52 protein-coding genes and 1 tRNA gene (1 of these 53 running past the window's edge) are annotated in these 56,870 nt (G+C 64.9%); 18 read left to right on the forward strand and 35 right to left on the reverse strand.

The genetic code is table 11. The features are described from left to right. The coding region (locus OVO38_RS10460) for a hypothetical protein (protein WP_267208448.1) at positions 1–606 on the forward strand (606 nt) is incomplete at its 5' end. Positions 607–619: 13 nt separating this feature from the next. Here OVO38_RS10460 and tyrS read toward each other — a convergent pair. The 21 genes from tyrS to uvrA form a co-directional block, all read right to left on the reverse strand. Continuing rightward, entirely contained in the window at positions 620–1,885 is a 1,266-nt protein-coding gene (gene tyrS, locus OVO38_RS10465; protein ID WP_095278856.1) for a tyrosine--tRNA ligase, read from the reverse strand. Positions 1,886–1,953: 68 nt separating this feature from the next. Next, on the reverse strand, positions 1,954–2,130 hold the full coding sequence (locus OVO38_RS10470; protein WP_095537049.1) for a Trm112 family protein: 177 nt from the start codon (positions 2,128–2,130) through the stop codon (positions 1,954–1,956). A 10-nt stretch (positions 2,131–2,140) separates the two neighbouring features. Further along, positions 2,141–2,806, reverse strand: coding sequence for a hypothetical protein (locus OVO38_RS10475; RefSeq protein WP_095548347.1), 666 nt, complete (start codon positions 2,804–2,806; stop codon positions 2,141–2,143). Next, entirely contained in the window at positions 2,793–4,421 is a 1,629-nt protein-coding gene (locus OVO38_RS10480) for a VWA domain-containing protein (RefSeq protein WP_144718351.1), read from the reverse strand. The genes OVO38_RS10475 and OVO38_RS10480 overlap by 14 nt, the downstream gene beginning before the upstream one ends. Then, on the reverse strand, positions 4,418–5,584 hold the full coding sequence (locus tag OVO38_RS10485; RefSeq protein WP_267208449.1) for a hypothetical protein: 1,167 nt from the start codon (positions 5,582–5,584) through the stop codon (positions 4,418–4,420). The genes OVO38_RS10480 and OVO38_RS10485 overlap by 4 nt, the downstream gene beginning before the upstream one ends. A 56-nt stretch (positions 5,585–5,640) precedes the next feature. Beyond that, a complete protein-coding gene (gene argH, locus OVO38_RS10490) occupies positions 5,641–7,077 on the reverse strand; it encodes an argininosuccinate lyase (protein WP_267208450.1) in 1,437 nt (478 codons plus the stop codon). 2 nt (positions 7,078–7,079) lie between these two features. Then, on the reverse strand, positions 7,080–8,300 hold the full coding sequence (locus OVO38_RS10495; RefSeq protein ID WP_095278850.1) for an argininosuccinate synthase: 1,221 nt from the start codon (positions 8,298–8,300) through the stop codon (positions 7,080–7,082). 109 nt (positions 8,301–8,409) lie between these two features. Then, a complete protein-coding gene (locus OVO38_RS10500; protein ID WP_095278849.1) occupies positions 8,410–8,907 on the reverse strand; it encodes an arginine repressor in 498 nt (165 codons plus the stop codon). Beyond that, positions 8,904–9,845, reverse strand: coding sequence for an ornithine carbamoyltransferase (argF, locus tag OVO38_RS10505; RefSeq protein ID WP_267208451.1), 942 nt, complete (start codon positions 9,843–9,845; stop codon positions 8,904–8,906). Before argF ends, OVO38_RS10500 begins: the two co-directional genes overlap by 4 nt. Beyond that, positions 9,842–11,053 carry an acetylornithine transaminase gene (locus OVO38_RS10510; RefSeq protein ID WP_267208452.1) on the reverse strand — a complete coding sequence of 404 codons (1,212 nt, stop codon included), beginning with the start codon at positions 11,051–11,053 and terminating at the stop codon, positions 9,842–9,844. The genes argF and OVO38_RS10510 overlap by 4 nt, the downstream gene beginning before the upstream one ends. Continuing rightward, a complete protein-coding gene (argB, locus tag OVO38_RS10515) occupies positions 11,050–12,030 on the reverse strand; it encodes an acetylglutamate kinase (protein WP_267208453.1) in 981 nt (326 codons plus the stop codon). The genes OVO38_RS10510 and argB overlap by 4 nt, the downstream gene beginning before the upstream one ends. Positions 12,031–12,048: 18 nt before the next feature. Next, entirely contained in the window at positions 12,049–13,263 is a 1,215-nt protein-coding gene (argJ, locus tag OVO38_RS10520) for a bifunctional glutamate N-acetyltransferase/amino-acid acetyltransferase ArgJ (RefSeq protein WP_267208454.1), read from the reverse strand. Between the two features lie 72 nt (positions 13,264–13,335). Continuing rightward, a complete protein-coding gene (argC, locus tag OVO38_RS10525; protein WP_267208455.1) occupies positions 13,336–14,379 on the reverse strand; it encodes an N-acetyl-gamma-glutamyl-phosphate reductase in 1,044 nt (347 codons plus the stop codon). A 51-nt stretch (positions 14,380–14,430) separates the two neighbouring features. Further along, complete coding sequence (gene pheT / locus OVO38_RS10530; protein ID WP_267208456.1) at positions 14,431–16,950, reverse strand: phenylalanine--tRNA ligase subunit beta; 2,520 nt, start codon at positions 16,948–16,950, stop codon at positions 14,431–14,433. 33 nt (positions 16,951–16,983) lie between these two features. Next, a complete protein-coding gene (gene pheS, locus OVO38_RS10535) occupies positions 16,984–18,030 on the reverse strand; it encodes a phenylalanine--tRNA ligase subunit alpha (protein ID WP_267208457.1) in 1,047 nt (348 codons plus the stop codon). Between the two features lie 120 nt (positions 18,031–18,150). After that, complete coding sequence (locus OVO38_RS10540) at positions 18,151–18,963, reverse strand: TrmH family RNA methyltransferase (RefSeq protein WP_267208458.1); 813 nt, start codon at positions 18,961–18,963, stop codon at positions 18,151–18,153. A gap of 22 nt (positions 18,964–18,985) precedes the next feature. Further along, positions 18,986–19,489 carry a TM2 domain-containing protein gene (locus OVO38_RS10545; RefSeq protein WP_095278840.1) on the reverse strand — a complete coding sequence of 168 codons (504 nt, stop codon included), beginning with the start codon at positions 19,487–19,489 and terminating at the stop codon, positions 18,986–18,988. 107 nt (positions 19,490–19,596) lie between these two features. Next, positions 19,597–19,980, reverse strand: coding sequence for a 50S ribosomal protein L20 (rplT, locus tag OVO38_RS10550; protein ID WP_095278839.1), 384 nt, complete (start codon positions 19,978–19,980; stop codon positions 19,597–19,599). A gap of 57 nt (positions 19,981–20,037) precedes the next feature. After that, positions 20,038–20,232, reverse strand: a complete 195-nt coding sequence (gene rpmI / locus OVO38_RS10555; protein ID WP_095278838.1) for a 50S ribosomal protein L35 — start codon at positions 20,230–20,232, stop codon at positions 20,038–20,040. A gap of 31 nt (positions 20,233–20,263) precedes the next feature. After that, a complete protein-coding gene (infC, locus tag OVO38_RS10560) occupies positions 20,264–20,812 on the reverse strand; it encodes a translation initiation factor IF-3 (RefSeq protein WP_205691350.1) in 549 nt (182 codons plus the stop codon). Between the two features lie 291 nt (positions 20,813–21,103). Beyond that, complete coding sequence (gene uvrA / locus OVO38_RS10565) at positions 21,104–23,956, reverse strand: excinuclease ABC subunit UvrA (RefSeq protein WP_267208459.1); 2,853 nt, start codon at positions 23,954–23,956, stop codon at positions 21,104–21,106. Positions 23,957–24,059: 103 nt separating this feature from the next. Here uvrA and OVO38_RS10570 point away from each other — a divergent pair, with 103 nt between their 5' ends. The 3 genes from OVO38_RS10570 (at position 24,060) to OVO38_RS10580 (ending at position 28,181) form a co-directional block, all read left to right on the forward strand. Continuing rightward, positions 24,060–24,656, forward strand: coding sequence for an MBL fold metallo-hydrolase (locus OVO38_RS10570; RefSeq protein ID WP_198947168.1), 597 nt, complete (start codon positions 24,060–24,062; stop codon positions 24,654–24,656). Between the two features lie 131 nt (positions 24,657–24,787). Next, entirely contained in the window at positions 24,788–25,834 is a 1,047-nt protein-coding gene (locus OVO38_RS10575; RefSeq protein WP_095536487.1) for a DoxX family protein, read from the forward strand. Positions 25,835–25,949: 115 nt separating this feature from the next. Next, positions 25,950–28,181, forward strand: a complete 2,232-nt coding sequence (locus OVO38_RS10580) for a HelD family protein (RefSeq protein ID WP_267208460.1) — start codon at positions 25,950–25,952, stop codon at positions 28,179–28,181. Positions 28,182–28,199: 18 nt separating this feature from the next. Here OVO38_RS10580 and OVO38_RS10585 read toward each other — a convergent pair whose 3' ends face one another. From OVO38_RS10585 to uvrB, 3 genes are all read right to left on the reverse strand, one after another. Beyond that, on the reverse strand, positions 28,200–28,643 hold the full coding sequence (locus tag OVO38_RS10585; RefSeq protein WP_095536485.1) for a universal stress protein: 444 nt from the start codon (positions 28,641–28,643) through the stop codon (positions 28,200–28,202). 68 nt (positions 28,644–28,711) lie between these two features. Beyond that, the gene (locus OVO38_RS10590; RefSeq protein ID WP_239215906.1) at positions 28,712–29,170 is read right to left on the reverse strand and encodes a universal stress protein; all 459 of its coding nucleotides are present in this window, start codon (positions 29,168–29,170) and stop codon (positions 28,712–28,714) included. Positions 29,171–29,195: 25 nt separating this feature from the next. Beyond that, complete coding sequence (gene uvrB / locus OVO38_RS10595) at positions 29,196–31,295, reverse strand: excinuclease ABC subunit UvrB (protein WP_095278830.1); 2,100 nt, start codon at positions 31,293–31,295, stop codon at positions 29,196–29,198. A 61-nt stretch (positions 31,296–31,356) separates the two neighbouring features. Here uvrB and OVO38_RS10600 point away from each other — a divergent pair, with 61 nt between their 5' ends. The 7 genes from OVO38_RS10600 to OVO38_RS10630 all read left to right on the forward strand — a co-directional run bounded on the left by OVO38_RS10600 (position 31,357) and on the right by OVO38_RS10630 (position 40,580). Next, positions 31,357–32,625, forward strand: a complete 1,269-nt coding sequence (locus OVO38_RS10600; RefSeq protein WP_267208461.1) for an alpha/beta fold hydrolase — start codon at positions 31,357–31,359, stop codon at positions 32,623–32,625. A gap of 69 nt (positions 32,626–32,694) precedes the next feature. Continuing rightward, the gene (locus tag OVO38_RS10605) at positions 32,695–33,615 is read left to right on the forward strand and encodes a TetR family transcriptional regulator C-terminal domain-containing protein (RefSeq protein WP_267208462.1); all 921 of its coding nucleotides are present in this window, start codon (positions 32,695–32,697) and stop codon (positions 33,613–33,615) included. Positions 33,616–33,620: 5 nt separating this feature from the next. Beyond that, a complete protein-coding gene (locus OVO38_RS10610) occupies positions 33,621–35,174 on the forward strand; it encodes an ABC transporter substrate-binding protein (RefSeq protein WP_267208463.1) in 1,554 nt (517 codons plus the stop codon). 4 nt (positions 35,175–35,178) lie between these two features. Continuing rightward, positions 35,179–36,123 carry an ABC transporter permease gene (locus OVO38_RS10615; protein WP_095536871.1) on the forward strand — a complete coding sequence of 315 codons (945 nt, stop codon included), beginning with the start codon at positions 35,179–35,181 and terminating at the stop codon, positions 36,121–36,123. Between the two features lie 2 nt (positions 36,124–36,125). Then, entirely contained in the window at positions 36,126–37,148 is a 1,023-nt protein-coding gene (locus tag OVO38_RS10620; protein ID WP_267208464.1) for an ABC transporter permease, read from the forward strand. Continuing rightward, positions 37,145–38,791 carry an ABC transporter ATP-binding protein gene (locus OVO38_RS10625; RefSeq protein ID WP_267208465.1) on the forward strand — a complete coding sequence of 549 codons (1,647 nt, stop codon included), beginning with the start codon at positions 37,145–37,147 and terminating at the stop codon, positions 38,789–38,791. Before OVO38_RS10620 ends, OVO38_RS10625 begins: the two co-directional genes overlap by 4 nt. 52 nt (positions 38,792–38,843) lie before the next feature. After that, positions 38,844–40,580 (forward strand): choline/carnitine O-acyltransferase, encoded by a 1,737-nt coding sequence (locus tag OVO38_RS10630; protein ID WP_267208466.1) that lies wholly within the window; start codon positions 38,844–38,846, stop codon positions 40,578–40,580. A 5-nt stretch (positions 40,581–40,585) separates the two neighbouring features. On the opposite strand, the gene OVO38_RS10635 is transcribed toward OVO38_RS10630, so the two are convergent. The 3 genes from OVO38_RS10635 to rpsA all read right to left on the reverse strand — a co-directional run bounded on the left by OVO38_RS10635 (position 40,586) and on the right by rpsA (position 43,174). Beyond that, positions 40,586–40,960, reverse strand: coding sequence for a DUF4259 domain-containing protein (locus OVO38_RS10635; RefSeq protein WP_095536477.1), 375 nt, complete (start codon positions 40,958–40,960; stop codon positions 40,586–40,588). Positions 40,961–41,017: 57 nt separating this feature from the next. Continuing rightward, positions 41,018–41,626 carry a dephospho-CoA kinase gene (gene coaE, locus OVO38_RS10640; RefSeq protein WP_267208467.1) on the reverse strand — a complete coding sequence of 203 codons (609 nt, stop codon included), beginning with the start codon at positions 41,624–41,626 and terminating at the stop codon, positions 41,018–41,020. Positions 41,627–41,710: 84 nt separating this feature from the next. Continuing rightward, entirely contained in the window at positions 41,711–43,174 is a 1,464-nt protein-coding gene (gene rpsA / locus OVO38_RS10645) for a 30S ribosomal protein S1 (protein ID WP_095278821.1), read from the reverse strand. A 212-nt stretch (positions 43,175–43,386) separates the two neighbouring features. Between rpsA and OVO38_RS10650 the strand changes: the two genes are divergently transcribed. Further along, positions 43,387–44,154 carry a class I SAM-dependent methyltransferase gene (locus OVO38_RS10650; protein WP_267208468.1) on the forward strand — a complete coding sequence of 256 codons (768 nt, stop codon included), beginning with the start codon at positions 43,387–43,389 and terminating at the stop codon, positions 44,152–44,154. Positions 44,155–44,727: 573 nt separating this feature from the next. Here OVO38_RS10650 and polA read toward each other — a convergent pair. Further along, positions 44,728–47,370: a DNA polymerase I gene (gene polA / locus OVO38_RS10655; protein ID WP_267208469.1), complete on the reverse strand. Its 2,643-nt coding sequence runs from the start codon at positions 47,368–47,370 to the stop codon at positions 44,728–44,730. Positions 47,371–47,445: 75 nt separating this feature from the next. Here polA and OVO38_RS10660 point away from each other — a divergent pair. Next, positions 47,446–47,519 (forward strand) — tRNA-Leu (locus OVO38_RS10660). A gap of 244 nt (positions 47,520–47,763) precedes the next feature. On the opposite strand, the gene OVO38_RS10665 is transcribed toward OVO38_RS10660, so the two are convergent. The 3 genes from OVO38_RS10665 to OVO38_RS10675 all read right to left on the reverse strand — a co-directional run bounded on the left by OVO38_RS10665 (position 47,764) and on the right by OVO38_RS10675 (position 52,129). Beyond that, complete coding sequence (locus OVO38_RS10665; protein WP_267208470.1) at positions 47,764–49,734, reverse strand: hypothetical protein; 1,971 nt, start codon at positions 49,732–49,734, stop codon at positions 47,764–47,766. A 101-nt stretch (positions 49,735–49,835) separates the two neighbouring features. Then, positions 49,836–50,810, reverse strand: a complete 975-nt coding sequence (locus tag OVO38_RS10670; protein ID WP_267208471.1) for a site-specific integrase — start codon at positions 50,808–50,810, stop codon at positions 49,836–49,838. A gap of 194 nt (positions 50,811–51,004) precedes the next feature. Then, positions 51,005–52,129, reverse strand: a complete 1,125-nt coding sequence (locus OVO38_RS10675) for a hypothetical protein (RefSeq protein WP_267208472.1) — start codon at positions 52,127–52,129, stop codon at positions 51,005–51,007. An 86-nt stretch (positions 52,130–52,215) separates the two neighbouring features. Between OVO38_RS10675 and OVO38_RS10680 the strand changes: the two genes are divergently transcribed. The 3 genes from OVO38_RS10680 to OVO38_RS10690 all read left to right on the forward strand — a co-directional run bounded on the left by OVO38_RS10680 (position 52,216) and on the right by OVO38_RS10690 (position 53,547). Then, positions 52,216–52,554, forward strand: a complete 339-nt coding sequence (locus OVO38_RS10680) for a helix-turn-helix domain-containing protein (protein WP_267208473.1) — start codon at positions 52,216–52,218, stop codon at positions 52,552–52,554. 36 nt (positions 52,555–52,590) lie between these two features. Next, positions 52,591–52,887, forward strand: coding sequence for a helix-turn-helix domain-containing protein (locus OVO38_RS10685; protein WP_267208474.1), 297 nt, complete (start codon positions 52,591–52,593; stop codon positions 52,885–52,887). A gap of 300 nt (positions 52,888–53,187) precedes the next feature. After that, positions 53,188–53,547, forward strand: coding sequence for a VOC family protein (locus OVO38_RS10690; RefSeq protein ID WP_070595330.1), 360 nt, complete (start codon positions 53,188–53,190; stop codon positions 53,545–53,547). 43 nt (positions 53,548–53,590) lie between these two features. Here the strand turns inward: OVO38_RS10690 and OVO38_RS10695 are convergent, their stop codons facing one another. Further along, positions 53,591–53,890 (reverse strand): hypothetical protein, encoded by a 300-nt coding sequence (locus OVO38_RS10695; protein ID WP_267208475.1) that lies wholly within the window; start codon positions 53,888–53,890, stop codon positions 53,591–53,593. 4 nt (positions 53,891–53,894) lie between these two features. Between OVO38_RS10695 and OVO38_RS10700 the strand changes: the two genes are divergently transcribed. Beyond that, positions 53,895–54,203 (forward strand): hypothetical protein, encoded by a 309-nt coding sequence (locus tag OVO38_RS10700; protein WP_267208476.1) that lies wholly within the window; start codon positions 53,895–53,897, stop codon positions 54,201–54,203. A 794-nt stretch (positions 54,204–54,997) separates the two neighbouring features. Here OVO38_RS10700 and OVO38_RS10705 read toward each other — a convergent pair. Both OVO38_RS10705 and OVO38_RS10710 read right to left on the reverse strand, forming a co-directional pair. Further along, positions 54,998–55,270: a CPBP family intramembrane glutamic endopeptidase gene (locus tag OVO38_RS10705; protein WP_167496759.1), complete on the reverse strand. Its 273-nt coding sequence runs from the start codon at positions 55,268–55,270 to the stop codon at positions 54,998–55,000. Then, the gene (locus tag OVO38_RS10710) at positions 55,271–55,711 is read right to left on the reverse strand and encodes a hypothetical protein (protein ID WP_196823692.1); all 441 of its coding nucleotides are present in this window, start codon (positions 55,709–55,711) and stop codon (positions 55,271–55,273) included. A gap of 96 nt (positions 55,712–55,807) precedes the next feature. Between OVO38_RS10710 and OVO38_RS10715 the strand changes: the two genes are divergently transcribed. Next, positions 55,808–56,179, forward strand: coding sequence for a hypothetical protein (locus OVO38_RS10715; RefSeq protein ID WP_154878607.1), 372 nt, complete (start codon positions 55,808–55,810; stop codon positions 56,177–56,179). A 24-nt stretch (positions 56,180–56,203) separates the two neighbouring features. Here the strand turns inward: OVO38_RS10715 and OVO38_RS10720 are convergent, their stop codons facing one another. After that, positions 56,204–56,870 carry the 3' portion of a DUF418 domain-containing protein gene (locus tag OVO38_RS10720; protein ID WP_154878608.1) on the reverse strand. The gene runs 356 nt beyond the window's last position, so 667 of the gene's 1,023 nt are visible here — the last part of the coding sequence; the start codon falls outside the window, past its right edge — the gene reads right to left on this strand; the stop codon is at positions 56,204–56,206.

A 56,870-nucleotide genomic window follows, 5' to 3' on the forward strand; every position in this document is an offset into this window, starting at 1 on the left:
CTAACCAAAAACAAACCAACCCACACCACAACCAAAAACAATCGCAGTGCAGGATTGGCAAATCCTCAAATTACTTTCAGTGCCGACCCAACCCGACGGGGCAAAAACAGGCCGACACAACAAAAAAATAGTTACAAAACGCGAATCAAATCACGCACCATAACCAGCAAACACCACCTGCAACTAGAGGTTCACAAGCAGCGCCACCGGCACACACCAACCACACAAAACGTGCAGCCAGCACAACACAGGCACGCAACCAATCCACAAACAAAAGTACATTGGCACACTATCGAGTTCTCAAACAACACACGCACACCAGACCAACCAGTCAAACACAACCAATCAGTGCTCGGCAGCGGAAAACAACGTTACACACAAGGTAAACAAAAGTCAAAATCGAGGAAAACCTCAACCAAACTCAAGCAACCAAGCCCGCAACACTGTGAAATTATCTCGTTCCCTCCGAGCGACTCACTCGCTCTCGGCAACGAGGAAATACTTAACCACGAACAACACAAACACGCAAACCCCCAGCACACAACAGGTTTTTGGGCAAACGAAAACCGCCAACAGCTCGCTTACACGAAAACTGTTAGCGGTTAGTAGCGGTGAGGAGCTATCCCACCTTCTTGGCACCGGCGAAGTTCTTCTTCCCGCGGCGGAGGACCAGCCACGCGCCGTGCAACAAGTCGTCACTTCCGGGCTTCCATTCCTCGGATGCCACCCGCTCGTTGTTCACGTAGATGCCACCCTCCTTGATCGAGCGACGGGCAGCGCCCTTCGAGTCGGCAAGGCCTGCGCCAATGAGCAGGTCAACAATGGTGGTCTCCGCATCGCGGAACTCGAACACCTGAGTCTCCGAAACCGCGGAGGCGAGCGTCTTCTCGTCCAGGTCGGTCAGTTCCGCCCGCCCGAACAGCGCCTGCGAAGCCAGCTCAACAGCTTCGCGGGCTTCGCGGCCGTGAATGAGGTCCGTCATCTCCTGTGCAAGACGCTTTTGAGCCTCACGCTTGAACGGTCGCTCCTCCACCTCAACCGCAAGGCGATCGAGTTCTTCCTGGTCCAGGAACGTAAACCAGCGCAGGTAGCGGATCACGTCGGCATCAGCGGTGTTCACAAAGTATTGGTACCACTTGTACGGGCTGGTCATCTCGGGATCGAGCCACAGCGAGCCGCCACCAGTGGACTTGCCAAACTTCTTGCCCTCGGAGTCGGTGACCAGCGGCACCGTCAGCGCGTGCACCTGCTCGCCGTCCATGCGACGGTTCAAGTCCACACCAGCGACAAGGTTGCCCCACTGGTCACCTCCACCAACCTGCAACACGCAGTCGTGGTTGCGGCGAAGCTGCACGTAGTCATTCGCCTGCAGCAGCATGTAGGAAAACTCGGTGTACGAGATGCCGTCGTTTTCCAGGCGGCGCTTCACCGTGTCGCGGCCAAGCATCGTGGACAGGGAGAAATGCTTGCCCACGTCGCGGAGGAAGTCGATGACCGACATGTCCTTCGTCCAGTCGTTGTTGTTCACCAACAACGCGCCGTTCTCGCCCTCAAAGGAGACGAACCGCTTGAGCTGACCGCTGATACGTCCAGCCCAATCCGCAACTGTGTCGGAGGAGTTCATGGTCCGCTCCCCTACGTCGCGGGGATCACCAATCATGCCGGTGGCGCCGCCCGCCAGCACGATCGGTCGGTGCCCAGCCTCCTGGAAGCGCCGCAGCATGAGCAACGGCACCAGGTGGCCGGCATGCAGCGACGGGCCAGTCGGGTCGAAGCCGCAGTACAAGCTGATCGGCGATTCCGTCGCGGCGCGCAGTGCGTCCAGGTCGGTGGACTGGTTGATCAGTCCGCGCCATTCGAGTTCTTCAACAATGTTTGTGCTCATCGGTGTCCTTCGCGCGTGGAAAAGCGCAGTTGTCTCGGGTAGTTGAATTCAGCTGCTGGGGTGAGGTCTTAGGCTGCGGGATAGGGCTCGGCTTCGTCGATAAGCAGCACCGGGATCCCGTCGTCGATGCGATACGCGATGTTGAGGCGCTCGTTGACCAGCAGCTGTTCGTCTTCCCTGTATGTCAGTGGGCCCTTGTCCTTCGGGCAGGCCAGGACGTCAAGGAGTTTCGGATCGAGACTCATGGGGTTCATCCTACTTGTACGGGCTCGTCCCCGACGTGTCGGGATCGGAGGGAGGGTCAACGGCGGCGTCGTCAAGCGAAACGGGCCCCTGCAGCGCCTCCTTGAGGTACGAAGCCTGCGAATCCAGGGCGCGGAGGTTGTTGTCCAGGATGCCGTGCTTGACGCGGTCGACCGCGTCGTACATCGTACGCAGCGAATCGATGCAGCGCATCGACGCCTCGCGCCCCCGGTACTGGGGCGCCTTGAGGTAGGTGTCGACAACCTCGGGGAGGTAGACCTTTGACACGTTGTACACGGTCTGCTGGTGCTCAGGAGTCGGCGTCAGGCTCTCCCACTGCGAGAGCACGAAGCGGGTGACCGACTGCAGCTTCATCGCCTCGTTGTACACCGGCGGTGGCACGTTCGCGCGGTGCAGTTTGGCCAGGTTTTCCTTGATTGACTCATCAATCATCGACTCGGTCGAAGTCGTCTCAGCCGCCGGGAGCGCCTTTTGGCTATTCGACGGCGTGAGCAACGCGCCCGCCCCGTACGCGACTCCGGCGGCGACCGCCCAGGGAATCACTCCGAGCGCCCCCACCAGGCCGAAGACGGCGAACGCCCCGGTGGTGACCGCGGCCGCGATCATGCCAACCTGGTTTTTCGGCGAGGCGAAATAGTCCCATTTACTGGTAGCCACGGATCTCCTTAAACGTCTCGGCCAAGTCGCCGTTCTGGGCGTCGAATACCTTACCGCCGGTGAGCTGAGCCAACTGCTCCATCTCGCCCCGGTTCGCTTCACCGTACAGGATCACAAAGACCGGGATACCAGACCATTCGGGGTGCTGCCCGTAATCCGCAACGAACTGATCGTAGAACGGTTCGGCGGTCGCCTGCCCGTCGGACAGGAGCACGACCGTGGGAGTCCGGGTCTTCTCGTTCTGGTCCTGCGTCGACTCGCTCTTCGCCTTCGCCGCAGCTTGCTGGGTAAGCACCTGCTCAAGCGCGGCGTAGGTCGCGGTGTACCCGCCCGGCTCGAGGTTGTTCACAAAGGCGTCAAGGTTTTCGCGGGACGCGGGGTCCGCATCAGCAATGACACTTGAGGCGCCTTCCTCCAGTGCATCATTGAACGGCAGGAGCTCGACGTCTTCCCTGTCGCGGAAGGAGACATCACCGGTCGACGTGGCAGCAGTGCCGCCGATAAGCTCGTGCATGATTCGCTTCAGCGACGCCAGGCGCTCGCCCTCCATCGAGCCGGAGGTGTCCAGCAGGAATGTCGATTGGCCGGGCATGCGGAACTCGCCGTTGTACTTGTCCAGCAGCTGCGTCGTGACGTTCTCCGTGGCCGGGAACGGCAGCTCGATCGGCGTGTGCCGCGCGAGCTCAGCGGGCAGAGTATCGACGCCCTGCACCGGGCGCCGGTACGTATCCGCCACCTCTTGCTGGTGTTCCTGGAACCAATCCGCGAGCTCACGGACCGCCTCGCCCGAGCCCGTATTCTGCGGGTGCTTGAGAGCACTGAGCGGGTAGTCCGCGGTGATGGTTCCGTCGGCGGGGACCACCACCTCGATGTCCTGCCCTGCCTTCTTCAACTGGAAGAGCGTCGACTCGTAGTTGAAGATCGCGTCCGCCTTCGTCGGATCCTGCGCGAACGTGTCCGCGAGCCAGCCGGAGGACCCAGACGAAACCGTCTGGGAGGAGAAGAACGTTTGCAGTTGCGGGGCGACCCGGTTGATGTCCTCCTCCGTCAGCGCGAGCCCGGTATCGGCCAGCGCCGTCGCGGCAGAGACCACCGTGGAAAAGCCGGAGTTCGACGCCGTGGGGTCGGTCATTCCGAAGGACAGCTCGCCGGCATCGGCGGCCGCAACGAGGTCGTCCCAGGTCGGCGGGTTGTCAACCCAGCCCTTCTGTTGCGCCAGATCGCTGCGAACTCCTAGCGCGATCGGGGAATTGGCCAACGGGTACTGGTCCGCCAGCGCGTCAGAGGCGCCGATCAGGTCCGCGTAGCGGTTGGTGGCAAACCAAGTGGCGTCGTACGTGCCGTCGTACCCGCCGTCCTTCAGGCCCTGTGAGTTCTCCAGGGTGCCGCCGTCGTAGCTCACGCTGATGTCCATTCCTAGGTCATCAGCCGCCTGCTGGATCAGCGGTTCAAGATCCTTCAGCTCGGTCGCAGCGAGAATGTGCAGCGATGCATCACCACTCCCACCGGACCCACCCGATCCTCCCAGGCCACCGGATTCACCGCCGAGGTTCATGCAGCCGGCGGTGGCAGTCACCATGAACAGCGCGGAAAGAACGGCAAGTAGTTTCTTCATAGGGTGGCCTCCTCATTGACTGGTGGTTGTCCGCTGTAGCGTTGCCCGACGGCTTCGAGAAGCTGCTCGAGGCGATCGAAGGTCGGTGGGTCGACGCTGTTGACGTAGTCGGACGGCGCGGGCAGTCCGTGCGCTTGGAGCTCGTCCGCGAGCGAGCCACTCTCAGCCGGGCGGAAACCGTGCTTCGCAGCGAGCCGCTGCAATTCCGGATCAGTACTCAGCAGGTGGCCGAACTCCTTGCCCTTGTCCGAGATGCCGACGATGCCGTGGTTTGCCACCACGGTCGGCTCGAGGCGCAGGAGGACCATGTCGTCGCGAACGCGCGAGTTGTTCTTCATCTGCTCGCCAAGGAACTGGGCTTCGTAGACCAGGACCAGCGGCGTCGAGCCCATACCCTGGCTCAGGTAGTCGCGGAAAGGCGCGGATGAAGACGACTCCGAGTACCCCTGCCCCACGAAGAACGGCGAAATCTTGTCCACCAGTTCCTCGGTACTCATCCCCGGATTTTCCTGCTCAAACTGCCAGGTCAGCAGCGAGAGGTACATGGCAGCGGAGTTTGAGGTGCGAATGTCCGTCGTGCTCACCTGCACCTGGCGCGGGGACGGGAAAGTGTCGCCGAGGTCGCGCCACCGCTTCCCGCTTTCGGCGAGCTTGATGTAAGCGCCCATGTCAAAGGCGTAGCCGTCGCCCGTGTTGCGCACCACGCCCTCCTGCTCGAGCAGGTCCACGATCGGCTGCCAGCTGGCGATGGCCATCGGGGTAAAAAATGGGTAGTCCACCGAGTAGCTGCCGCCCTGGCTCTTCACCTTTTGGGCTGCCGGTCCGGACGACGGGAAGACAAAGTCCTGCTTGTCCAGGTCAGTGTTCGTCGCGATTTGGCGCGAGCCCGCGGTGGAAAACTTCACGGTGTAGCCGAGCTCCGCGAGCCGGCTTTTCACTTCCGGGTCCTCGAAGTAGTCGCGCTTCTCCGAGCCGATGATGCCCTCTACGGTGGTGGTTCCGGCGCCACCACCTTCGCCGCCTCCGAAGTTCAGCCAGCGTATCGCGTTGTTCTCGCCGCGGGCGTCGCTCAGCGCAAGCCCGATCATCACAATGAGCACAACCGCGATGATGATCGAGGCTATTGCAGAGAAAGACCGCTTCCCTCCGTTGGTGTCGCTCATGCACTCAGCATAAGGGCTGCGCGGTTGTGGCGCAGGTCATTGCGCCAATGCCGAGGTTACGCGCCGCGCACCGGCGCCTCCGCCCACGCGCGGAATGCCGCGTTCGCCTCGGAAACGCGCTGCCGCTGCTCGTCCACGCGCACCTTGGCGGTACCGCCGCGGGTATCGCGGGATGCCACGGCCCCGTCGATCGTGAGGACTTCACGGACCTCGGGGGTCAGTCGCTTATCGACGCCCACCAGCTCCTCATCCGTCAAATCGATGAGGTCCACACCACGCTCCTCGGCGATGCGCACACACGCGCCCGATGCCTCGTGCGCTTCGCGGAACGGCACGCCCTGGCGCACCATCCACTCCGCGAGGTCCGTCGCCAGCGTGAAGCCGGCGGGCGCGAGCTCGCGCATGCGGTCCTCGTGGAAAACGAGCGTGGAGACGAGCCCGGTCATCGCGGGCAGCAGCACCCGCAGCTGGTTGACCGAATCGATCACCGGCTCCTTGTCCTCCTGCAGGTCGCGGTTGTACGCCAGCGGCATCGCCTTCAGCGTGGCGAGCAGGCCGGTCAGGTTGCCCAGAAGACGGCCCGTCTTGCCGCGAGCCAGCTCCGGCACGTCCGGGTTCTTCTTCTGCGGCATGATCGAGGACCCGGTGGACCAGGCGTCGTCAAGCGTGATGTAGCCGAACTCCGGGGTCGACCACGCGATGAGCTCCTCGGACAGCCGCGAAATATCCACGGCGATCTGTGTGAGCACGTAGGCGGTCTCCGCTGCGAAGTCGCGCGAGGCGGTGCCGTCCAGCGAGTTGTCGCATGCGGAGTCGAAACCGAGCTCGGCCGCGATCGCTTCAGGGTCCAGGTGCAGCGACGAGCCCGCCAGCGCGCCCGAGCCGTAGGGCGAGACAGCGAGGCGCTTGTCCGCGTCTTGGATGCGCTCGAGATCGCGCAGCAGCGGCTGCGCGTGCGCCAGCAGCGAGTGCGCGAGCAGGATCGGCTGCGCCGCCTGGAAGTGGGTCTTGCCCGGCATGATCGCGTCCGGGTGCGCGGAGGCCTGGTCGACGAGCGCATCGATGAGCGCGCTGACCTCGACGGCCACGCCGCGCAGCGCGTCACGGCACCACATGCGGAACATCGCGGCGACCTGGTCGTTGCGGGAACGGCCTGCGCGCAGCCGTCCGCCCACCTCGGGGCCGACCCGCTCGATCAGTCCGCGCTCCATGGCGCCGTGGACGTCCTCGTCCGTCGGGGCCGGGACGAAGGAGCCGTCCGCCACGTCGCGCCCGAGCTGGTCGAGACCGTCGAGCATGGTGTGCAGGTCAGCGTCGGAAAGCAGCCCTGCCTTGTTGAGCACCTTCGCGTGCGCCTTGGACGCGAGCACGTCGTAGGGTGCCAGGACCCAGTCAAAGTGGGTGGACACGGAGAGCGCGAACATCGCTTCCGAGGGGCCGCCGGAGAAGCGGCCGCCCCACAGCGCGCCTTCGTTGGTCTTGTGCTGTTCCATGGCTACTTTTCCTGCTTCTCCTGGGCGCCGGCCTCGCGGTCGCGCTTGTTGGCAATCTGGGATGACAGGCCGTGCAGGCGCACGAAGCCCTTGGCCAGGGTCTGGTCGAAGGTATCGCCGGTGTCGTAGGTGGCCAGGTTGAAGTCGTAGAGGGAGTGGTTGGAGCGGCGGCCGTTGACGGTCGCCTTGCCCGCGTGCAGCTCCATGCGGATGTCGCCGGTGACGTGCTCCTGGGTGGAGTCGATGAAGGCGTCGAGCGAGCGCTTCAGCGGGCCGAACCAGAGGCCGTCGTAGACCTCCTCGGACCAGCGGGCGTCGATAAGGCGCTTGTAGCGCGCAAGCTCACGCTCAACGGTGACGTCTTCAAGCGCCTTGTGCGCGGTGATCAGCGCAACCGCGCCCGGTGCCTCGTAGACCTCGCGGGACTTGATGCCCACCAGGCGGTCCTCGACCATGTCCAGGCGGCCGATGCCCTGCGCACCGGCGCGACGGTTGAGCTCCTCGATGGCCTCGAGCACGGTGACCTTACGGCCGTCGATGGCAACGGGCTTGCCGCCCTCGAAGGAGATGATGATCTCGTCCGGCGCGTTGCCCATCGCCGGATCCTCGGTGTATGCGTAGAGGTCCTTTGTCGGCGGGTTCCACAGGTCCTCGAGGAAGCCGGTCTCGACGGCGCGGCCCCACACGTTCTGGTCGATGGAGAACGGTGACGCGGCGGACTGCTCGATCGGCAGGTCCTTGCCCTCGGCGTACTCGATTGCCTTATCGCGCGTCCAGGCGAAGTCGCGAGCCGGGGCCACGATCTCCAGGTCGGGGTCCTGGTTGAGGAAGCCGACCTCGAAGCGGACCTGGTCGTTGCCCTTGCCGGTGCAGCCGTGGGCAACGTGGGTGCCGCCGTGCTCCTGGGCGGCCTTGACCAAGTGCTTGACAATCAGCGGGCGCGAAATCGCGGAGACCAGCGGGTACTCGCCTTGGTACATGCCGTTCGCCTTGATGGTGGGCAGGCAGTAGTCCTCAGCGAACTCGTCCTTCGCGTCAACGACGATGGACTCGACGGCACCGCAATCCAGGGCGCGCTGGCGGACGGACTCCATGTCCTCGCCGCCCTGGCCCAGGTCGAGGGCGACTGCGACGACGTCGGCATCAAGCATTTCGCCCAGGTAGGAAATGGCGACGGAGGTGTCCAGACCGCCGGAGTATGCGAGTACGACGCGATTGCTCATGAGAAGTAGCTCCTTCAATAATGTTCGAGGTTGTTCAAGTTGTGACACACCCGGTTACTGAGGTTACCCGGGGATGTGCGTTTCCTGTGACCCGCTGCTGCGGAACACGCTATTCGTTGGCGGGGTGCGCGTGGCCGAAAATCTTTTCGCCCAATTCCTTACCGCTGAGCGGCTCCCGAGCCAGGACAAAGATCGTGTCGTCGCCCGCGATACAGCCCACGACTTCGTCGAGGCCGACGCGGTCGATGTAGCTGGCCAAGTACTGCGCGGCGCCGGGAGGCGTGCGCAAGACCGTGGTGTTGCCGGTGTAGTCCACCGAGACGACGAGCTCCTCGATCATGCGGCGCAGCTTGTCCCGCGGCCCGGTCTGTACGACGGAGAGCGACCCCGTGTCAGAGGTCACCGTGTAATACGCACGGCCGCCCCCAAGGGGACGGATCTTTTTAGCCCCAAGCTCGTCCAGGTCGCGCGACAGCGTCGCCTGGGTGATGTCGATGCCGTCGGCCTGCAAGAATTCGGAGAGTTGCGCCTGCGAAGACACCCGTGTGCTCCCGATGATCTCAAGGATGCGGGCCTGTCGCGCCGTGCGCGATACGGGTTGGGTCATACGTGGTGTTCCTCCTCATCTTGGTGTTCCATGAGCCACGCCAGCAATGCCTTCTGGGCGTGCAGCCGGTTTTCCGCCTCGTCGAACACGCGCGATTGCGCGCCGTCGATCACCTCCGCCGTGACCTCGTTGCCACGGTACGCAGGTAAGCAGTGCAAGAATACGGCATCCTCCGACGCGCGTGCCATGACCTCCGCGTTGACCTGGTAGGGCAAAAACGGGGTCCGGCGGTCCAACCCGTCGTCCTCCATGCCCATGGACACCCACGTGTCCGTGATGACCACGTCCACACCATCCACCGCGGCCAGGTCGGCGCTCACCGTGACCGTCGCGCCGGTCAGTTCGGCGCGCTCGCGTGCCCGCTGCACAAACTGCTCCTTAGGCTGGAACCCCTCGGGCGCGACGATGGCAATGTCCACCCCCGCGGTGGCAAACCCGAGCATGTAGGAATTCGCCATATTGTTGTCGCCGTCGCCCAGGTACGCGGCGCGCAGCCCCTTGAGGCGGCCGAAGTTTTCCTGAATAGTCTTCAGGTCCGCGAGGATCTGGCAGGGGTGCAGGTCATCCGACAGCGCGTTGACCAGCGGGACCGTCGCGGTCTCGGCCATCGCGTGGAAGTTGTCATGCGCGTAGGTGCGCCACACGATCGCGTCAACGAACCGCGACAGCACCGCCGCCGTGTCCTGCAGCGTCTCCCCCTTCCCCATCTGGGAGTTGGACGTGTCCGTGATGATCGCATTCCCTCCCATCTGGTGGATGCCCACGTCGAAGGAGAAGCGGGTCCGTGTGGACGTCTTGTCAAAGAGCACGGCCACAGACTTCGGCCCCTCGAGCGGGCGCTTCGCGTACGGGTCGCGTTTCATCTCGGCGGCGAGCGCGAGCACCTCGGCCTGCTCGTCCGGCGTCAGATCGTCATCAGCCAAAAAGTGCCTGGTCATGAGTCGTTCCTTTCGTTCTCGGTGGCGTCGGCAAGCGCGAGCGCGATGCGCTCAACGGCCGCATCAATGTCATTGTCCGTGATGATGAGGGGCGGCGTGAGTCGCACCACGCTTGTCGACGGAGCGTTCACAATCACTCCCCGCTCCAGCCCCTTCGCCACCACGTCCTTGGCCACGGGCCGGTCGAGCACCACCCCGAGCATAAGGCCGCGGCCGCGCACCTCCTGCACGCCGTCCAACGCCGCGACCGACGCAGCGAGCTTCTCCCCCTTGCGGCGCACCTCCGCGAGGAATGCGTCATCAACAGTGTCCAGCACCGCGTTCGCCGCAGCGCAGGCGACGGGGTTGCCGCCAAAGGTCGTGCCGTGCGAGCCCGGGGTGAACAGCTCCGCGGCCTTCCCGCGCGCCAGGACCGCGCCGATAGGCAGGCCGGCGCCGAGCCCCTTGGCCATGGTCACCACGTCCGGGACGACGCCTTCGTGCTGGAACGCAAAGAAGTCTCCGGTGCGTCCGATGCCGGTCTGGACTTCGTCGATAAGCATGAGCGCCCCGGACTCGTCGCACAGCTGGCGGACCTGGGTGAGGAAATGCTCGGGCGCGGGGATGACGCCGGTTTCGCCCTGGATCGGCTCGAGGATGATCGCCGCGGTGTCACCCGGGTTTACGGCCACGAGTTTGCGTAGGTAGTCGATGTCGCCGTAGGGGTAGAACTCCACGCCGGAGGGCAGGGGCTCGAACGGCGCGCGCTTCTCGGGCTGGCCGGTAAGCGCGAGCGAACCCATCGTGCGGCCGTGGAAACCGTTCACCGCGGCGAGGACGCGCGAGCGCCCAGTCAAGCGAGCAAGCTTGAACGCAGCCTCGTTCGCCTCGCCGCCCGAGTTGCAGAAGAACAGTCGCGCAGCATCGTCGCCACACCGCGCCTTGAGCTTCTGTGCGGCCTGCACCACCGGCTCGGAGGCGAAGAGGTTGGAGACGTGGCCCAGCTTGCCAATCTGTTCGGTGACGGCGTCGATCACCGCCGGGTGGGCGTGGCCCAAGGAGTTGACCGCGATGCCGGCCAACATGTCGATGAACTCGGTGCCCTGCGGGCCAAAGACCCGCGCGCCCTCGCCGCGGGCGAGCTCCACGGGCGGCGTGCCGTAGGTGTTCATGAGCGTGTCGCCCCAGGCCGCGACCGCTGGTTGCGCGGAGTGTGTCTGCTCGGTCATGCGTTTTCATCCTTCCTGAACACAGTGGTGGCCGTGCCCTCCGGGTAGTTGTTTACGTCAAAAGCGTCCGGGAACACCATGGTGCCGATACCGCCCTCGGTGAGCAGCTCCAGCAACACGGAGTGGGCAATGCGGCCGTCAATCACGTGGGCGGCGCGCACTCCCCCTTTCACCGCCGTCAGGCAGGCCCCCATCTTGGGGATCATGCCGGAATCCAGGTCAGGCATCATGCGCTCGAGCTCTTGCACCTGGATCTTGGACAGGAGCGAGTCCTTGTCCGGCCAGTCGGTGTAGAGGCCCTCCACGTTGGTGAGCACAACCAGTCGCTCCGCGCCGATCGCCTTGGCCAGCGCACCGGCTGCCTCGTCGGCGTTGATGTTGTACACGTCGCCGCTCTCACCTGGCGCGATGCCGGAGACGACGGGGATCCGGCCGGCCTCAATGATGTCCATCACTGCCGAGGGGTTCACGTCCGTGATCGTGCCGACCAGACCGATGTCGGTGGGGTGCCCGTCGACGTCGACAAGCCTGCGCTCCGCGGTAAACAGCCCGGCATCCTCGCCGGAGGTCCCCACCGCGTAGGGGCCGTGCGAGTTGATCTTGCCCAGCAGGTCGCGGCCGACTTGGCCGAACAGGACCATGCGGACCACGTCGAGGATCTCCGGCGTGGTGACGCGAAAGCCACCAACAAACTCCCCCCCATCGAGGCCCAGCCGCTTGAGCATCGCCGAAATCTGCGGCCCGCCGCCGTGCACGACGACGGGTTTTGCGCCAACCGTGCGCAGAAACACCATGTCCGCGGCGAACGCGGCCTTCAGCTGCTCATCAATCATGGCGTTGCCGCCGTACTTGACCACGACGATCTTGTCACGGTAGTGCTGCAGCCACGGGAGGGCCTCCGCGAGGACGTGTGCGCGGTCCTCGCTGCTGAGATTCTTCAGGGGTTTCAGCGGCTGCGCCGGAGTTGGTTCGCTCATTGCTTCGGTGCCTTCCTGCTAGGAGCTGTAGGCGGAATTGATCTCCACGTAGTCATGGGACAGGTCGGTGGTGTGGACCGTCGCGGTGCCCGGCCCCCCGGTCCCCAGGTCCACGCGGACGTCGATGTCCACGCCGGAGAGGTCGACGCCGCGCGCGCCGGGCGTTCCGGTAGAGCGCTCGCACACCGGCTGCCCGTTGAAGTACACAGCGATGTTCTCGGGGTCCATCGCTGCGTCCGCCATGCCGACCGCCGCGAGAGTGCGGCCCCAGTTCGGGTCGGAGCCGAACATGGCGCACTTGAACAGGCTGTCGCGGCCCAGCGTGCGGGCGGCGTTGAGTGCGTCGTCATCGCTCGCGGTGCCGGTCACCGTGATGTTGACGCGCTTGGTCACGCCTTCGGCGTCGGCCTGCATCTGGCGCGCCAGTGAATCGCACACCGCGTGGATCGCGCGATCCAGCTCGTCCTGGCTCGGGGTAACCCCGCTCGCGCCGTTGGCCATCACGATGACCGTGTCGTTGGTGGAGGTCGAGCCGTCAATATCGACGGTGTCAAACGTCACCTTCGTCGCCTTGCGCAGCGCGGCGTCCAGCGCCTGGGGTGTCGCGGCGGCGTCGGTAGTAATGCACACCAGCATCGTGGCGAGCGAGGGCGCCATCATGCCCACGCCCTTGCCCATCGCCCCGACCGTCCAGCCTTCGCCGCGGTAGCCAGCCTCTTTCCGCACAAGGTCCGTCGTCAAAATCGCGTCAGCCGCCGCCTCGCCCTGCGCCTCGTCGTCGCCGAGCAGGGGCAGCAGCTTTTCGACGCCACCACGCACCTTCCCCATGTCCAGCAGCTCCCCAATCAGCCCGGTCGAGCACACGGCCACCTCCGAGGGCTCGACACCGAGCGCCGCTGCGGCGAGCGCCTGGGACTCGCGCGCGTCCGCGTCGCCCTGCGCGCCGTTGCACGCGTTTGCGTTCCCGGAGTTGTACAGCACTGCGCGCAGCGCGCCGTCTGCCAGCGCCGCCTGCGACAGCTTGACCGGCGACGCCTTCACGCGATTGCGCGTAAACACCGCGGCGGCAGCGTCATTCGGGCCGTCGTTGACCACGAGTGCCATGTCCGACTTCCCCGACGGCTTGATGCCCGCCGCAGTCGCCGCGGCGCGGAACCCCTGCGGGGCGGTCACACTCAGTCGGGGCGCTTCGGCGGCATTGTGGGTACTCGGTGAGGGGTGTGGGGTTTCCATGGTGTCTCGCTTTCTGTGTAAAGGTCGCCGCGCGGGTGGCGTTGTAGGGATGATCTTCCAGGCGTGCCTGGGCTAGGGGGCGACGCCCTGTCGTGGCAGGCCGGCCGTCTCGTCCAGCCCGAGGGCGAGGTTCATGCACTGCACTGCCGCGCCGCCGGTTCCCTTGGTCAGGTTGTCAATGGCGGACGTGGCGAGCAGTACTCCGGCGCCCTCGTCGACCTCAACCTGAACGTGGCACGTATTTGCACCCACGACGTGCTGCGTCTGCGGGTGCGCGCCTTCCGGAAGGACGTGCACGAACGGTTCGTCGCCGTACGCCGACTCGTACGCCGCGCGAGCGGTGGCGGCGTCGACCCCGCTGCGTAGCGGCATGGTCACGGTGGTGAGAATGCCGCGCGGGAGCGGTGCCAGGACCGGGGTGAAGCTCACGGTGACGTCCTCATCCGTGGCCTCGGCGATGTTCTGCGCGATCTCCGGGGTGTGCCGGTGCGCGCCTGCGGTCTTGTACGTCTTCAGCGAGCCCATCGTCTCTGCGCCAAGCATGGCGACGGACGCTTTCTTGCCGCCGCCCGAGACCCCGGTGATAGCCACAACGCGGAGGTCGGGCGCCGCCAACCCCGCTGCAACGGCCGGGTAGGCGGCGAGGGTCGCACCCGTTGGGAAGCAGCCGGGTACAGCGACGCGGGTCGCGCCGCGCAGCTGGTCACGGTGGCCGGGCATCTCCGGAATACCGTAGGGCCAGCTGCCCGCGTGCGCGCAGCCGTAGTAGCGCTGCCACGCGCCGGCATCACGGAGACGGAAATCCGCCGCGCAATCGATCACGATCGTTGTGTCCGGCAGCTTCGCGCCAATTTCGGCTGAGAACCCGTGCGGCAGCCCAAGGAAGACGACGTCGTGCCCGCCGAGCACCTCCACAGAGGTCGGCTCGATGACCCGATCCGCCAACTGCGGCAGGTGTGGCATCAGCTCGGCGACGGACTGCCCCGTCGTGGAGTTTCCGGTCAGTGCGCCGATAGTGAGGTCGCCCGACTCGTACAGGGGGTGGCGCAGGAGCAGGCGGAGGATTTCTCCGCCTGCGTACCCCGTCGCCCCGGCGACTGCTACGTTCAGTGTCATACAGACACCCTACGCTTTTATGCAGTCGGCTGCAAATTATTCATTCTTGGTTTAGCCACGCATCTCGGCGCCGAAGCGGGCCTTGGCCGCCTCCGCCGCCGCGAGGCGGGCCTCGGAAGCCTCGTCCTCGGTGAGCGTGCGGTCCGGTGCGCGGAACACCAGGCCAAAGGCCAGGGACTTCTTGGCTTCGCCGAGCTGTTCGGAGCGGTAGACGTCGAAAAGCGTGACACCCTCGAGCAGCTCACCTGCCCCCTCTTCGAGGACCCTGCGGACCTCCTCGGCCGGCACTGCCTCGTCGACGACGAGCGCGATGTCCTGGTGCAGCGCCGGGTAGACGGAAAGGATGGGGGCCGGGAGGACCTCCGCAAACGGCAGCGCGGAGAGGTCGAGCTCCATCGCGCACACGCGCGGCGGCAGCTCGAGCGCCTCCAAAATCTGCGGGTGGAGCTCGCCGGCGTGCCCCACGACGGTCTCGCCGACGCGCAGCTCGGCGCAGCGGCCGGGGTGCCACGGCAGGTACTCCGCAGCAGCAACCGTGAGCTCAACGCCTGCGGCGCGGGCCACGACCTGCGCCGACTCGAGCGCGTCTGCCCAGGTGTAGGCGCGAGCCTGGCCGAACGGGCCTGCCTCCTCGGCGTTGCCCAGCGCGACGGTTGCCACATGCAGCGGCTGGTGCGGCACCGAATCCAGGATGCCGGAGATCGTCGCCCCGTCGGGGCGAGCTTCCACGCTGGGCAGCGGCGAGGCTTCCGCGCGCTTGAACGCCGTTTGCGCCACCGAGTACATCGCGACGTCAGCGCGACCGCGTGCCACGTTCTTCCCCACGGCCTCGAGCATCGCCGGCAGCAGCGTCGTGGCGAGCACTCCGTAGTCAGTATCCAGCGGGTTCTGCACCTTCACGGTGTTGCGACGCGGGTCGTCCTCGTCCAGGCCCCAGGTGTCGAAGGTGCTGTTTGCCATGAACGGGGTGGGGATAATCTCGGCGTAACCGGCGTAGGCCAACGCGTGCGTCACGGCGCGGCGGCGCTGCTGCGCCGGAGTCAGACCGCGGCCACCGCGCGGGGTGGGCAGGAGAGACGGGATGTCGTCCAGCCCTTCCAGGCGCACGATTTCCTCGATCAGCTCGACCGGGACGGTGAGGTCGCCGCGCCAGGTGGGCGGGGTGACAGCCAGGATGCCCTCGGCCGCCTTCTCCACGGCCTCCACGGCGCAGCCGACCTCCTCCAAGCGGCGCACGACCGTCTCCTCGGCGTACTCGACGCCGATGAGCTTGGACGGCGCGGCCACCGGCAGTTCAATGGCCTCGCGCTGCGGGACCGCGCCGACGAGGGTGCGTCCGGACGCGATCTCGCCGCCAGCGATGCTGGTCAGCAGCGCGCACGCAACGTCCAGGGCTACCTCCACGATGGCCGGGTCGACGCCACGCTCGAACCGGCGCGACGCCTCCGAGCTCAGCTTGTGGTGGCGCGCCGTCTTCGCCACCGTGAGCTCGTCCCAGCTGGCGGCCTCGAAGTACACGTTTACCGTCTCGTCCGAGATCTCAGAGGTGACGCCACCCATCACGCCCGCGAGGGACTGGATGCCTGCGTCGTCGGTGATGACCACGTCGGAGTCCAGCAGGGTGCGCTTCGTGTGGTCCAGCGTCTCAAACTCCTCGCCCGCCGACGCGTTGCGCACGTGCAGGTTGCCGGAGATCTTGTCCGCGTCAAAGGCGTGCATCGGCTGGCCGAGGAGCAGCATGACGTAGTTGGTCACGTCAGTCGCCGCGTTGACGGAGCGGATGCCGGAGAGCATGAGCTCGCGCTGCATCCAGAACGGGGCCTTCGCTGCCGGGTCAATGCCCTCGACCTTGGCCAGCCCGAAGCGGCGAGCGCGGGTGGAGTCATCCACGGTGACGTCGATAAGCGAACCCTGCGCTGCGGGGACCTGCGAGGTGTCCACGGCTGCGACCTGCGGGTCCGCGGCGGGATCGGTGAACGTGAGGTCAAAGGCGGAGGCGATCTCGCGGGTCAGGCCGCGCGCGGAAAGCGCGTAGCCACGGTCTGGGGTGATGTTGACGTCAAAGATCGTGTCATCGAGCTGGAGGATCTCGCGGGCATCATCGCCCGGCTTGCCCATGCCCTCGGGCAGGGTGATGATGCCGTCGCTCTTCGTGGTCATGCCGAGCTCCGCGGCGGACGCCATCATGCCGTTGGAGATGTGGTCGTAGGTCTTGCGCGCGGAGATGGCAAAGCCACCCGGCAGGACCGCGCCCGGCAGCGACACCACGACGTGGTCGCCGAGCGCAAAGTTCCGCGCACCGCAGATGATGCCCTGCAGCTCGCCGGTGCCGTTCGCCTCGCCCACATCGACCTGGCAGTACCGGATCGGCTTCTTAAACCCGGTGAGTTCCTCAATCTCGGCGACGCGTCCCAGCACGAGCGGGCCGGTGGTCTCCTCGATCGGCGCGTAGCCCTCCGTTTCGAAGCCGACGCGGACGAAGCCTGCGTCCAGCTCGTCGTCAGTGACGGTCCAGCCCTCGTTGCCCGCGTTGTGCAGCAGGCGGGTGATCCAGTTCTTGGAAATCAGCATTGTTGTCCTTGTCCCTTCTCTCCTATTGCCTGCTTACGCCTGTACGCCGAACGGCAGGGTGAAGCGCACGTCGCCCTCGACCATGTCGCGCATGTCCGTCAGCCCGTTGCGGAACTGCAGGGTGCGCTCCAGGCCCATGCCGAAGGCGAAGCCCTGGTACTCCTCCGGATCCACGCCGACAGCGCGCAGCACGTTTGGGTTGACCATGCCGCAGCCGCCCCACTCGATCCAGCCTGCGCCGCCCTTCTTGTTTTCAAACCACACGTCTACCTCAGCGCTTGGCTCCGTGAACGGGAAGTAGTTCGTACGCATGCGGGTTTTCGCCGTCGGCCCGAACAGCGTCTTGGCCAGGTGGTCCAGGGTGCCGCGGAGGTGTGCCATGGTCAGCCCCTTATCCACGGCCAGGCCCTCAATCTGGTGGAACACCGGGGTGTGCGTGGCGTCAAGCTCGTCGGTACGGAAGACGCGACCCGGGCACGCGATGTACAACGGAACGTCACGGCCCAGCATGGAGCGCACCTGCACCGGCGAGGTGTGCGTACGCATGACCTGCTTGGAACCCGGCTCACCAATGTAGAAGGTGTCCTGCAGGGTGCGCGCGGGGTGATCCGGGATGAAGTTGAGCGCGTCGAAGTTAAAGTATTCCGCCTCAACCTCCGGCCCCTCGGCGATTTCCCAGCCCATGCCGACAAAAATGTCCGCAATCTGCTCGCTCAGCGTGGTGATCGGGTGCATCGCCCCAACCTGCCCACGAGTTGTCGGCAGCGTGACGTCCACCGCTTCTTCCTTGAGCTGCTGCGCACGGTATTCGTCCTCGCGCAGCTCGCGCAGCTGCGCAAAGCGCTTCTCGACGCGCCCGCGCGCCATATTCACCATCCGACCAGCGTCCTTGCGCTGGTCCTTCGGTAGGGTGCCCAGGGCACGCCGCGCCTGCGGGATAAAGGCCTTCTCCCCCAGATGCTGCCTATGCGCCTCTTCCAACGCCGGCAAGTCTGCCGCGTTCTCAAACGCTTCGATCGCCGCCGCGGCAGCGCTGTCTAGCGCTTCCTCGGTCAGTTGAATCTCCGGGGTCTCGGACACGCTCGTCCCTTCCACTTGTCTGGTGATATTTCAGCGCACACAAGCATACCCGGGCGCACACATCAATTGTCCGACGCCTGCAGAGACAACTTCGAGGGCGCACAAGGCCCGACGCGTCGCCTAATCCTGGCCGAGCACCTTGGAGGACTCCCACATGCACATTGCTGCAGCAGTGGCGAGGTTCAATGACTCCGCGCTTCCCTTGATTGGAATTGCCACCCGGTGGTCAGCCAGTTCCAGGATTTCGTCGGGGAGCCCGTGCGCTTCGTTGCCGAAGAGCCACGCAGTCGGTTTCGCGAGCACCTCCCCCGCTGCGTCGAGGGAGACTTCTCCGTCCATGGCGGTCGCGACTACTTGCAAGCCTTTGGCGCGCAACTGACCCAGGACGTCCTTGATGTTGCGTTCGCGGGCCACGGGCAGGTGAAACAGCGAGCCTGCAGAGGAGCGCACAACCTTGGAAGATTCCGGGTCCACCGTCTCGCCGGCAAAGATCACGGCATTCGCGCCAGTCGCATCGGCGATGCGGATGATGGTGCCCGCGTTGCCTGGGTCGTTGGTTTCCACTCCTACGGCGACGAACTCTGGGGTCCCACGCAGCGCCGCGCCGACAGTCCACAGCGACGGCTTGCACACAGCGAAGAGCCCGGTGGTGTGGACCGTATCAGACATGTGCTTCGCCGCCTGATCAGTAATGGCGTGGGTGAACACGTCCATGTAGTCCGCCGTGGTGATGATTTCCGCGAACTCGTCTGCGGCACGCTCTGTGGCAAAAAGATCGGTGGCCGCGCCCGTCGCCACGGCCGCCTCCACTGAGTTTGCGCCTTCCACCAAGAAGCGGTTCGCCTTCTTTCGGGCCTGCGCCCGGTGCAGCTTCGCCGCGTTGACGACTCGGGGGGTGCGCTCAGTAAAGGGTTGCGTGAAATCAAGGCTCATGGCCTTAGATTCTACCGGCGTGCTACCGCAACAACGGCACGCCGTCCGCGTCCGTGGAGTAGAAGCCGCTGCGCGTGCAAATTCTGACGAGGTCGCACAGCACCCAGATCCCCAGCACCCCCAACACGACAAAGCCAACCAAGAAGAACGTCGTCAACCAGCCGAAGAAGTGGAGCCCCAATTGGACAAGCCCCCGCTTGGTGTACCCCAAGTAAAAATTGTGCACACCGAAAAGCCCAAAGAAAAGGCACAGCAGGACAGCAAGGGGCCATGCGCGGGGCTGCCTCACAGGCTGCACGGATGCGGTTGAGGAGCGAAGTGTTTCGAAGTGATCCGACAGCGCGGGAGCGCTCGCGCTACCGGGTCTGCCGCCGTAGAACTGCCGGGTGCGCGCCCACTCGTTGGCAGCCGCGCCCTGCTCGTCCCAGTACCAGTCATCTGCACCATTGCCGTGTCCACTGGGGTACCCGCTCCCGTAGGGTCCACCGGTGTTGTTGTTGCTGCCGTTGTCATAGGGGTTCGTCATGTCTCACACCTTACTCAGGCACCCGAACACGCCCGGGCACGCCAAACGCCCACCCCGACCCGTTCGCAAGTGCGAGGGTGAGGTGGGCGTCGATAAGCGAAGGGTGCTTACGCAGCCTTCGGAGCGTTCACGTCCTCCGGGAGGGCGTTCTTGGCAATCTCGCAGATCGCGGAGAACGCAGCGAAGTCGTTGACGGCAAGCTCGGCGAGGATCTTGCGGTCGACCTCGACCTCGGCCAACTTCAGGCCGTGGATGAGGCGGTTGTAGGTGATGTCGTTGAGACGAGCAGCGGCGTTGATGCGCTGGATCCACAGCTTGCGGAACTCACCCTTGCGCTTACGACGGTCGCGGTACGCGTAGGTCTGGGAGTGCAGCCACTGCTCCTTGGCCTTGCGGTACAGGCGGGAGCGCTGGCCGCGGTAGCCCTTCGCGGACTTGAGGATTGCGCGGCGCTTCTTCTTGGCGTTGACTGAACGCTTCACACGTGCCATGAGTCAAACTTCCTTTACTTATTCGGTATTTGTGCTGGTTACGGAGCGCTGGTTGAACTATGCGCGGCCAAGAAGGCGCTTCATGCGCTTCTGATCTGCCCGTGCGACGTCGGTGGTGCCGGACAGCTTGCGGCGACGCTTGGAGGACAGCGACTCGTTGAGGTGGCGCTTGCCGGCCTGCTCGCGGCGCAGCTTGCCCTTGCCGTTGACCTTGATGCGCTTTGCGGTGCCCTTGTGGGTCTTCTGCTTCATGGTAAAAGCCCTTCAGAGTTGAAAATGTGTGCTACTTCTTGCCCTTGCGAGCCGGCCCGAAGACCATCGTCATGTTGCGACCGTCCTGCTTCGGACGAGACTCGACCACGCCCAGCTCACCGATGTCGTCTGCAAGACGCTCGAGGAGGCGGTAGCCGAGTTCCGGACGCGACTGCTCGCGGCCACGGAACATGATGGTCACCTTGACCTTGTTGCCCTTCTCCAGGAAGCGCTCGACATTGCCCTTCTTCGTCTGGTAATCGTGCTCATCGATCTTCGGGCGGAACTTCTGTTCCTTCACCACGGTCTGCTGCTGGTTCTTGCGAGCCTCGCGGGCCTTCTGATCCTGCTCGTACTTGTACTTGCCGTAATCCATGATCTTGGCCACGGGCGGCTTGGCCTTCGGCGCGACCTCGACCAGGTCGAGGTCCGCGTCGTACGCCAACTTGCGGGCATCATCTGTGCGGACAATGCCCACCTGCTCGCCGGACGGGCCGACGAGGCGAACTTCCGGTACGCGGATTCGTTCGTTGATCCGAGCTTCAGCGCTGATGAGAACTCCTAAAGACGAGAATGACAATGTGATCGCTACCAAGCCCCAAGCGACGTCATCCCACACGAAAAACCCGCTAGCGTTTACGCCAGCGGGAGTTCATCCGTTCAGCACAACACACGTCTCGCGTGTGCCATACCGTTGACCCGTATCCTGCGCTGCTGCGCGGCGTGGGGTGGGAGTAACTCCACTTGCGGCCCGTACACCTGAATCAGGAGCACTGGGCGGTAGTGGTGCATATGCTAGCAGCCGTTGCGAGAGACACCAAATCGCACGCCGAGACGGGCTATTTCGATTCTCCGCGCCCCGCCCCGGCAGCTAGTGCAGGACCTTTTGCAGGTACTCGCCCGTAAACGAACCTTCCACCGCTGCCACGTCCTCGGGCGTTCCCTGCGCAACCACGGTGCCGCCGCCGGAGCCGCCCTCCGGGCCCATGTCGATGATCCAGTCGGCGGACTTTACAACGTCGAGGTTGTGCTCGATGACCAGGACGGTGTTGCCCTTCTCCACCAGGCCGTTGAGCACGAGCATCAGCTTGCGAATGTCCTCGAAGTGCAGGCCGGTCGTCGGCTCGTCCAGGATGTAGATGGTGCGGCCGTTGGATCGCTTTTGTAGCTCGGTTGCCAGCTTCACTCGCTGCGCCTCGCCGCCGGACAGGGTCGTCGCGGACTGTCCCAGGCGGACGTAGCCGAGGCCGACGTCGACAAGCGTGGCGAGGTACCTGTGAATGGAAGAAATCGGTTCGAAGAACTCGGCGGCCTCGGAGATCGGCATCTCCAGCACCTCCGCGATCGTCTTCCCCTTGTAGCGGACCTCGAGGGTCTCCCTGTTGTAGCGCGCGCCGCCACACACCTCGCAGGGCACGTACACATCGGGCAGGAAGTTCATCTCGATCTTGATGGTGCCGTCGCCGCGGCAGGCCTCGCACCGGCCACCCTTGACGTTGAAGGAGAAGCGGCCCGCTTTGTACCCGCGCACCTTCGCCTCCTGTGTTTCGGCAAAAAGGTTGCGAATCTTATCAAACACGCCCGTGTACGTCGCCGGGTTCGAGCGCGGCGTGCGCCCGATCGGGCTCTGATCTACCTGGACCAGCTTGTCCAACGAGTCCAGCCCCACCACGCGCTTGACGCGGCCGGGAACCTGGCGGGCGCCGTTCAGCTCGTTCTGCAGGGTTTTGGCCAGAATCTCGTTGACCAGGGTGGACTTGCCGGAGCCGGACACGCCCGTCACCGCGACGAGCAGGCCGAGCGGAATCTCCACGCTGACGTTATTCAGGTTGTTCTCGCGGGCCCCAACCACCTTGATCTTCCGGTCCTTATCCAGCGGTCGCCGCTGCGCAGGCACCTCGATCTTCTTGCGGCCGGCGATGTAGTCGCCGGTGAGCGAGCCTTCCGCCTCGACGAGTCCGTCGGGCTCGCCCTGGTAGACCACCTCGCCGCCGTACTCACCGGCGCGCGGGCCGATGTCGATGAGCCAGTCCGCCTCGCGGATCGTGTCCTCGTCGTGCTCCACCACCACGAGTGTGTTGCCAAGGTCACGCAGCTTCTTCAGCGTGGCGATGAGCCTGTTGTTGTCGCGCTGGTGCAGGCCGATGGAGGGCTCATCCAGCACGTACAGCACGCCAGCAAGTCCCGAGCCGATCTGCGTGGCCAGGCGGATACGCTGCGCCTCGCCGCCGGAGAGCGTCCCGGCGGAACGCGACAGCGTGAGGTAGTTCAGGCCCACGTCCAGCAGGAAGTGGAGCCTTGCCTGGATCTCGCGCAGCACGGCACCGGCGATCATCTCCTCGCGGTACCCCAGCACCAGGTGGTCAAGGTATTCCGACGCGTCCTCGATGGACAGCTCGGTCAGCCCGGCAATCGAGCGCTCGCCGTGCGTCGTGGAGTCCAAGCGCACCGCCAGGATCTCTGGCTTCAGGCGTGCCCCCTTACACGTCGGGCACGGGACCTCGCGGGTGTAGGCGAGCAGGCGCTCCTTCTGCGTGTCCGTCTCCGCCTGCTCGAGCTTCCGCTCCAGGTAGCCGATCACGCCTTCGTACGCGGCGCTAAAGGAGCGCTGCCTGCCGTAGCGGTTCTTATACCGCACGCTCACCTTGGTCTTCGAACCGTTGACCAGGTGCTTCTGCTGCGTCTTGGTCAGCGAGGAAAACGGCACGTGCGCGTCGAAGCCTTCTTCCTTGGCCAGCGCCTCGATGAGCCGCACGAAGTACTTCTTGTTCGGGCTCGAGTTCCACGGCTGGAACGCGTCGACCGCGGGGGCGTCCGGGTCCGGGATGACCAGGTCGGTGTCAATCTCCTTGCGCATCCCCAGGCCGTCGCAGGCCGGGCACGCGCCGAACGGGGAGTTGAAGGAGAATGCGCGGGGCTCGTACTCCTCCACGTCTAGCTTGTGTCCGTTCGGGCAGGCCATCTTCTCCGAGAAGATCTGCACGCGATCCGGGTCGTCCGCGTCCAGGCCGACGAAGTCGAACCCGACGAGCCCGTCGGCCAGCTTCAGCGCGGTCTCGACGGAGTCGGTGAGGCGCTGCTTCTGGCTCTCCTTCACCTGCAGGCGGTCCACGACGACGTCGATCGTGTGCTTGATCTGCTTCTCCAGCTTCGGCGGTTCGGAGAGCTGGTAGGTCTCCCCGTCCACGTTCACGCGGGAATAGCCCTGGGAGGCCAGGTCTGCGAACAGGTCCTGGAATTCGCCCTTGCGCTTGCGCACGATCGGCGCGAGCACCTGGAACTTCGTGCGCTCCTCGTACTCAAGGACCTGGTCGACGATCTGCTGAGGCGTCTGCCGCTGGATCACCGCGTCGCACACCGGGCAGTGTGGCGTCCCCGCGCGCGAGTACAGCAGACGCAGGTAGTCATAGATTTCCGTGATCGTGCCCACGGTCGAGCGCGGGTTGCGGTTCGTGGACTTTTGGTCGATGGACACCGCGGGGCTGAGCCCGTCGATGTAGTCCACGTCCGGCTTGTCCATCTGCCCCAGAAACATGCGGGCGTACGAGGACAGGGACTCCACGTACCGGCGCTGGCCTTCCGCAAAGATCGTGTCGAACGCCAGGGAAGACTTGCCCGAGCCGGAGAGCCCGGTAAACACGGCCATCTTGTCTCGCGGTAGCGAAATGTCGACGCCCTTGAGGTTGTGTTCGCGCGCGCCGCGCACGGTCAGCCATTCAGCCACGTCACCACGTCCCTTCCCTAGCGGTTCTCTGTGGGGTTCAGTCCTAGAAACTACCAACTCGGGCCACCCCCGAGCTATTCCCGCCCGGCTACGCTGGGGCACCATGACGCTTTCATTGCACCAGATTTCCGTCTCCGAGATGGACAACAACTGCTACCTCATCGCTTCCCAGGGCAAGGGGCTGCTTATCGACGCCGCCGCCGACCCCGCCGCACTCCTCTCCCTCGCCAGCTACGCAGGCGTAGAGATCACCGACGTGCTCACCACGCACCGCCACCACGACCACGTCCGCGCGCTCAAGGAGGTCCTCGACGCGACCGGCGCGACGCACTGGGCACCGTTCCTGGACGCCCCGGCGCTGCCGGCGCCGGTGGACCGCGAGCTCAAGGACGGCGACACCCTCGAGTTCGACGGCCACCAGTTCCCCGTCATGATCCTGCGCGGCCACACCCCCGGCGGCGCGGCGCTCGCGGCGGAGATCGACGGCGCGACGAACCTCTTCGTTGGCGACTCCCTCTTCCCCGGCGGTCTGGGCAAGACGGCCTCCGAGGGCGATTTTGTCCGCCTGTTCAACGAGGTGAAGACCAAGCTGTTCGACGCCTACGCGGACGACACCATCGTCCGCCCAGGCCACGGGAAGCCGACGACGCTGGGCGAGGAACGACCCCACCTGGATGAGTGGTGGCAGCGTCGCTGGTAGCCGAGCGTTTTTCACCGAGTTTCCCCGATGAGACCGGAACGTAAGTACAGTTGTGCCCAGAAGAGTCCCGCTGTGGGCTCCAGCATGAACCTGAATAAACCACGATCAAATGAAAAGGACTGGTTTGCAAGATGATCCGTAAGATCGCTCGCCCGATGTTGGCGTCCGTTTACATCATTGACGGCGTTGAGACCGCGCTGAACCCGGCGTCGCACAAGGACGCTGCGGACTCCGCACTGAAGAAGGTGCGCTCCGTACTGCCGCGTCAGTACCGCAGCTTCCTGCCGAAGGACCCGGAGACCGCCGCCCAGATCGTGGGTGGCGTCAAGGCCGGTGCCGGTAGCCTCTTCGCCATCGGCAAGATGCCGCGCACCTCCGCGTCCCTGCTCGCCCTCTCCACCGTCCCGTCCCTGATCGGGCGCAACGCGTTCTGGGAGGCAGATGATGCGGACGACAAGGCCCGCCGCCGCACCGGCGCGCTGACCGATGTCGCACTCGCAGGCGGCGTCCTGCTGGCTACCGTCGACACGGCCGGCAAGCCGGGCCTGCAGTGGCGCGCGCAGAATGCCGCAAAGGTTGCGCGCAAGAACGTCCAGCAGGCGCTGCCTACTCAGTCCGAGACCGAGAAGACCATGAGCAAGGCCAGCGACTGGTTGTCCGACACCACCGACCAGGTCACCAGCCAGGTCACCAGCTACGTCGATGACAACAAGGACGACTGGAAGAAGGCTGCTTCCCACGCCACCGAGGTAGCCGGCGACTGGTTCGAGGACGCAAAGAAGCAGACCTCGAAGTTCCTCGCTGAGACCTCCGATCGCGCGCAGGACGCGTACAAGGACTTCGACGCGGAGAAGCTGATCGAGCAGGCTACCCCGTCCAAGCTCGAGCAGTTCCAGGCCAAGCGCAAGGTCCACGGCATTGTCGGCGACCTGCAGGGCTCCATCGATGACCTTCGCCCGAGCACCCTGGAGAAGCTCTCCGCAAAGCACAAGGTGAAGAAGAACCATGCGAAGCTGGAAAAGAAGGCACAGGGTTCCGTCGATAAGCTGCAGGCTGCGTTTGACAAGCTCGACGCTGACCCGTCTTGGATTCAGAAGCTGAAGTGGAAGCGCAAGGCGAAAAAGGCCGAGAAGCGCGCCAAGAAGTCGGTGAAGAAGCTGCAGAAGAAGCTGGGCTAATCCCCCGCTTTCGCGCACCGCGGCCCCGCCAACCCGGAATAATCCGGGCGGCGGGGCCGTTTGTTGCTTACACGGCGCGGTTTGACCGCGGAGAATCGTGAGGAGGTACACGCGGGTGAGAAACCCCCAACACATTGCATCCGAGCAGGCTTACGTTGATGAGCTCTTCCGGCACCTGGATGCGGAAGTCACCGCAGCCCAGGAGAAGCTGGCCGCGGTGCAGCGCGACGTCGACCCGGACAACCCGGACTCGGACGCACTCGTGCGCCGCGAAACGGAGTACCACGGGCTCAACGCCAAACTCGATGCACTCAACATCGCCGAGGTGGGGCTGGTCTTCGGCCGCATCGACGTCGCCGACACGGACGTGGAGAATCCGGTCCCGGGGCGTCCTGGGCTCGAGCGGCGTTACATCGGTCGCATGGGGATGGACGATCGCGCGGACAACTACCGCACCCTCCTGCTGGACTGGCGCGCGCCACTGGCGCGGCCGTTTTACCTAGCAACCACGGCGCACCCCGAGGGCGTGGAACAGCGCCGCAACATCCGCATGCGCGGCCGCAAGGTGACGGCGGTGGATGACGAGGTCCTGTCTGGAGACAGCACCGACGCCGACCAGCCTGGCGCCGCGGAGTCAGCGACCGACGGCGGCAACGTCGGCTCCGAGGCCGCGCTGCGCCGCGCCATGAACACCGCACGCACCGGCCACATGCAGTCCATCGTGGAAACGATCCAGCGCGAGCAGGACGAGATCATCCGTGACGCCACTCGCGGCGTCATGGTCGTCCAGGGCGGCCCCGGCACCGGCAAGACCGCGGTGGCGCTGCACCGCGTGGCTTACCTGCTGTACACCTGGCGCGAGCAGCTTTCGCGCACCGGCGTGCTCATCATCGGCCCGAACCCGACGTTTCTGGAGTACATCTCCCGCGTCCTGCCCGAGTTGGGCGAAACCGGCGTTGTCCTGTCCACCATCGAAGACCTCGTCCCCGGGTTCACACCGGCGCGTGCCGCGGAGCCGCTGGCTGCGCGCGAGGTCAAGGGCTCGGAGGAGATGGTCACGGTGCTCAAGCGTGCCGTGCAGGCCTTTGAGACGGTGCCCGAGCGCCCCGTCACCTTGAAGATCGACTCCGTCGACATCGAGGCCACCCCGGCGATGGTAAGGGCGGCACGCACCCGCGCCCGGCGTTCGCGCAAGCCGCACAACCAGGCCCGCGAGTACTTCGCCGAGCACCTCACGCAGTCGCTCGCGGAGGCCCTGGCGGAGAAGATCGGCGCGGACCCGCTCGGCGGCCGCAACCTCCTCTCCGCCGCAGACGTGGACCAGCTGCACGACGACCTCGCCGACGACCCGCAGGTAATCGCCCTGGTGGACGAGTACTTCCCGGAGCTCGACCCCGCAGAGGTCCTCGACGTCACGCTCACGGACCGCGCGCGCATCGCAGAGGTCGCCGGGGACTACGACGCCTACACCCAAGACGCGCTCTACCGCGCGCCGGGTTCGGGGTTCTTCGCGTCGGACACCGCGCTTATCGACGAGCTGTCCGTCCTCATCGGCGTCGTCGCGCCCGAGGAACAGCGCGCGAAGGAGGACGCGCAGTGGCGCCAGCAGGTCGAGGAGGCCGCCGACGCCCTTGACGTGCTCGCGTCCTCCGAGTCCACGGACAACGACGACGACCAGTTCGAAGCGGAAATCCTTTCCGCTGCCGACGTCATCGACGCAGAGACTCTAGCGAGCCGCCAGCGCGTCACCGACATCCGCTCGACCGCGCAGCGGGCGCGGGCGGACCACACCTGGGCCTACGGCCACGTGATCGTGGACGAGGCGCAGGAGCTCTCCCCCATGGAGTGGCGGATGGTGTTCCGCCGGTGCCCGTCGAGGTGGATGACGCTGGTGGGCGACCCCGCGCAGACGTCGGCGCCCGCCGGCACGGACGACTGGGCCGCGTCACTCGCGCCGTTCGTCGGCGAGCGGTTTGTCACCCACGAGCTGACGGTGAACTACCGCACCCCCGCGGAGATCATGGAGTACGCGGGCGAGGTCCTGGCGCAGATCGACCCGGAGGCGCAGGCGTCGGTAGCCATCCGCGAGACCGGTGTTCCGGTGCGCCGCCTGCCTGCCGGGACCGACCCGGAGTGGGTGCGCGTGGAGCTGCACCAGGGGGATGCGCAGGAGCAGCGCACCGTTGCCGTCATCGATGCCGCCAACGTGGCGCAGATGAAGGGGTTGGAGTTCGACCACGTCATCGTGGTCGAACCGGACAAAATAATAGAGGCCTCGCCACAGGGGTGGCAAGACCTCTACGTTGCCGCTACGCGAGCGACTCAGAGCCTGACGGTGATCGGCTAAGCGCCACCGTCGGCACCGTTACTTGACGGTGTGGACGATCATCACGTCGCAGTCGGACTGACGTGCAACGTCAGCCGGCACGGAGCCCAGCAGGCGGCCGGTGAGCGAGTTGATGCCGCGGTTGCCCACGACCAGCAGCTCAGCCTTGTTGTCGTTCACGATCGCCATGAGCGCCTCGACCGGGGTGCCCGGGCGGGTCGCGGTCTGTACATCCTCGACGCCGAAGGAGCGAGCGTGCTCAGCGGCCTCCTCGAGGTTCTTCAGTGCCTGATCGTCGCCCAGAATGGTCACCGAGTCCTGGCGCAGCGCCTTGGAGGCGTCCTCTTCGGTGCGGTAGTACGCCGTGCCGATGACCAGCGTTGCCCCGAAGGCCGCTGCCATCCGTGCCGCCCGCTCCACAGCGAGGAGGGAGGACTTGGAGCCGTCGGAGCCGACGACGATGTTGTTGTAGTACTCAGCCATAGTGTCTGGGTGACCTTTCATCGAGTTTAGGAATCTGTGGACATGGTACTCCGGGTACTCCGGGGAGGTTAGTTATGCCCCTCGGCCCTGGTATCTACCAGCATAACGTCCACCGGAGCCTTCTTTGCCACGCTCCCAGGGATGTTGCCAAATACCCGGCCAGCCAGCGAGCGCATCCCCTTATTGCCCACCACGAGCAGGTCGACCGCGTACTCCGCGACGGACTCAAGCAGCACGTTCGCCGGCTGCCCGGCCTTGGTCACGACGTTGACCTTCGGAGCCTGCTCCTCCTCCGCGATCGTGCGGGCGCGGGTCAGGATCTCCTGGGCACCGGTCTCGGTCACGATGTCGATCTTGCTCAGCTCGGCGTTCGTGGAGTTCAGCATGGAACCGGAGGCGGTGTAGTGCGCGCAGATGACGGTGAGCTGGGCGTCGTACACGCGGGCCAGGCTGGCTGCGGCGCGGACGGCCACCAGGGAGGTCGGCGAACCGTCGGTGCCCACGGCGATGGATGTGTAAGTGTGCATGATGGGTATTGCGCCCTTTCTCGTTCTAGTTTCCTGTGTCTTTCATACCACGGAGTTCCTTGCGCAGATCTGCAATCTCATCGCGGAGTCTGCCGGCGAGCTCAAACTTCAGCTCGCGGGCCGCGTCGCCCATCTGCTTCGTGAGGTCGTCGATAAGCTTCTGCACCTCGTCGGAGGCCATGGTGGTCACGTCCGGCTTCTCTGCCACCGCTGCATCCGAGCTCAGGCTCGCCTGCTCCTCGGCATCGCCGTTTTCGTAGACCTGGTCGAGGATGTCGGCGATCTTCTTGCGCAGCGGCTGCGGGTCGATGCCGTGCTCCTTGTTGTAGGCCAGCTGCTTCTCGCGGCGGCGCTCGGTCTCATCGATTGCCTCCTGCATGGATTCGGTGATTGTGTCGGCGTACATGATGACCTCGCCGGAGACGTTGCGGGCCGCGCGGCCGATGGTCTGAATGAGCGACTTCGTGGAGCGCAGGAAGCCCTCCTTGTCCGCGTCCAGGATGGCCACGAGCGAGACCTCGGGCAGGTCGAGGCCCTCGCGCAGGAGGTTGATGCCCACGAGCACGTCGAACTCGCCAAGCCGGAGCTGGCGCAGCAGCTCGACGCGCTGCAGCGTATCAATGTCGGAGTGCAGGTAGCGCACCTTGATGCCGTGGTCGAGCAAGTAGTCGGTGAGGTCCTCGGCCATGCGCTTGGTCAGCGTGGTCACGAGCACGCGCTCCTGTTTGTCCACGCGCTGGCGCACCTCGTCGATGAGGTCGTCGATCTGCCCCTTCGTCGGCTTGACGGTCACCTTCGGGTCCACCAGTCCGGTCGGGCGGATCACCTGCTCGACGTACTCGCCCTGCGCGGCCTCGAGCTCGTAGTCGCCCGGGGTCGCCGACATGTACACGGTCTGCCCTACGCGCGCCTCGAACTCGTCGAAGGTCAGGGGCCGATTATCGACGGCACTGGGCAGGCGGAACCCGAACTCCACGAGGTTTCGCTTGCGCGACATGTCGCCCTCAAACATGCCGCCGATCTGGGGCACGGTCACGTGGGACTCATCAATGATGGTGAGGAAGTCCTCCGGGAAGTAGTCAATGAGCGTGGCCGGCGCGGAGCCGGGGCCGCGGCCGTCCATGTGCCGCGAGTAGTTCTCAATACCGGAGCAGAACCCCACCTGCTGGATCATCTCCAGGTCGTACTCGGTGCGCATCCGCAGGCGCTGCGCCTCGAGGAGCTTGCCCTTGCTCTCCAGTTCCTCGAGCCGGTCGGCGAGCTCCTCCTTGATCGCCTGGATCGCCTTTTCCATGCGTTCCTCGGTGGCCACGTAGTGGGTGGCCGGGAAGATGCGCACCTCGTCCTCCTGGCTGAGTACGTCGCCCGTGAGCGGGTGGATGTAGTAGAGCGAGTCGACCTCGTCGCCGAAGAACTCGACGCGCACGGCGACCTCCTCGTAGGCGGGGATGATGTCGACGGTGTCGCCCTTGACGCGGAAGGTGCCGCGCTTGAAGTCGATGTCGTTGCGCTCGTATTGGACGTCCACGAGCAGACGCAGGAACCGGTCGCGCTCGACCTCCTCGTCCACGCGCAGCACGATCGAGCGGTCCAGGTAGGACTGCGGGGTGCCCAGGCCGTAGATGCAGGACACGGAGGAGACGACCACCACGTCGCGGCGGCTCAGCAGCGCGGAGGTTGCGGAGTGGCGCAAGCGCTCCACGTCATCATTGATGGACGAGTCCTTCTCAATGTAGGTATCGGTCTGCGCGATGTACGCCTCCGGCTGGTAGTAGTCGTAGTAGGAGACGAAATACTCGACGGCGTTGTTGGGCAGTAGCTGCCGCAGCTCGTTTGCCAGCTGCGCGGCCAGCGTTTTGTTCGGCGCCATCACCAGCGTTGGCCGCTGCTGCTGCTCAATCAGCCACGCCGCCGTCGCGGACTTACCCGTACCAGTCGCACCCATGAGCACGACGTCCTCCTCGCCGCGGCGCAGCCGCTCGTCCAGCTCCGCGATCGCGGCGGGCTGGTCGCCGGACGGTTCGAACTCGGAGACCACCTCAAACGGCTTTTCGCGCCGCTCAATCTCGCCGACGGGGCGGAACTCGGAGTGCGCAAGGACTGGGTGTTCTGCAGCGAAAGCCATGGCTGTCAGCATACTCGCCGCTCCCCAACTGCTCCGCTGCCGCCGTGCCAGAATGGGGCACATGCTTTCTACGCTTATCCCCCACGGTTTCCAGATCCGCGAGCACGTCATCCGCGTCCCCTGGGACCGCACTGACGCGTCGCTAGGCACCCTCGAGCTCTTCGCGCGCGAGCTGTACACCGACCCCGACGCGCCGCCCCTCGCCTACTTCCAGGGCGGCCCCGGCAACCCCGGCCCGCGCATGCTCATGGGGTGGATCCCCGAGGCACTCAAGCACTACCGCGTCTTCCTCATCGACGAGCGAGGCACCGGCCGTTCCACCAGGATCGATGCGACGCAGTGCACGCTTCTCGACGCCGCGCATCTCTCCCGCCTCCGCCCACCCGACATCGCCGCCGACGCCGAGGACCTGCGCCGCCACCTTGGCTTTGACACCTGGGACATCCTGGGCAACTCATTTGGCGGGATCTGTGTCGGCGCCTACCTCTCCTACTTTCCGGAGGGCATTGGGCGCGCGATGATGACTGGCGTGGTCCCGCCGTTCGGGACCACGCCGGAGGAGTTCAACCGCCAATCGGTGACGCTCATGGCCCAACGCGTTGAGCGCTTCTACGCCGCGGTGCCGTGGGCCGAAGGGCGTGTCCGGGAGGTATGCGCGCACCTGGCGGACACCGAGGAGTTTCTGCCCACCGGCGAGCGACTCACCCCGGAGCGCTTCCGCTTCGTGGGCGTGAGGCTCGGCGAGGAAACTGGCGCGGACACGCTGGCCACGCTGCTCGAAGCACCGTTCCACTGCGGCGCGCACAAGCGGCTGCGCACGGACTTCCTCGCTGCGGTGGGCGCGATGATCAGCCTGGCGCCCAATCCCTTGTGGGCCGTGGTCCACGACCAGATTTTCGCCGGCCTGACCCCGCGTCCCGCGGACTGGCCCGGCGCCCGGGTGTACGAAGATGCCGAAGGGTTTTCGGTCCACGCAGACCCGCGGAGCGACGCTCCCTTCTACCTGCTGGGCAACGCCTTCTTCCCGTTCCACTTCGACCAGGACCCTGCGCTCCGCCCGTTCCGCGAGGCGGTGGAGGATATTGCGCAACGCACCGGCCAGCGGCCCAGCGTGGACGCCGACGCGCTGCGCGCGAACGACACACCCGCCGCCGTCCTGCTCTACGAGGACGACCTTTTCGTCCCCTTTGACTACGCCAGCGCCCAGGCGGCGCAGATTCCCAACCTGTCCGTCACCACGCACCCGACGTACCAGCACGACGGCATCTACCTTCACGGCGACGAGATATTCCGCCAGGTGCACGCCGCGTTGCCCCCGGATAGGGCGTAATTGCGAGCGTTCCCCTGACTCTGCATCAGGGAGTTGCGACTCCTGTCAGCTATTTATACGGTCGTTGTTATGACTCCAGCCCGCCCATATGACGCGGCGCGCGCCGCCATCGCCGCCTCCGGCTTGCGGCAGCGCGACGTCGCTCAGCACTTGGGTATTGACGCGAGCAAGCTGTCAAAGTCCCTCTCCGGGGTGCGGCGCTTCACCGCAACGGAGCTGGCCCTCCTGGCCGACCTCACCGGCGTCCCCGCCCGGGAGCTCGCCGTCCGCGGCGAGCCACGCCCACCGCGCCAGCACGACGCACGGCGTGACCAGGCACGGCGCGACCAGGCGCGATCAAGCCGTCGGCACGCCATTGTCAGCGCCGCGTGGCCGCTGTTTGCGGCGCACGGGTACCAACCAGTGACCGTGGCCGACATCGCCGCCGCCGCGGGCATGTCCGCCTCCGCCGTGCACTACTACTTCCCCACCAAGAACGAGATCTTCCTGGCTACCTTGGATGCCTGTTCGCTGCAGGGCATTGCGCGCCGGGCGTCAGCGCACGCGGTCGCAGACCCGGTCGACCGGCTCAACGCGCTCTTCGCCGTCCAACTCGACGGCTCCCCGGAGGCGCATCGCGAATGGGCAACCTGGGCGCAGTTCTGGTCCTCCTCCGCCATTTTCACCGATGCGCACGATGCCACCGAGATCGCGTACTCGCGCTGGCAGCGGGAGCTCCTGCCTGTCGTGCAAGAGGGCATGGACAACGGCACCTTCCGGGCCGGGGACCCCCAGACCATGGTCACGGCGCTGACCGCGCTCATCGACGGCCTGGGGATCCGCATGCTCGCGGGCGACCTCAGCCCGGCCGACGTCCACGCCGTGGTCACCGGCAGCATCCGCGGCTGGATCACGCACAGCGATAGCGGCGGCGCAGTCCGCGAGCCAGCAGGCTCGCACCCACACGTTGCCCCCGCCCGAGATTCACAAGCACACGAAAGCAAGGTGTGAACGACATGTTGCAATTGAGCCGCAGGCAGCTGCTGCAGGCCACGGTGATGGGAGGCGCGACGCTCGCGCTCGCATCCTGTTCCACCGCACCCGTCGAAGAAATCGATATCTCCGGCCCGCCCAAGCAGGGCGGCACGCTGCGCATCGGACTCGTCGGCGGATCGTCCACGGATACCGTGGACGCGCACGTGCCCACCAGTACGAGCGACGCCGCGCGCGTGATCAATTTGTACGACGCGCTGGCGCGCCGCGACGACGACTACAACCTGGAGTACCGCCTCGCGGAGGCGATCGAGCCGAACGCGGACGCCACCGAATGGACGATCACGCTGCGCGAGGGCGCGCAGTTCTCCGACGGCCGCCCCGTCCGGCCCGAGGACGTCATGTTCTCCTACGACCGCATCCGCGACCCGCAGGACCCGAAGTCCGGCGCGGCCTCGATCTCCCACATCGACAGCATGGAGGTGCTGGACAACCGGCGGCTGCTCATTCGACTCGCGGTCGCGGACGCCGCGTTGGTCGATTCGCTCGCGGAGTACCAGATGGGCATCGTCCCCGAAGACTACGACCCGGAACACCCAATCGGCGCCGGCCCGTTCACGCTCGAGGACTTTACGGCGGGCCAGTCCACCACACTCGTGCGCAACGACAACTACTGGGCCGGCCCCGCGCACCTGGACGCGGTGCGCATCATCGACTTCCAGGAGGAGGACGCCATGCTCAACGCGTTGCTGTCTTCCCAGGTGGATGCGATCGGCAGCCTCAACCACGCGCTCGCCCGCGTCATCGATGAAGATCCGCGCCTGAGCACGCTCATCTCTGAAACCGGCATGTGGCTGCCGCTGACCATGCGCGTCGACGTCGCTCCGTTCGACGACGTCCGCGTGCGTCAGGCGATGCGCCTCGCGGTGAACCGGCAGCAGATGGTCGACCAGGTCTACTCCGGCCAGGGCCAGCTGGGCAACGACATGTTCGCGCTCTACGACGAGGCCTACCCCCGGGACTTCCCGCAACGAGAACAGGACGTGCAGAAGGCGAAGGAGCTGCTCGCGGAGGCCGGTTACCCGGACGGCATCGAGGTGGACCTGGTCACCTCCGAGATCCAGTCTGGCGCCGTGCGCACCGCCCAGGTCTTCGCCGAGCAGGCCCGCGAGGCAGGCATCACCGTCAACATCCAGCAGGTGGATTCCTCCACGTTCTACGCGTCCGGAAACTACCTGGAATACCCGCTCGCGCAGTCGTTCTGGTACACGCGCAACTTCCTTCAGCAGGTCAACCAGTGCGCCACGGCGGACTCCCCGTTCAACGAGACGCATTGGGTGCGCGAAGACTTCACCCAGCGGGTGCATGAGGCGCGCGCGATCGTCGATAAGCCCGAGCGCGAGGCACGCATCCGAGAACTACAGCAAGAGCTTTACGACGAAGGCGGCTACATCATCTGGGGCTTTGCCAACCAGGTCGACGCGTACCACAACTACGTGGTCGGGCTCACGCCGCACCCGAGCGGTGTGCCGCTGTCGCAAGCAATGTTCCACAAAATCTGGCTCGCGGAGGCATAACATCATGGGCAAATTCATTCTGCGCCGACTCGCGGTGAGCATCTTCATCCTCATCGCCGTGTCCATCATCATCTTCTGCGCCACGCTGCTGCTGCCGGGCTCCCCCGCCACGGCGATCCTCGGCCAGCAAGCCACGCCAGAGCGCATCGCCGCGCTGGAGGCCGAGATGAACCTGGACAAGCCACCGCTGCAGCGCTACTTCATGTGGCTCGGCGGCATCTTCACCGGGGACCTGGGGACCTCGACGTCCACCGGCGGCCCGGTCGCGGACTTGCTCGGCGAGCCGCTGGCCAACTCGCTCGTGCTCATGGTGCTCGCGGCCGTCGTGGCCATCCCAGTTGGCATCCTGGTTGGCATCTACGCCGCCTGGTGGCGCGGCACCAAGCGCGACCAGGCGATCACGTGGGTGACGCTGATCCTCGCCGCCATGCCGGAGTTTGTCATCGGTATCGCGCTGATCACGCTGTTTGCCACCTCCGTGTTCAAGGTGCTCCCGGCGGTCACGATGTCCCCGCCCGGCAGCCACGTCTGGGAATTCCCGTCCCAGCTCATCCTGCCCACGATCACGCTCGCGCTGGTGGTCAGCCCGTACATCGCGCGCATGACCCGCGCGACGATGGTGGAAACGCTGGACTCCGGCTACGTCGAGATGGCGCGTCTGAAGGGCGTGCCCGAGCGGCGCGTCATCTTCCGTCACGCGCTGCCACACGCGGTCGGGCCGATCGCGCAGGTGGTGGCCATCCAGCTTGCGTGGCTCGCCGGCGGCATCGTCGTCGTAGAGTACCTGTTCCGCTACCCCGGCTTGGGCGTCGCGCTCATTGACGCCGTGAATTACCGCGACGTCCAAGTCGTGCAAGCCGTGTCCCTCCTGATCGCCGCCGTCTACGTCGTGGTGAACCTCATCGCGGACATCGTCAGCATTACGGCCAACCCGAAACTGAGGAGCTAGCAATGACCACACCGAATACCACCGGTGCCCACAGCACCGCAGGCAACGAGCCCGCTGACGAGTTCGAGACGCTCAAGGAATCCGCGTCCAAGCCCGCGCCGGTGCTCGCCCGCATCTGGGCAATTCCCGAGGGCAAGGTCGGGCTCGTGCTCACCTCCCTCATCGTCGTATGCACCGTCATCGGCTACCTCTTCGCGGAGCAGCTCACCGGCTACTCCACCACCGAGTTCCTCGGGCTGCCGTTCACCGGCGAGGGCACGTTCGGCACGGACAACCTCGGCCGTTCGGTCTTCTCACGTTTCATCGCCGGCGGCTTGGTCCTGCTGGTCACCGCGTTTTTGGCCACCGCGCTCGGCATGCTCGTCGGCACGCTCATCGGCATGGTCGCCGGCTACGCGGGCGGTTGGGTCGACGCAGTCCTCATGCGCATCAACGACGTCGTGCTCGCCTTCCCCCAGCTCATCTTCGCCATGCTGGCGATCGTCATCTTCGGCCCCTCCGCCACGGTACTCGTGCTGGTGATCGGGCTCACCCACGCGCCGCGCATCGCCCGCGTCGCCCGCGCGTCCACAATGTCGGTGACCAACGAGGACTACATCCGCGCCGCCCAGATGTACTCCATGCCTCACTGGCGCATCCTGCTCCGCGAGATCCTGTCCAACATCACCGGCCCCCTCGCCGTCGAAGCCGGACTGCGACTCACCTACTCCATCGGCTCCATCGCCTCGCTGTCCTTCCTCGGTCTAGGCATCCAGCCGCCCGCCGCGGACTGGGGCTTGATGATCAACGAGAACCGCATCGCACTTTCGCTCCAGCCCTGGGGCGTCATCTTGCCGGTCGCGGCCATCGCGCTGCTCACCATCGGCACCAACATGCTTGCCGACGCCACCGCGCGCGCCACCGCGTCCACCGCCATGCCCGCGCGCCCCACGCCCGAGCAGCTCGACGCCGCGCGGAGGCCGAAGAACGAGCCCATCCGCCACGACGCACCTACCGCCACCGAGTCCGAGGAGGCCCAACGATGACCACCGCGATCACCACCCCCGCCGACGCCGCCGGCACCGTACTGAGCGTCCGCGACCTGCGCATCCGCGCCAACGACGGCACCGAGATCTTGCACGGCATTGACTTTGAGCTCCATCGCGGCGAGATTGTCGGCCTGGTCGGCGAGTCCGGCTCCGGCAAGACCACGGCGGGTCTCGCCGCGCTCGGCCACTGCCGCGAGGGCCTTTCGCTTACCGACGGCACCGTCACCCTCCACACCCGCAACGGCGACACCGTCGACGTCCTCGAGCTCGGCGAGGACGACTTGCGCCAGCTGCGCGGAGCCCGGGTCGCCTACGTGCCCCAAGACCCCGCGCTGAGCCTCAACCCCACCATGCGGATCGGCGAGCAGATCTCCGAGGTGCTGGACCAGCACAACTACGACGGGGACGCCGCCGCGCGCGTCCGCGAAGTCATGCGGGACGTCGACCTGCCCGACGACGACGCGTACCTCGCGCGCTGGCCCCACCAGCTCTCCGGCGGCCAGCAGCAGCGCGTCGGCATCGCGATGGCGTTTGCGATGCACCCCGACGTGCTCGTCCTCGACGAGCCCACCACCGGCCTCGACGTCTCGACCCAGGCGCACGTGTTGGAAACGATCCGCGAGATGACCGTCCGCCACGCCGTCGCCTCGCTCTACATCACGCACGATCTCGCCGTCGTCGCGGAGCTGGTCGACCGCGTCATCGTCATGCTCCGCGGCGACATCGTGGAGGAAGGCCCCGTCCAATCGGTCCTGTACTCCCCGCAGCACCGCTACACCCAGCGGCTGCTCGCCTCCATCCCGGACCTCGCGGGGAAGAAGAACCTCGCCGGGCGCGAGGCGGGCGGCGCGGACAAGGGTGGCGCGGGGGCGTCGATAAGCAAGGGCCCGGCCCCGCTCCTGCAGGTCCGCAACCTGGAGATGTCCTACGGCGACAACAAGGTGCTCCACGGCATCGACCTCGAGCTCAACGAGGGCGACTCGATCCTGCTGCTCGGCGAGTCTGGGTCGGGCAAAACCACCCTCGCGCGCTCCATCGCGGGGCTGAATCCCGGGTACACCGGCACGGTCGCGCTCGGGGGCGAGGAACTCGCGCACGGTAGCCGCAAGCGCACGCTGGACCAGCGCCAGGCGGTGCAGTACATCTTCCAGTCCCCGTTCTCCTCGCTGAACCCGCGGCGCACGATCGGCGAGTCGCTGAGCGTGCCGATGCAGCTGTCGAAGCGCCTGCCCAAGCGCGAGCAGCGCGACGTGGTGTACGAGGTACTCGAGGCCGTGCAGCTCGACCCCAGCTTCTACGACCGCCGGCCCGGCGACCTCTCCGGCGGCGAGCGCCAGCGCGCGGCGATCGGCCGCGCCCTGGTCAACGCCCCGTCCGTGCTCGTGTGCGACGAGGTGACCTCCGCGCTCGACGTTTCCGTGCAGGCCTCCATCCTGCGCCTGCTGGCCAAGCTGCGCCGCGAGCGGGGCCTGTCCATGCTCTTTGTCACCCACAACATCGCGCTTGCCCGCCACGTAGCCACGCGGATCGCGGTGCTGAACAAGGGCGTGATCGTGGATGCCGGCACCGTCGACGAGGTCCTGGAGAACCCGCAGCACGACTACACCAAGCACCTGCTCGCGGACGTCCCCTCGCTGTAGCGGCCCGCTAGGCTGGTGGATGATCTGACCCCAGCCTAGGAAGCGAGCCGCCGTGCACTCCTTGCCAGTCCACCCCGCCACCGTCGACCTCAAGCCGCTGCCCCTGCCGCCGCTCGGGCAGACACTCGGGGCATACCGCACCGCACTCTCCGCGGTACTCAGCGAGGAGGATCTCGCCCACGCCACTCGCGTCATCGAGGGTTTCGCGCAGGGCGATGGGCCGCTTCTCGACGCCACCCTGCGCGACCGTGCCGCCGCCCGCGAGAAGGAAGGCACGAACTGGCTGCACGACGAGTGGTACGAGGGGTACCTGGAAAACCGGGAGCCACTGCAGCTGAGCACGAACGTCGGGTTCCAGCTCGCGCCCTTCGGCGAAGGCACCGGCACGAGCCGGGTTGCCAGCGCCGTGCAACGCATCGCCACTGTGCACCTGCAGGTCGCGGCGCAGCAGGTTCCCGAAGACGTGGACGCGCGTGGCAACCGCATCACCATGAACCAGTGGTTTGTCTACAACGGCGGCGTCCGCCACCCGAACGTCGACGTGGACGGCGTCACTGTATGCGATCGCGACGTCGCGGATCGGGAAATCGGCGTGTTCGTGCGCGGTCGCCTCTTCGCCCTGCCAATCAGCGACTCTGCCGGCAACGTCGCGCCGCTTGACCAACTTTCCGCGGCGTTCGACGAGCTGCTGGCCACCGATGAGGCCGCCGACTTCAACGCCGACTTCAACGCTGCGTCGCTGATCGGGTCCGGCCCGCTTGGCGACGCCCTCTCGGGCCTCTTCACGCAGAACCCCGGCACCTACGCGCGCCTCCGCGACCTGTTGTTCACCGTGGACCTCGTGGACGCCGCGGGCCGCAGCGACGCCGCGCTCCTGGCGGACCTGACGTTCCGCCCGCGCGGCGCTTGGACCTACAAGCCGCTGAGCTACCAGTTCGGGGTGGACAGCCCGTGGACCGCAGTCCACGTCGAGCACAGCTGCCAGGACGGGGCGACACTGGTCACGGCGCTTACGCGGATGCACGACGCCGACGTCACCGAGTCCGCGTCGATGACCGCGCGTGCCCCGCAGGAGCTGCGCTGGGAGTTAGACAGCAACATCTCGGACATTGCGCGCGAGGTGCGCTCGTACACCAACATCACCGGCGACGACGCGCAACCGTACACCGCCGAGATCGTCGCCGTAGACATCAACCAACCGGACGACCTACCGTTGAAGTTCAGCCGCGACGCGAGCGCACAGCTCATCCTGTCCATCGCGCAGCAGCTCACCTACGGCCGCGTGCGTGCGGTGTACGAGGCCGTTGACATGCGCGAGTTCCGCGCCGGCCGCACCGAGTGCCTGCGCGCGGCGACCCCCGAGGCCGTCGCCTTCGCCCGCCACCTGGTGGACGGCGATGCCACCCAGGAGCAGCTCGTGGCCGCTGTCGACGCCCACCGCGCGTGGGTGAAGCGTTGCAAGTCCGGTAACGGGTTTGACCGCCACATTCAGATGCTCGAGCGCCTCGACGAACGGTTGCCCCCGGCGGAGTTCTTCACCGACGAGACCACCATCGCGGCGCGCCAGGACTTCCTCTCAACCACCTCGATCGGCGGCGCGGACCAGATCGTGCGGTACGCCTTCGCGCCGACGCTGCCCGAGGGCTTCGGCGTGGCCTACACGCCGCTGCCGAAGGCCACCGAGTACTGCGTGTCCTTCAACGCGGACACCGCGGAGCGGCCCGAGGAGTTTCTCCGTAACCTCAAGCGCGCCGCCGAGCTGCTCTGGGAGTTCTGCGCGGACCTCTAGCGGGGCTACGCGTCGGCGAAACCCGTAAACCCCGTGGCGCGGCGCGTCGCCGCCAGCCACTGCTCGAGCTCGCCGGCGTCGAGCCATTGCTCGTACAAGTCGGAGTCGGGCGAGGACATCAGCTCACGGACCTGGTGCTCCAGCCAGCGTCGGTCGCGGAACGAAAATTCAAACGCCAGAGCCTCGTGGAACTCTTCGGAGGGCAGGTTGCCGTTCATCACGGCAACGAGGGCGACGACGACCTCGGCCTGGCCCGAATCAAGGGGCAGCTCGCGGCAGGCGAAGCGGAACTTATCCATGCGGAACGTGCCATTGGCAAGCTGACGCACGGCGTCGCGCGCGTGGTCATTATCAAACGGCCCATAGTTCCACGTTCCCATGACCAGTGAGCTTAAGACCGGCTGGTTGCAGGTTGCTTTCCGTAAAGCGAACAATACTTAAACGTCAAGCAATATGTTGGTAATCCGGTTTGCCAACGTGTCTACCTGCTGTGCAAGTTTGTCCTCCGTGCCGTTATTATCCAGCACCACGTCTGCCGCTGCGCGGCGCTCGGCGTCCGGAATTTGCCGCGCGATGCGGTTGCGCGCGTCGGCCTCATCCAGCCCGCGGTGCGCCACCAGGCGCCGCACGCGCTCCTCCGGATTCACGTCCACCACGACGGTCATGTCCATGTCCTGGTCCATGCCGAGTTCCACGAGCAGCGGCATGTCGTACACCGCTGCCCGCTCCCCAGCCGCTTCCAGCGCGGCGAACCTGCGGGCGGATTCCGCGCGGATCGCTGGGTGGGTGATGGCGTTGAGTCGCTGTGTCGCCTCCTCCGAGGCGAATGCGCGGCGGGCCAGTTCCGCCCGGTCCAGCGCGCCGTCCGGCCCGAGCAGGTCGGCGCCGAACTCCTCCGCCACTGCGGCGAGGACGGACGAGCCGGGTTCCATGTTGTCGCGGGCCACCTGGTCGGCGTCAACGACGGGAAAGCCACGCTGGCGCATAAGCGCCGCGACCGTAGACTTGCCGCTGCCGATGCCGCCGGTCAATCCGATCATGTACATGTGCACCAATGATAGAGCAAAGCGGCCCGCGCCCCGTCGATAAGCGACTGGGTGCGGGCCGCCGTGCGACCTCACATGGAGGATTTAGTTGCCGGTGAGCTTGTCGCGCAGTGCGGCGAGCTGCTCATCCGAAGCCAGGGAGCCCATGGACGACTCTGCCGGCTCCGCTGCCGGAGCTGCAGCGTTGGAGTCGGAAGAGTAGTTTGCCTGGTCTGCTGCCTGGTCGGCGGCCTCTGCGGCTGCGGCGCGGTGACGCTCCACCTGGCCGGCGTGCGCCTGGTGGCGACGCTCTGCCTCGGCGTAGCGTGCCTCCCACTCCTGGCGAGCTTCGTCGTAGCCTTCCATCCACTCGTTGGTCTCCGGGTCGAAGCCCTCCGGGAAGATGTAGTTGCCCTGCTCGTCGTAGGAGTCGGCCATGCCGTAGCGGGACGGATCAAACTCCTCGGTGAAGTCCTCGTCAGCCTGCTTGAGGGACAGGGAGATGCGGCGACGGTCCAGGTCGATGTCGATGACCTTGACCATGACCTCTTCGCCCACGTTGACAACCTGGTCCGGCACCTCGACGTGGCGCTGCGCCAGCTCGGAGATGTGGACGAGGCCCTCGATACCCTCGTCGACGCGAACGAACGCACCGAACGGGACGAGCTTGGTGACCTTGCCCGGGACGATCTGGCCCACGGCGTGGGTGCGTGCGAACACGCGCCACGGATCCTCCTGGGTTGCCTTCAGGGACAGGGACACGCGCTCGCGGTCCAGGTCCACGTCGAGCACCTCGACGGTGACCTCGTCGCCCACGGTGACAACCTCGGACGGGTGGTCGATGTGCTTCCAGGACAGCTCGGACACGTGGACCAGGCCGTCGACGCCGCCAAGATCGACGAAGGCGCCGAAGTTGACGATGGAGGACACGACGCCCTTGCGGACCTGGCCCTTCTGCAGCTGGTGCAGGAAGTCGGAGCGGACCGCGGACTGGGTCTCCTCCAGGTAGGCGCGGCGGGACAGCACGACGTTGTTGCGGTGCTTGTCCAGCTCGATGATCTTCGCCTCGAGCTCCTGGCCGATGTACGGCTCCAGGTCGCGGACGCGACGCATCTCAACCAGCGATGCCGGCAGGAAGCCGCGCAGGCCGATGTCCAGGATGAGGCCGCCCTTGACAACCTCGATGACCGTACCGGTAACCGGCTGGTCGTTGTTCTGCAGCTCCTCGATGGTGCCCCAAGCACGCTCGTACTGAGCGCGCTTCTTGGACAGAATCAGGCGACCTTCCTTGTCCTCCTTGGTCAGGACAAGCGCGTCGATCTCGTCGCCGACCTCGACAACCTCGTCCGGGTCGACGTCGTGCTTGATGGACAGCTCGCGCGTCGGGATGACGCCCTCGGTCTTGTAGCCGATGTCAAGGAGGACCTCGTCGTGGTCAACCTTGACAACCTTGCCGCTGACGATGTCACCGTCGTTGAAGTACTTGATGGTGGCGTCGACTGCAGCGAGAAATTCCTCAGGGCCACCAATGTCATTGATAGCAACCTGGGGTGCGTTAGTAGTGCGCATAAGTATATGTGCTCCGAAATGAATAGGAGATCGAAATTGGACAGGGGCGCATCTCTCCACCCAGTTCACCTTCCAATGGGGGGCTTGACGTGGGAAAGATCTCGCGCGAGGATCGACCCAGGCCCTCCTATTACGGCCGGTGTCGCCCCGATACGTCGATGCGCCCCTGCAAGGGTAGTCCGTTTCACCTGCTTAAGCAAATAATATCCGTCATGCACAATTCCGATCATTCGCTTATCGACGCCACCGTCACCCCCTCCGCGGCAAACCGCCAATTCTGGGACGATGACGCGGCACGCTACCACGCCGATCACGCGGCGTACCTGTCAAGTTTCTACTGGTGCCCGGAGATGCTCCACGAGTCGGAGGCACGCCTCCTCGGCGACCTCGCCGGGCGCAGCGTGCTGGAGATCGGGTGCGGCTCCGCCCCGTGCAGCGCGTGGCTTGCTCGCCCCGAGCAAGCCACCGGTTTTGTCACGGGATTCGACATTTCCGCGGGCATGTTGCGCCGCGCGCCCACCGGACTCCCCCTCGCACAAGCGGACGTGCTCGCCCTCCCGTACCGCGACGCCGCCTTCGACGTCGCATTCTCCGCCTTCGGCGCGCTGCCGTTCGTCGCCGACCTCGACGTGGCCCTCTCCGAGATCCGCCGCGTCCTGCGCCCCGGCGCACGCTTCGTCTTCAGCGTCACGCACCCCATGCGCTGGGTCTTCCCCGACGACCCCGTCTCCACCACCGCCGAGATCAGCTACTTCGACCGCGCTTACGAGGAGCGCGACGCCGAGGGCCGATTGACCTACGCGGAATACCACCGCACGTTCGGCGACTGGGTCCGCGCCCTCCGTACAGCGGGACTGCCGCTTGTCGACGTCACCGAGCCAACCTGGCCGCCCACCCTCACAGAAACCTGGGGGCAGTGGTCACCGGAGCGCGGCGCGCTCTTCCCGGGCACAGCCATCTTCGCTACCCAGGCGGTCTAAGCTTCACTTCCCACACTCTCAGCTTCTCCCCGAACCCAACACCCCCATATAGGGGCAATTGGACCGCTCCTTGAAGTGAGATGACCATTTACCGCTTTTCCGAGAAAATCGACCTATACACAGCCAACCTGCAGGTCAAGATATTTCCACATCGTGAGACTCGTCATAAAATATAAATGCTTCTTCATACCTGAGTTTCACGTAAGGCGAACCCGGCAATTCGCTCACAACATGTTAAACTCGCTCTTGGTTTTCGAAGCTCGCCCCTCTGGTAAGGGAAGACCACTGAGGCGGGAAAAACATCGAAAACCCTTCCCCGCTCACAGGGGGTTTAAGTGAAAAGGGAAGCACAGCGTGGTGGAGGGGGTTCGCCACGCGATCGGGGGGAAGGGGGATGCAGCATTCCCCGGAATGCTGCGCGAGAGGCGGGCACGAGATTAACGGCCCTGGTGCCCGCCTCCTCGTCCCTCAGCGGCGGCTCTGCCCGCAGCTGAGCGCGAAAGGCGCGGGGTGAACTGCACGGAGACGGCTCACCCCGCGATTTTCCGTGTGTTTCCGCGATTTTCCGTGCGTTTAGTGCGCCGCCTCGTTCCAGTTCGTGCCCGTGCCGGCGGAAACCTCGAGCGGCACCAGCAGCGAGATCGCCCTATCCATTTCTCGCTCGACGATCCCGCGCACCTCGTCGAGCTCACCCGCAGCAACCTCGACGACAAGTTCGTCGTGCACCTGGAGCAGCACCCGCGACTGATAGCCCGCGAGCGCCCTGTCGACGCGGACCATCGCAACCTTAATGATGTCCGCAGCCGTCCCCTGGATCGGCGCGTTGAGCGCCGCGCGCTCCGCGTTCTCGCGCGCGACCCGGTTATCACTGTTCAGCTCAGGCAGGTAGCGGCGGCGGCCGAACAGGGTTGAGGTGTAGCCGTCGCGCCGCGCCTGCTCGACCACCTCATCCAGGTAGCGCTTCACGCCGCCGAAGCGCTCGAAGTAGCTCTCCATGATCTGCTTCGCTTCGCCCGCTGAGATGCCCAGCTGGTTCGACAGCCCGTAGGCCGACAGCCCGTACACCAGGCCGTAGCTCATCGCCTTCACGCGACGGCGCAACTCGGGCGTGACCTGGTCGATCGGCACGTCGAAGACGCGCGAGCCCACGAAGTTGTGGAGGTCCTCCCCCGCCTTGTACGCCTCGATGAGGCCCTCGTCGCGCGACAGGTGCGCCATCACGCGCATCTCAATCTGCGAGTAGTCGGCCGTCAGCAGGCATTCGTAGCCCTCGCCGACCCTGAAGGCGGAGCGGATTTCGCGGCCCGCGTCTGTCCGCACCGGGATGTTTTGCAGGTTCGGGTCCGCGGAGCTGAGCCTGCCTGTCGACGCCACCGTCTGCTTGAACGTCGTGTGGATCCGGCCGTCGTCGCCGACCGCCTTGATGAGGCCCTCGATGGTGGACTTCATCTTTTGGTACTCGCGGTGCAGCAGCAGGTAGTCAAGGAACTCGTGCGGGTGCTTCTCCGCCAGCGCCTCGATTTCCGACGCCGCCGTCGAGTACCCCGTCTTCGTCTTCTTCGTCTTCGGCAGCTCGAGCTTGTCAAAGAGCACCACGGAGAGCTGCTTCGGGCTGGACAGGTTGAGCTCGGGCTCGTCGACAAGCTCGCGCGCCTTCTCCTCCACCTGGGTGACCTTGTCGGCGAAGTCCTTACGCTGCGCCTCGAGCACGTCGCGGTCTACGGCGATGCCGGTGTGCTCCATCTCGGCGAGGATTGGCACCAGAGGGAGTTCCAGGTCCGCGTAGAGCTCGTACTCCGCGATGTCGCGCAGCTGCGTGGTGAGTTCCTCGGCGAGCTCGAGGACGGCCGCGGCGGCGTCGATAAGCGAGGTGTCCTCGAGCAGACTCAACTGGTCCCCACCCACGGTGAGCTGGCGCTGCAGGTGACGCTGGTAGACGTCCTCGAGGCCGTACGTGCGCTGGCCGGGCCGCAGCAGGTAGGCCGCGATCGCCGTGTCGTGCGCGATCCCGCGCAGCTCGATCTCGCGCCCGCGCAGCATGTGGTACGCGCCCTTCGCGTCGTGGAGGTACTTCGGGTCCTCCGACTCCAGCCAGGCTTTGAGCGCCGCGTCCTCGGCCGGGGAAAGCTCGGCAGTGTCTCGCTGGATGCCGTGCCTTTGCTTATCGACGATCCCCAGCCCCGTCACATCACCACCCGCCGGCACCGCGGAACCAGCCAGGTACACGGCGAGCCCCTCCCCGCGGCGGGCCTCGAGCCAGGAGTCCAGCGGCTCGTCCGCAATCTCGACATCCGCGAGCTCCACCGGCGCCTGTTGCTCGGCCGCATCGCCCTCGGTCGGCACGGCCTTGAGCACACGCTCGCGCAGGTTGGCACCGAACTCCAGGTCATCGAACGCCTTGGCAACCTCCCCCACGTCCGCGGTTGTCAGCGCCAGCTCGTCCGGGCCGACCGGCAGCTCGACGTCCGTGACCATTTGGGTGAGCTCGCGGTTGAGCTGCACCTGCTCGATGCGTTCGCGGAAGTTGTTCCCCGCCACGCCCTTGATCTCGTCGGCGTGGGCGATGAGCTCCGCGAGCGAGCCATACTTCACGATCCACTTCGTCGCGGTCTTCTCGCCCACCTTCGGCACGCTCGGCAGGTTGTCCGACGGGTCTCCACGCAGCGCCGCGTAGTCCGGGTACTGCTCAGGCGTGAGGCCGTACTTCTTCTCCACCTCTTCCGGGGTGAAGCGGGTGAGCGTGGAGACGCCGCGGGTTGGGTAGAGCACGGTCGTGTGGGCGTCGACAAGCTGCAAATAGTCGCGGTCACCGGTGACGATGACGATTTCGTAGTCGCCGCGCGCCTGGGTGACCAGCGTGGCGACGATGTCGTCGGCCTCGAAGTTCTCCTTCGACAGCGTGACAATCCCCAGAGTGTGCAGCACGTCCTCGATGATCGGGACCTGGCCCTTGAACTCCGGCGGCGCCGACTCGCGCTGCGCCTTGTACTCCGGGAAGCGCTCCGTGCGGAACGTCTTGCGGCCGACGTCAAAGGCGACCGCGACGTGCGTCGGGGCCTCGTCGGCGAGGATGTTGGCAAACATGGAGAGGAAGCCGTACACCGCGTTCGTGTGCTGCCCGCCCGTGGTGGAGAAGTTCTCCGCCGGCAGGGCGTAGAAGGCGCGGAAGGCCATGGAGTGGCCGTCGATGAGCAGGAGGCGTTTTTGATCAGTCACGGTGCACCAGTCTAGCGACCGCCCACGCCACGCAATTTCCAGATCCTCGCGCACATCCGCTACACTTTTCCGCGAGCCCCAGTAGCCCAATTGGCAGAGGCAACGGATTCAAAACCCGTCCAGTGTGAGTTCGAGTCTCACCTGGGGCACGCTGTGAAGTGGGGGTTTCGGAAAACTTTTCGAAAGAGTTCGGAAAACTTTTTCCGGAACCCCCTTTTCTCTTATCTTGGCGACGAAGAGTCTTTTTATGTGGCCTTTTCTCCCCTCATCAATGCCAAAACGCTCCAAAACTGACACCGATTCGTCAATTCCGGAGCGTTTTTCATTATTCGGACACGACTTCTAGGCCGCGGCCCTCCAGAACTCTTTTCTGGCGGCTTGCGGCCTGCGATTTTACGCAGCAACTGGCGGAGCGTTCGGGAACGTACCGGCAATTGACCTCTCACTCCTCTTGCGGTCGAGGTCGTCGCGACGGCCGCGCGGTGTCGGGTCATTGTCGGTGCTGCCCTCGTCAAACCAAGACGAGTCGGAGGCCAGCAACAGCACGTTTACGGCGACACAGGAAATCGCGGTCGCCAACAGCTGACCAGCCCAGCCTCGCATCAGACGCACGGTCGAGTCCCCGATGCCAATGCCTCGCGAGTTCTTCAACTTGTCGTTGCGCGACTCAATGGTGTTGCGCTGTCCGTACACGGCCTGCCACTCCGGCGTACCGTACGCCGGCCCCTGCTGCAACCAACGGGCACCGTCCTCGACGCTGTTCTTGATGGTCACCGAGGCCTGTCGGCAAATCGCGGGTGGTGCAGCAGAAAAACCGGACACGTCAGAAATAGTCAGCTCAATCCGCTGCTTAGCAGTAGGCTTCTCATCCCCTCGTGGCACTAAGGCACAAGCAAGGGCCGATCCAGGAGCCTTGACCGGGCACCGGAAACGGCGGTCACCGGCACTGTTCTTGGTGCCTTTTGTGGCGAGCGCGAATCGCTTCCTCCCCTCCAGTCGGACCATGTACGTCTCGTAGTCGATCTGCCCCGCCTCGTACTGCGAGTGCGGGTCGATCAGCCCAGGGAAAGACTGAATTCCCGGTGAATAGAGACCTCCGTCAATGACCACCACGCCGGACGGCAAAACGGTTTGCAGTCCACGCTCCTTATCCTTGTAGTCGAACACGAGGTCATAGCCTTGTTCGCGCAGCGGAATGTGCATGCCCTCGGGCTTTTGCGCTGGGTACAAACGGTCGAAGAGCATGAAACCGCGGGGTAATTCCGGCCTCTCAGTGACATTCTGAAGCGCTTCCCACAACCGCTCCGTCGGGTTGACACCCGGACGGTGGAAGCCCATGCCAATAATCAACCCCGGGTTGCCACCCCGCTCCGCAAACCCCGGCCCGGTCATCGCAGCGAGAGTCGCCTCGAAACCCCACGCGTAGGTGCCACCCTTCACGTCCGGTCGCTCGCCGTCATGGTCGCCGGTCTCCTTGTGGTGCCAGCCGGCCACAGGAGTCGAGGCCATGAGCGCGCTCTCTGGCACGGAGCCGTTCTTGAGCCTCTTCTTGCTCGGGTTACCTCGCTTCGAGACCTGGAGAGAGGTGCCGTCAATGGCGACCGTGCCGTCCCACTCAGCGAAGACTTCCGGGGACATAAGTTCGATGCTGGCCCAGATGAGTCGGGTCGTGAACTCTGTTCCGCGAGCGCGGCGTGCCTCACGGAAGGCAGCGGTCTCATCGTCATCTTCGACGTCGAGTTCCCCGCCCGGGACTAGGTCGAGCCACTCGCCGACGGTGTAGCGCTCTCGCAGTCGGATCTCCGGGTACGGCTCCATGGTCTCGCGGGTCACCCAGAGCGTGTACCAGACGCGGTCAGCCCAACGCTTTCGCACCTTACGGCGCTCGCGCTTGTCCTTTACGTCGAACTCCTCCTCTTCCAAGCCGAGCAGGTCCCAGATTGCAGGCGTAAGACCGAATGCGATAGTGCGGCCCATGTCCTGGAAGTGCTGCGCTTGGCGTTGGATAGCCAGCAGAAGCCAGAGCGTCAACGCCGCGTGGATCGACACCTTAAGGCGCCGCCCACCGCGGTTCGTAATGAGCCCGTCCTCGACGCGCCACTGCTCCACGAGGCCTACAACACCGGAGCGATCCACAATGTCCCAGGCCAACTTCACCGTGGAGTAAACTTCGCGCCTTTGCTCTATATACAGCCAGTCGCGGTCTTTCGCCTTCTCCTCGCGCGCTTCGAGCTCCGTCTCGGACGGGGCGACTAGAGCCTCGTCCCAGGCCTTCTTCCGCTTCTTCGACGGCGCCGTCGCCTCGGCCTTCGCCCAGTGCTGGCGCACCTGCTCGTACCAGTCGCTGGCAATGTGCTGGGACATTGTGGTTCACCTCCTCTCGCGGGTGTTTTTGGCAATGAAAAACTCGTCCTGGGTGCTCACCAGGGGTTTTGTGGACTAATGGATAGTTGGTTCTGGGACGCTTACGCCCCGCCTCGGATCACGGTGAGGGAAGCCCGATTCGTCTCTCGGCTCGGACCTCCGTGCAGCAGCGACCTTGCTTCTCGCGCTGTTGTCTGAGCCTCGTTGACCAGGAACTTCCGGTAATGCTGCAAGTCGCTCAAGCCCGCGGCTTCAATCACCGCGGACTCCGGAACGCCCCGGCGGACTTGGGTGACAATCCAGGTCGTGCGGGCGCGTGCCATATCCACAGACAGCGACGGGCGGTGCGACCTTTTGAGGAACAAGGCGACAGTGCCGGCACCTTCGGTCGTTCGTTCCGGGCGGAACAGCCAAGCCTCGCCGCTTGTCGAGCGCTCTACGGCCTCTCGAATCGGCTGCGCCCATTCGTGGTCTACGGGTACAAAACGCTTGCTTGCCCCGCGGTAGCCCGACGGGCACACCACCGTCCCGAGGTCATCCGTCTCGACATCCGCAGCGGTAAGCGTTGCGACCTCTCCGGAGCGCAGACCCGCGCCGAGGGTCAACGCCAGGAGCAGGTTCGCTTGCTGACGGCGCCGAACGGTCGCCTCGCCGTCCGCCCAATGCCGAAGGCGCGTCACCTCTTCCGGCGAATACGGCGCGGATTTCTTATCGGTGCCGTACTGAGGTCTTTCTCTCGGCGTGTCGTAGTGCCGGTGAGCGGCCTGGCCGACAACGCGAAGCAATGACCTGGTCGTGCCTTGGACGTGGGTGCTGTACCCAGACTGGTCTACGTAAGCGTTGACTGTGGCTTCGGTAAACACGGTCTCGACCGAGACTTCCCGTCCTGTCATCGAAACGTAGTCCGCGAGTCGGGCGACGGTGCGCAAGGCAGCACGAACTTTGTCCGCGCTCCAGTTATCCGTCACGGCAGCCGAAACGGCGTCCGTAACGAAGTCTCGGACCGCGTCCCAGCGGGGCTTCGGCAGGACCGTTGGGGTGTAACCGGCAATGACCTCATGTGGTGTGGTGGGCATGGCGATTCTTCCTTGTCCGCACACGCCGTATGTGGTGGTGGCGTGGGCTATCTCCTTGGTGGGATGAGATAGCCCCAGCCTGGGACGACACCGATAGGTCGTCAAGGTCCGAAAACGGCGCTTGAGCCGTTTTGACCCGTCCCACCCTGACAGCACCATTAGCGAAGATACCGCACTTGAAGTGTACGTTTGCGTCATGTTGCACCCCCGTCGATAACTTCAAAACGAGTATTTTCTGTACTTTTTTGTTCACCCGTCCGGGGGTGAACATCTAGGTCTTGTGCCGCCTTCGGCCCTCCGAAACCGGCTCTTGAGCCGTCCCCGCCCCAGTGGCCCACCGCCCCGGCGCTCGACGCTAGACCAGGCCAGTTGACGTACGGGTCGGTCAGCGCCTCGACATGGTCCTCGACAGTGTCGGTTCGTTCGGGGTTCACTCGTACAAGGCGTTCGAACTCTCCGATATGCGTCGTGCCAATAGCGGCGACAGCCACCTCTCGTGGCACCGCGCGGATAACATGCACCGCCCACGTCGCGCGGAGCCGGCGAAGCGAGACCGTGAATTTTCTTCCGCGGTTAAGTTCTTTCTTGACCAGGTCATTGATGTCCCCGTACGGCAGCAGCCGCTCGCCTGGGTCTTTCGACTCGGCCACCGCGGCGAGCCCCGGTCCGAAAGCCGACGCGACGGGAATCTCCGGGGCGTAACCAGCGCCTCGAAGTCGCTCGACATTTACCCGCACCACCCCGTCACGCACCGTCACGTCGCCGGCGAGGATGGTCTCCATGCCGTCGCAGATTCCCGCACCGAGGCCAAGGGCGAGCACTGTGAAGGCCTGCTCGCGCTTCGTCGCTGTAGTCTGCGACTGCACCCAATGGCGGAGCGCGTCGAAGTCGTTTGTCTCGTACGGCTTAGCCTGTTCTTTCGGTTCACGCTGGCGCAGGCTTAACGTCTCGCCGGTGAGTGTCATGGTGACCTTGTTGAGGTACGACCGAAGCACCGCGGTGTCCCGGTGTGTTCGTTCTAGGTCGTTCATTGCCGCGCGGCAAATGTCCGTATCGAGCACCGTTTCGCGGGTCACCGGCCGGCCGACGCGGTGGCAGTACTCGGCGACATGGGTGAGCGCCCTGAGATACTTCGAGACCTCGCTGTGGCGGGTCTGCCGCAGATGGAATCGCTCGGCACCGCCCTTTTCGAACGCCTCTAGGGCGGTTTCTCTCACTACTGCCGCTACCGTTGCCCAAGTGGTGTCGCTGACAAACTTGGGCGTATATCCGACGACGCGGTGCTCGACATACTCGCGTTCTTGCAGGGTTAGCGACATGGGCTGACCCCCTTACGGGACAGTGCAGTACCCCCGCAACGGCCACCGCTGCGGAGACCGCCTCGGCCGCCGGTACGGTGAAGACCATGTCCACCTACCCGCCGCCGCGCGAGGCCTACCCCGAGTGGCCCGATGTCGAGACTGAGGCGCTGCCGCCCGTCTACGCCAAGGCAATGAGCATGCGTGAGTCGCTCGTCCGCGAGATTGAGCGGTATATCGAACGGGGGTGGGCAGCGTCGCAGAAAGACTTCGCTGAGCGGGCCGGCATTGGAGAGACAGTCCTTCGTCGCTGGATTTCCGGCGAGCGGTGGCCGGCACTTCACACCGTCGCGGCGGCCGAGGCGATGCTCGAAACGAGTCTCTGGCCGCACCAAGTCTCCCGCAAGCCTCACCTGCGGTCGAAGGGCGGGTACGACTACCCCTAGCAGCGCGTTCGATGTTCCCGGCGCTACGGTGGTGACATGGTGAGACCGAAGCCCAGCAGTCCCGCGAGCTTGTACCCCGGCTGGCCCGACAGCCTCGACGTGACCGCGCCCGAGCACAAGATGATCCAGGCCATGGTTATTAACCTCAGGCGTGAACGAAACCGCTACCGAAGCGTCAAAGGGGTCGCGGAGCAGTCCGGCGTCGCCGCCTCGACTATCTCGGACATCCTCAATGGCAACACTTGGCCGTCGCTGGAGACCGTGGCCAGGCTCGAAGTCGGACTCGGTGTGCGTCTTTGGCCGGGGGTAAAGACCACCCGCGGAAATACGTAGTTCGTTTTGCATACCTCCACCGTGTCGCGGGAAGAGGCAAACACCAGCAGAAAATAGTGGGGGTAATTCACTACGCCGTAATGAGACGACAAGTCGTCTCGAAACGGTGAGACGAAATAATCCGGTACGCCGTACATAAGTTTTGTGTAGCCATGAATGCACTTGCGCTGCTCAGTCCGTCTTCCTCAGTACGGATTGTGGTACTGGTGGCATGTATTGATTCCCGAAACCCAGATTCCTATGGGTCCACCGATGTCCCAGGTAACGTGAACAGAACAATCTTGAGTTTGGAGGAAGAAAATGAACCGCGAACTGGTTTTCATCGTCTACGTCAGCGACATCCAGAAATCGGTTGACTTCTACAGGGCTTTGCTCGAAATCGAAACGACTTTTGAAACACCGCGTTACGTCACTTTCGGGTTAGCGGAAGGTGTTGCCCTGGCCTTGTGGACTGGAGAGTCATCAACTCTGGTGGGCGAACCAGTACGTACTTCGGAAGTTTGTCTGAATGTCACGGCAGAGCAGGTGCAGGAAACTTACGACGCCTGGGTGGCGAAGGGTGTTCGCATCATCGAAGAGCCGCACGAGGACGTATTTGGCACGACTTTCGTCGTTGCTGACCCTGACGGGAATCGCGTTCGGGTCGCGCCAATCGACTAATCATTCATAAGCCAGGTGCGCCTAGAGGTCCACGAGAAGACCGTTACTTGTAGTCGTACCCGTGTTTCTCGTACACGGCCTCCGCGCTTACCGCCTCGGCCACCGCCGCGCGAACCGCTTCGGACTTCAAGTCGAGCACCTTCAGCGACTCGGTGTCCGCACCGGAGACCGACTCGATACGCACGAAACGGTCCCCGTACTGCTCGGCGTAGCGGGCAAGGCCGCGCAGTTTGCCTAAAGCGTCACCGAGGTACGCACCGTGCGGGTCCACAATGGAGGCGCGCATACTACCTTCGCCGTCGCGGAGGAAGAACACGAAGTCCGGCTGTACCGACCGCCACACGGGCTTGCTCACCTTCGAAGCCGACGCTGACCCGAAGCGGCTGACGAAGCACGAGCGTCTCAACCTTGTGCCTTCTCGGCAGTTTGATTTGCAAGAGCTGCTCGCGCCAGACGCGCCTTCCGAGGACATCGCGCGAGTCAAGAAGGACACGCTGTTCACCGAAGGCACTTGGGAAATCTGGGACCCTACCGGCACTGAGCTGCTTGGCCGCGCTAAGTCGTATGAGACGGGCAAGCACATTGTGCTCCGGCTGCGAGGCGAGGGGTTGAATGCCGTCCTCACCAAAACCACCCGCACGTTCCATACCGTCTAGCAGACCCTACTTCTCAACCCGCCTGGCCTGAGGCAAGCACCTTGGCCGGGCGGGTTTCGCGTTCGAGGTAGTCGTGCGACAGCGTCTATCCATTGACTCCGAACGGGCAGAGGCCACTCAAACCGCCACACGACACGAGAGCCGCTGCGGGGTGCGCGGCGACAGACAGACAGCCAGTCATGGCGCCAGGACTGTCTCGGTTGGCAAATCTGGGTTGAAACCGTGTGTCAGCCGGCCGGAGACATGAAGCAGTAGCCGTTTCGGTTTCCGCTGCGTGGGGGCTACTTTCGGGTGCAGGCTAGGATGAATTTGGAACTAAACAGAGAAAGTCGTGGAACTAAGTCTGGAACTAGGCCGCATCTGTAGTGGTCACGGAGTTTTCCGAAACCCCCGTTGTCTCGAAACATCGCTGTCGGTGGTGGGTCGAGACTTCGTTATTTTCCCTGATCGCGAGACTAAGCAGCTGAGGCAGTGAACTTCCGGACCAGGATCCGGGACCCGCGCACTCGCGAGGTGAGGCCGCGTTGACTGCGCCTTTCCCAAGCATCCAAAGGGCTAACCCGATGAAGATCGAGCCGGTACCCATGTCAACGAAGTGACCATACCGGGCCAGCAATCGAGAAAAGTCATCCACCGACAGCGCAAACCCGGCTGACATCACAAAGCCTACGGCCACGAGGGCGAGAGGATGACCACAATCCATTCCGATCTGCGCGACATCGGGCCCAGGTACTGCTACTGCAGCTGCGAACACGCCGATTAACGCGAGAAAAACGCAGAATGTCGTCACACGATCACTGCAAAGCCATGAGCGCGACCAGGAGCAGGAACAAGTTGTTGACAAGGTGCAAAATCAGCCCAGCCCACAGGGATTTGTGGCGTCTTGTCACCAGTGCGCAGCCCAAGCCGAACAGTGTCGCGTAGAGGATCACCGATGGGAAGACGTGAGCAAGACCGAAAGTCAAGGAGCTCAGCAGCACACTCAGGACTGCGGGCTCTACGGTGTCGAAATAGCTCATGAGCAGGCGCCTGAAGACGAGCTCTTCGAAGAAGGGGCCGAGAAGCACCTAGGTCGCAAGCGCGAGGAGTATGCCCAGGCCGTCCTCGAGTGGCGGATTTGAAGTCTCATTGTCCAACCCGAGTAAAGATCCGAAGAAGCCAGCGCCAATGGATGCGAGCAACATGATGCACGGCACTTCCCACATCAGATGCCTACCGTCGCCGCGCAGAGGATGAAATCCCAGCGCAATCCCTCGACGCTTCATATACAGAACGAGCGCCGCTGTCGCGAGTGCAATGCTCAATCCAACAGCGACAGGAAATAGGGCCAGAAGTCGGTTGTCTCCAACACCCAATTCACGCAATGCAAGCAGCACTCCGAGCGGGACAGCGACCAACGCAGCCGTCAACAAGAGACCGATGAGTGCGTCTCGCAGTTGAATGTTTTGCCCAGTGCTGTCAATGATCCTAGTCGAACCTCCTGGGCTGCTTCCGATATTGCCAGTCATTCCACTGCAGATACTTGGCTGGACTCAAAGACAGCTCCAAGAACACCGCGCTTTGGCTGCGCCGCATCAACAGGCCCTGTGTCACACTGTAGCTCTGTGAAGGTATTTCCCATCAACGACGGCAATTGGATGACACCGCATAGCGCCGGGGACACCCATCTTCTCCAGCCGACCTATTACGTGTTCTTTTGGGCCAGCGATGCGGACTGGGAAGACGTGCACATCCGTGAGGGTTTCAAGCTCATTGGCGCCAAGGATGTCGTAGAGGCGATCAGCTGGGAGCAGCAGCATGCGAACGGCCGCATGGCAGCGACGTTGCTTCCTGTGTCTCAAAAGATGGATACCGGCAGACACTACCGTGAGCTCTACCTTGTGCACGGAACGTATCCGCAGGAGTCTGAGCGCCCAAGCGAACCCGATTTCGCTTGGGAGATGTTCACGCCAGACCCCGAACCCGAATCCAACTAAACACGCCGCGTGGCAGCACGGGCGCTACGCGGCGTGTGCTCCGCTGCGCGAGCCGAACGCGTCCCACGTCAACCAGCGCCAGGCCTTTTCTAAAGGGCCCTGCCCGAATGCCCGCAACCAGACGGTGCTGATCACCGCTTGCGCAATGAGCATCACGATCACGACCAGCCAGGCCGTGACAAAGTCGGCGTCGCTCGCGTTGTCCTGCGCTGGAGGAATGCCCAGCAGCGGCCGAGCGGCGAGGATGATGAAGGTCGCGCCGATGTAGTTCGTCAGCGCCATGCGGCCAAGGGGCGCGAATACGGCTGCGAGTGCGTCACGCAGCGGGGTTCGAAGCATTACCAGTACGAGCGCTACCCATGTCGCAGCGAGAATGAAACCCGCGACAGAAGAAAGCGGGGTGAACCCTGCGCGAGCACGATCCTGGTATTGGAGGAACCCGGTGACCAAGGTCAGGGGTACCAACAGCAGGAGTGCGAGCGCGGCGGGCCGGGGGTTGATATCCAAGCGTTGCGGTAGGCCCCATTCGGCGGCTGCGAACCCGAGCAGCAGCAGCCCCGGAATGAGCAGCGTCCCGCCGAAGTAGACGCCGATGAGTGTGAGTATGACACCGAGCACTGTCGCGATTGGTCGCCTTCTCGTCTCGGGGAGGAATGTCAGCGGCAGCAGGAAGATCAAGCTAGAGAATGCG

This window comes from Corynebacterium sp. Marseille-P8863 (assembly GCF_946902955.1).
Classification (GTDB): domain Bacteria; phylum Actinomycetota; class Actinomycetes; order Mycobacteriales; family Mycobacteriaceae; genus Corynebacterium; species Corynebacterium gottingense.

What these genes read in the sequence shown, in the direction of transcription:
- rplT (WP_095278839.1), bottom strand. Translation starts at nt 19,980, where the DNA reads ATGGCACGTGTGAAGCGTTCAGTCAACGCCAAGAAGAAGCGCCGCGCA.
- OVO38_RS10665 (WP_267208470.1), bottom strand. Translation starts at nt 49,734, where the DNA reads ATGTCCCAGCACATTGCCAGCGACTGGTACGAGCAGGTGCGCCAGCAC.
- OVO38_RS10485 (WP_267208449.1), bottom strand. Translation starts at nt 5,584, where the DNA reads ATGAGCGACACCAACGGAGGGAAGCGGTCTTTCTCTGCAATAGCCTCG.
- argH (WP_267208450.1), bottom strand. Translation starts at nt 7,077, where the DNA reads ATGGAACAGCACAAGACCAACGAAGGCGCGCTGTGGGGCGGCCGCTTC.
- uvrB (WP_095278830.1), bottom strand. Translation starts at nt 31,295, where the DNA reads ATGGCTTTCGCTGCAGAACACCCAGTCCTTGCGCACTCCGAGTTCCGC.
- OVO38_RS10570 (WP_198947168.1), top strand. Translation starts at nt 24,060, where the DNA reads ATGACGCTTTCATTGCACCAGATTTCCGTCTCCGAGATGGACAACAAC.
- OVO38_RS10585 (WP_095536485.1), bottom strand. Translation starts at nt 28,643, where the DNA reads ATGGCTGAGTACTACAACAACATCGTCGTCGGCTCCGACGGCTCCAAG.
- OVO38_RS10650 (WP_267208468.1), top strand. Translation starts at nt 43,387, where the DNA reads ATGCACAATTCCGATCATTCGCTTATCGACGCCACCGTCACCCCCTCC.
- OVO38_RS10610 (WP_267208463.1), top strand. Translation starts at nt 33,621, where the DNA reads ATGTTGCAATTGAGCCGCAGGCAGCTGCTGCAGGCCACGGTGATGGGA.
- argC (WP_267208455.1), bottom strand. Translation starts at nt 14,379, where the DNA reads ATGACACTGAACGTAGCAGTCGCCGGGGCGACGGGGTACGCAGGCGGA.
- OVO38_RS10625 (WP_267208465.1), top strand. Translation starts at nt 37,145, where the DNA reads ATGACCACCGCGATCACCACCCCCGCCGACGCCGCCGGCACCGTACTG.
- OVO38_RS10620 (WP_267208464.1), top strand. Translation starts at nt 36,126, where the DNA reads ATGACCACACCGAATACCACCGGTGCCCACAGCACCGCAGGCAACGAG.
- OVO38_RS10540 (WP_267208458.1), bottom strand. Translation starts at nt 18,963, where the DNA reads ATGAGCCTTGATTTCACGCAACCCTTTACTGAGCGCACCCCCCGAGTC.
- OVO38_RS10600 (WP_267208461.1), top strand. Translation starts at nt 31,357, where the DNA reads ATGCTTTCTACGCTTATCCCCCACGGTTTCCAGATCCGCGAGCACGTC.
- argF (WP_267208451.1), bottom strand. Translation starts at nt 9,845, where the DNA reads ATGACCAGGCACTTTTTGGCTGATGACGATCTGACGCCGGACGAGCAG.
- argB (WP_267208453.1), bottom strand. Translation starts at nt 12,030, where the DNA reads ATGAGCGAACCAACTCCGGCGCAGCCGCTGAAACCCCTGAAGAATCTC.
- OVO38_RS10495 (WP_095278850.1), bottom strand. Translation starts at nt 8,300, where the DNA reads ATGAGCAATCGCGTCGTACTCGCATACTCCGGCGGTCTGGACACCTCC.
- OVO38_RS10545 (WP_095278840.1), bottom strand. Translation starts at nt 19,489, where the DNA reads ATGACGAACCCCTATGACAACGGCAGCAACAACAACACCGGTGGACCC.
- OVO38_RS10710 (WP_196823692.1), bottom strand. Translation starts at nt 55,711, where the DNA reads ATGACTGGCAATATCGGAAGCAGCCCAGGAGGTTCGACTAGGATCATT.
- OVO38_RS10480 (WP_144718351.1), bottom strand. Translation starts at nt 4,421, where the DNA reads ATGAAGAAACTACTTGCCGTTCTTTCCGCGCTGTTCATGGTGACTGCC.
- rpmI (WP_095278838.1), bottom strand. Translation starts at nt 20,232, where the DNA reads ATGAAGCAGAAGACCCACAAGGGCACCGCAAAGCGCATCAAGGTCAAC.
- rpsA (WP_095278821.1), bottom strand. Translation starts at nt 43,174, where the DNA reads ATGCGCACTACTAACGCACCCCAGGTTGCTATCAATGACATTGGTGGC.
- OVO38_RS10605 (WP_267208462.1), top strand. Translation starts at nt 32,695, where the DNA reads ATGACTCCAGCCCGCCCATATGACGCGGCGCGCGCCGCCATCGCCGCC.
- OVO38_RS10670 (WP_267208471.1), bottom strand. Translation starts at nt 50,810, where the DNA reads ATGCCCACCACACCACATGAGGTCATTGCCGGTTACACCCCAACGGTC.
- OVO38_RS10500 (WP_095278849.1), bottom strand. Translation starts at nt 8,907, where the DNA reads ATGACCCAACCCGTATCGCGCACGGCGCGACAGGCCCGCATCCTTGAG.
- coaE (WP_267208467.1), bottom strand. Translation starts at nt 41,626, where the DNA reads ATGTACATGATCGGATTGACCGGCGGCATCGGCAGCGGCAAGTCTACG.
- tyrS (WP_095278856.1), bottom strand. Translation starts at nt 1,885, where the DNA reads ATGAGCACAAACATTGTTGAAGAACTCGAATGGCGCGGACTGATCAAC.
- OVO38_RS10635 (WP_095536477.1), bottom strand. Translation starts at nt 40,960, where the DNA reads ATGGGAACGTGGAACTATGGGCCGTTTGATAATGACCACGCGCGCGAC.
- OVO38_RS10510 (WP_267208452.1), bottom strand. Translation starts at nt 11,053, where the DNA reads ATGACCGAGCAGACACACTCCGCGCAACCAGCGGTCGCGGCCTGGGGC.
- OVO38_RS10575 (WP_095536487.1), top strand. Translation starts at nt 24,788, where the DNA reads ATGATCCGTAAGATCGCTCGCCCGATGTTGGCGTCCGTTTACATCATT.
- argJ (WP_267208454.1), bottom strand. Translation starts at nt 13,263, where the DNA reads ATGGAAACCCCACACCCCTCACCGAGTACCCACAATGCCGCCGAAGCG.
- OVO38_RS10470 (WP_095537049.1), bottom strand. Translation starts at nt 2,130, where the DNA reads ATGAGTCTCGATCCGAAACTCCTTGACGTCCTGGCCTGCCCGAAGGAC.
- OVO38_RS10615 (WP_095536871.1), top strand. Translation starts at nt 35,179, where the DNA reads ATGGGCAAATTCATTCTGCGCCGACTCGCGGTGAGCATCTTCATCCTC.
- OVO38_RS10685 (WP_267208474.1), top strand. Translation starts at nt 52,591, where the DNA reads ATGGTGAGACCGAAGCCCAGCAGTCCCGCGAGCTTGTACCCCGGCTGG.
- OVO38_RS10590 (WP_239215906.1), bottom strand. Translation starts at nt 29,170, where the DNA reads ATGCACACTTACACATCCATCGCCGTGGGCACCGACGGTTCGCCGACC.
- OVO38_RS10690 (WP_070595330.1), top strand. Translation starts at nt 53,188, where the DNA reads ATGAACCGCGAACTGGTTTTCATCGTCTACGTCAGCGACATCCAGAAA.
- pheT (WP_267208456.1), bottom strand. Translation starts at nt 16,950, where the DNA reads ATGCTGATTTCCAAGAACTGGATCACCCGCCTGCTGCACAACGCGGGC.
- OVO38_RS10675 (WP_267208472.1), bottom strand. Translation starts at nt 52,129, where the DNA reads ATGTCGCTAACCCTGCAAGAACGCGAGTATGTCGAGCACCGCGTCGTC.
- OVO38_RS10680 (WP_267208473.1), top strand. Translation starts at nt 52,216, where the DNA reads ATGTCCACCTACCCGCCGCCGCGCGAGGCCTACCCCGAGTGGCCCGAT.